51 protein-coding genes and 1 pseudogene (1 of these 52 running past the window's edge) are annotated in these 57671 nt (G+C 41.9%); 19 read left to right on the forward strand and 33 right to left on the reverse strand.

The genetic code is table 11. From position 1 onward, the window contains the following. Positions 1–39: 39 nt before the first annotated feature. The 3 genes and pseudogenes from HWQ44_RS25820 to mnmA form a co-directional block, all read right to left on the reverse strand. Positions 40–444, reverse strand: coding sequence for a hypothetical protein (locus HWQ44_RS25820; RefSeq protein ID WP_292724629.1), 405 nt, complete (start codon positions 442–444; stop codon positions 40–42). A 75-nt stretch (positions 445–519) separates the two neighbouring features. Then, positions 520–1413 (reverse strand): annotated as a pseudogene (locus tag HWQ44_RS25825) (DUF262 domain-containing protein); the annotation flags it as partial. A 383-nt stretch (positions 1414–1796) separates the two neighbouring features. Continuing rightward, positions 1797–2852, reverse strand: coding sequence for a tRNA 2-thiouridine(34) synthase MnmA (gene mnmA / locus HWQ44_RS25830; protein WP_292724721.1), 1056 nt, complete (start codon positions 2850–2852; stop codon positions 1797–1799). Between the two features lie 279 nt (positions 2853–3131). Between mnmA and HWQ44_RS25835 the strand changes: the two genes are divergently transcribed. The 4 genes from HWQ44_RS25835 (at position 3132) to HWQ44_RS25850 (ending at position 12831) form a co-directional block, all read left to right on the forward strand. Beyond that, positions 3132–4067 carry a hypothetical protein gene (locus HWQ44_RS25835; protein WP_292724631.1) on the forward strand — a complete coding sequence of 312 codons (936 nt, stop codon included), beginning with the start codon at positions 3132–3134 and terminating at the stop codon, positions 4065–4067. A 74-nt stretch (positions 4068–4141) separates the two neighbouring features. Next, on the forward strand, positions 4142–5731 hold the full coding sequence (locus HWQ44_RS25840; RefSeq protein ID WP_292724724.1) for an NAD(P)H-hydrate dehydratase: 1590 nt from the start codon (positions 4142–4144) through the stop codon (positions 5729–5731). 609 nt (positions 5732–6340) lie between these two features. Further along, the gene (locus HWQ44_RS25845; RefSeq protein WP_292724632.1) at positions 6341–7672 is read left to right on the forward strand and encodes a P-loop NTPase fold protein; all 1332 of its coding nucleotides are present in this window, start codon (positions 6341–6343) and stop codon (positions 7670–7672) included. Beyond that, the gene (locus tag HWQ44_RS25850; protein WP_292724633.1) at positions 7648–12831 is read left to right on the forward strand and encodes a hypothetical protein; all 5184 of its coding nucleotides are present in this window, start codon (positions 7648–7650) and stop codon (positions 12829–12831) included. The genes HWQ44_RS25845 and HWQ44_RS25850 overlap by 25 nt, the downstream gene beginning before the upstream one ends. Before the next feature lie 32 nt (positions 12832–12863). On the opposite strand, the gene HWQ44_RS25855 is transcribed toward HWQ44_RS25850, so the two are convergent. Both HWQ44_RS25855 and HWQ44_RS25860 read right to left on the reverse strand, forming a co-directional pair. After that, on the reverse strand, positions 12864–13268 hold the full coding sequence (locus HWQ44_RS25855) for a type II toxin-antitoxin system VapC family toxin (RefSeq protein WP_292724635.1): 405 nt from the start codon (positions 13266–13268) through the stop codon (positions 12864–12866). Further along, positions 13265–13498, reverse strand: a complete 234-nt coding sequence (locus tag HWQ44_RS25860) for an AbrB/MazE/SpoVT family DNA-binding domain-containing protein (protein WP_292724637.1) — start codon at positions 13496–13498, stop codon at positions 13265–13267. The genes HWQ44_RS25855 and HWQ44_RS25860 overlap by 4 nt, the downstream gene beginning before the upstream one ends. Before the next feature lie 63 nt (positions 13499–13561). Here HWQ44_RS25860 and HWQ44_RS25865 point away from each other — a divergent pair, with 63 nt between their 5' ends. Then, positions 13562–13792 (forward strand): DUF433 domain-containing protein, encoded by a 231-nt coding sequence (locus tag HWQ44_RS25865; RefSeq protein ID WP_292724639.1) that lies wholly within the window; start codon positions 13562–13564, stop codon positions 13790–13792. Next, on the forward strand, positions 13789–13938 hold the full coding sequence (locus tag HWQ44_RS25870) for a DUF5615 family PIN-like protein (protein WP_292724641.1): 150 nt from the start codon (positions 13789–13791) through the stop codon (positions 13936–13938). The genes HWQ44_RS25865 and HWQ44_RS25870 overlap by 4 nt, the downstream gene beginning before the upstream one ends. A gap of 175 nt (positions 13939–14113) precedes the next feature. Here the strand turns inward: HWQ44_RS25870 and HWQ44_RS25875 are convergent, their stop codons facing one another. The 3 genes from HWQ44_RS25875 to HWQ44_RS25885 are packed head-to-tail and all read right to left on the reverse strand — an operon-like array spanning position 14114 to position 17952. Beyond that, the gene (locus HWQ44_RS25875; RefSeq protein WP_292724643.1) at positions 14114–15694 is read right to left on the reverse strand and encodes a DUF262 domain-containing protein; all 1581 of its coding nucleotides are present in this window, start codon (positions 15692–15694) and stop codon (positions 14114–14116) included. After that, a complete protein-coding gene (locus HWQ44_RS25880; RefSeq protein WP_292724645.1) occupies positions 15691–16737 on the reverse strand; it encodes a hypothetical protein in 1047 nt (348 codons plus the stop codon). Before HWQ44_RS25880 ends, HWQ44_RS25875 begins: the two co-directional genes overlap by 4 nt. Beyond that, positions 16738–17952: a DUF3696 domain-containing protein gene (locus HWQ44_RS25885; protein ID WP_292724647.1), complete on the reverse strand. Its 1215-nt coding sequence runs from the start codon at positions 17950–17952 to the stop codon at positions 16738–16740. A 113-nt stretch (positions 17953–18065) separates the two neighbouring features. Between HWQ44_RS25885 and HWQ44_RS25890 the strand changes: the two genes are divergently transcribed. From HWQ44_RS25890 to HWQ44_RS25905, 4 genes are all read left to right on the forward strand, one after another. Beyond that, positions 18066–18287 carry a hypothetical protein gene (locus HWQ44_RS25890; RefSeq protein ID WP_292724729.1) on the forward strand — a complete coding sequence of 74 codons (222 nt, stop codon included), beginning with the start codon at positions 18066–18068 and terminating at the stop codon, positions 18285–18287. After that, positions 18233–18355: a type I restriction enzyme endonuclease domain-containing protein gene (locus HWQ44_RS25895; RefSeq protein WP_292724649.1), complete on the forward strand. Its 123-nt coding sequence runs from the start codon at positions 18233–18235 to the stop codon at positions 18353–18355. The genes HWQ44_RS25890 and HWQ44_RS25895 overlap by 55 nt, the downstream gene beginning before the upstream one ends. A 680-nt stretch (positions 18356–19035) precedes the next feature. Then, a complete protein-coding gene (locus HWQ44_RS25900; RefSeq protein WP_292724651.1) occupies positions 19036–20196 on the forward strand; it encodes a KamA family radical SAM protein in 1161 nt (386 codons plus the stop codon). A 185-nt stretch (positions 20197–20381) separates the two neighbouring features. After that, complete coding sequence (locus HWQ44_RS25905) at positions 20382–21371, forward strand: D-alanine--D-alanine ligase (RefSeq protein WP_292724652.1); 990 nt, start codon at positions 20382–20384, stop codon at positions 21369–21371. Between the two features lie 15 nt (positions 21372–21386). Here HWQ44_RS25905 and HWQ44_RS25910 read toward each other — a convergent pair whose 3' ends face one another. From HWQ44_RS25910 to HWQ44_RS33660, 5 genes are all read right to left on the reverse strand, one after another. Beyond that, positions 21387–22763 carry an MATE family efflux transporter gene (locus tag HWQ44_RS25910; protein ID WP_292724654.1) on the reverse strand — a complete coding sequence of 459 codons (1377 nt, stop codon included), beginning with the start codon at positions 22761–22763 and terminating at the stop codon, positions 21387–21389. A 366-nt stretch (positions 22764–23129) separates the two neighbouring features. Next, the gene (locus HWQ44_RS25915; RefSeq protein ID WP_292724656.1) at positions 23130–25322 is read right to left on the reverse strand and encodes a transglycosylase SLT domain-containing protein; all 2193 of its coding nucleotides are present in this window, start codon (positions 25320–25322) and stop codon (positions 23130–23132) included. Between the two features lie 664 nt (positions 25323–25986). Beyond that, on the reverse strand, positions 25987–26295 hold the full coding sequence (locus tag HWQ44_RS25920; RefSeq protein WP_292724658.1) for a hypothetical protein: 309 nt from the start codon (positions 26293–26295) through the stop codon (positions 25987–25989). Positions 26296–26653: 358 nt separating this feature from the next. Further along, positions 26654–26962 (reverse strand): hypothetical protein, encoded by a 309-nt coding sequence (locus HWQ44_RS33655; protein WP_334859044.1) that lies wholly within the window; start codon positions 26960–26962, stop codon positions 26654–26656. Then, positions 26963–27346 carry an adenylate/guanylate cyclase domain-containing protein gene (locus HWQ44_RS33660; protein ID WP_366931402.1) on the reverse strand — a complete coding sequence of 128 codons (384 nt, stop codon included), beginning with the start codon at positions 27344–27346 and terminating at the stop codon, positions 26963–26965. It lies immediately after the preceding gene. Between the two features lie 116 nt (positions 27347–27462). Between HWQ44_RS33660 and HWQ44_RS25930 the strand changes: the two genes are divergently transcribed. The 4 genes from HWQ44_RS25930 to HWQ44_RS25945 all read left to right on the forward strand — a co-directional run bounded on the left by HWQ44_RS25930 (position 27463) and on the right by HWQ44_RS25945 (position 32367). Next, complete coding sequence (locus tag HWQ44_RS25930) at positions 27463–27969, forward strand: hypothetical protein (RefSeq protein ID WP_292724659.1); 507 nt, start codon at positions 27463–27465, stop codon at positions 27967–27969. A 754-nt stretch (positions 27970–28723) separates the two neighbouring features. Beyond that, positions 28724–29581, forward strand: coding sequence for a lysophospholipid acyltransferase family protein (locus HWQ44_RS25935; protein WP_292724661.1), 858 nt, complete (start codon positions 28724–28726; stop codon positions 29579–29581). 288 nt (positions 29582–29869) lie between these two features. After that, a complete protein-coding gene (locus HWQ44_RS25940) occupies positions 29870–30247 on the forward strand; it encodes a hypothetical protein (protein WP_292724663.1) in 378 nt (125 codons plus the stop codon). A 275-nt stretch (positions 30248–30522) separates the two neighbouring features. Continuing rightward, the gene (locus HWQ44_RS25945; RefSeq protein ID WP_292724665.1) at positions 30523–32367 is read left to right on the forward strand and encodes an iron uptake porin; all 1845 of its coding nucleotides are present in this window, start codon (positions 30523–30525) and stop codon (positions 32365–32367) included. A 158-nt stretch (positions 32368–32525) separates the two neighbouring features. Here HWQ44_RS25945 and HWQ44_RS25950 read toward each other — a convergent pair whose 3' ends face one another. Next, on the reverse strand, positions 32526–35810 hold the full coding sequence (locus tag HWQ44_RS25950) for an ATP-binding protein (RefSeq protein ID WP_292724668.1): 3285 nt from the start codon (positions 35808–35810) through the stop codon (positions 32526–32528). A 456-nt stretch (positions 35811–36266) separates the two neighbouring features. Here HWQ44_RS25950 and HWQ44_RS25955 point away from each other — a divergent pair, with 456 nt between their 5' ends. Both HWQ44_RS25955 and HWQ44_RS25960 read left to right on the forward strand, forming a co-directional pair. After that, positions 36267–37367 carry a response regulator gene (locus HWQ44_RS25955; protein WP_292724670.1) on the forward strand — a complete coding sequence of 367 codons (1101 nt, stop codon included), beginning with the start codon at positions 36267–36269 and terminating at the stop codon, positions 37365–37367. 125 nt (positions 37368–37492) lie between these two features. Then, entirely contained in the window at positions 37493–38185 is a 693-nt protein-coding gene (locus tag HWQ44_RS25960) for a response regulator transcription factor (protein ID WP_292724672.1), read from the forward strand. Between the two features lie 79 nt (positions 38186–38264). Here the strand turns inward: HWQ44_RS25960 and HWQ44_RS25965 are convergent, their stop codons facing one another. From HWQ44_RS25965 to HWQ44_RS26030, 14 genes are all read right to left on the reverse strand, one after another. After that, positions 38265–38771, reverse strand: a complete 507-nt coding sequence (locus HWQ44_RS25965) for a DUF3455 domain-containing protein (RefSeq protein ID WP_292724674.1) — start codon at positions 38769–38771, stop codon at positions 38265–38267. 134 nt (positions 38772–38905) lie between these two features. After that, positions 38906–41833 (reverse strand): NHLP bacteriocin export ABC transporter permease/ATPase subunit, encoded by a 2928-nt coding sequence (locus HWQ44_RS25970; RefSeq protein ID WP_292724676.1) that lies wholly within the window; start codon positions 41831–41833, stop codon positions 38906–38908. A 201-nt stretch (positions 41834–42034) separates the two neighbouring features. Then, the gene (locus HWQ44_RS25975) at positions 42035–44281 is read right to left on the reverse strand and encodes an NHLP family bacteriocin export ABC transporter peptidase/permease/ATPase subunit (RefSeq protein ID WP_292724677.1); all 2247 of its coding nucleotides are present in this window, start codon (positions 44279–44281) and stop codon (positions 42035–42037) included. 2 nt (positions 44282–44283) lie between these two features. Next, positions 44284–45726 carry an NHLP bacteriocin system secretion protein gene (locus HWQ44_RS25980; protein ID WP_292724678.1) on the reverse strand — a complete coding sequence of 481 codons (1443 nt, stop codon included), beginning with the start codon at positions 45724–45726 and terminating at the stop codon, positions 44284–44286. Between the two features lie 143 nt (positions 45727–45869). Next, on the reverse strand, positions 45870–46976 hold the full coding sequence (locus HWQ44_RS25985) for a cyclic nucleotide-binding domain-containing protein (protein ID WP_292724680.1): 1107 nt from the start codon (positions 46974–46976) through the stop codon (positions 45870–45872). 85 nt (positions 46977–47061) lie between these two features. Continuing rightward, positions 47062–47268, reverse strand: a complete 207-nt coding sequence (locus tag HWQ44_RS25990; protein WP_292724682.1) for a hypothetical protein — start codon at positions 47266–47268, stop codon at positions 47062–47064. Positions 47269–47413: 145 nt separating this feature from the next. After that, positions 47414–47713 (reverse strand): hypothetical protein, encoded by a 300-nt coding sequence (locus tag HWQ44_RS25995; RefSeq protein ID WP_292724684.1) that lies wholly within the window; start codon positions 47711–47713, stop codon positions 47414–47416. A 122-nt stretch (positions 47714–47835) separates the two neighbouring features. Next, complete coding sequence (locus tag HWQ44_RS26000; RefSeq protein ID WP_012408488.1) at positions 47836–48075, reverse strand: hypothetical protein; 240 nt, start codon at positions 48073–48075, stop codon at positions 47836–47838. Between the two features lie 29 nt (positions 48076–48104). Next, positions 48105–48362 (reverse strand): CTB family bacteriocin, encoded by a 258-nt coding sequence (locus HWQ44_RS26005; protein WP_292724687.1) that lies wholly within the window; start codon positions 48360–48362, stop codon positions 48105–48107. Between the two features lie 47 nt (positions 48363–48409). Next, complete coding sequence (locus HWQ44_RS26010) at positions 48410–48649, reverse strand: CTB family bacteriocin (RefSeq protein WP_292724688.1); 240 nt, start codon at positions 48647–48649, stop codon at positions 48410–48412. Positions 48650–48729: 80 nt separating this feature from the next. Further along, positions 48730–48969 (reverse strand): CTB family bacteriocin, encoded by a 240-nt coding sequence (locus tag HWQ44_RS26015; protein WP_292724690.1) that lies wholly within the window; start codon positions 48967–48969, stop codon positions 48730–48732. Positions 48970–49056: 87 nt separating this feature from the next. Then, a complete protein-coding gene (locus HWQ44_RS26020) occupies positions 49057–49296 on the reverse strand; it encodes a CTB family bacteriocin (protein ID WP_292724692.1) in 240 nt (79 codons plus the stop codon). Between the two features lie 87 nt (positions 49297–49383). Further along, on the reverse strand, positions 49384–49623 hold the full coding sequence (locus tag HWQ44_RS26025; protein WP_292724692.1) for a CTB family bacteriocin: 240 nt from the start codon (positions 49621–49623) through the stop codon (positions 49384–49386). Between the two features lie 87 nt (positions 49624–49710). Continuing rightward, on the reverse strand, positions 49711–49950 hold the full coding sequence (locus HWQ44_RS26030) for a CTB family bacteriocin (RefSeq protein WP_292724694.1): 240 nt from the start codon (positions 49948–49950) through the stop codon (positions 49711–49713). Positions 49951–50388: 438 nt separating this feature from the next. On the opposite strand from HWQ44_RS26030, the gene HWQ44_RS26035 reads away from it, so the two are divergent. Together HWQ44_RS26035 and HWQ44_RS26040 are read left to right on the forward strand one after the other, a co-directional pair. Continuing rightward, positions 50389–51450 carry a DUF3365 domain-containing protein gene (locus tag HWQ44_RS26035; RefSeq protein WP_292724695.1) on the forward strand — a complete coding sequence of 354 codons (1062 nt, stop codon included), beginning with the start codon at positions 50389–50391 and terminating at the stop codon, positions 51448–51450. A gap of 53 nt (positions 51451–51503) precedes the next feature. Continuing rightward, positions 51504–52316 (forward strand): MinD/ParA family protein, encoded by an 813-nt coding sequence (locus HWQ44_RS26040; RefSeq protein ID WP_292724697.1) that lies wholly within the window; start codon positions 51504–51506, stop codon positions 52314–52316. Here the strand turns inward: HWQ44_RS26040 and HWQ44_RS26045 are convergent. The 4 genes from HWQ44_RS26045 to HWQ44_RS26060 all read right to left on the reverse strand — a co-directional run bounded on the left by HWQ44_RS26045 (position 52303) and on the right by HWQ44_RS26060 (position 56643). After that, on the reverse strand, positions 52303–53406 hold the full coding sequence (locus tag HWQ44_RS26045) for an ABC transporter ATP-binding protein (protein ID WP_292724699.1): 1104 nt from the start codon (positions 53404–53406) through the stop codon (positions 52303–52305). The two genes, HWQ44_RS26040 and HWQ44_RS26045, sit on opposite strands and share 14 nt — an antisense overlap. Positions 53407–53414: 8 nt before the next feature. Continuing rightward, positions 53415–54299, reverse strand: coding sequence for a carbohydrate ABC transporter permease (locus HWQ44_RS26050; protein ID WP_292724700.1), 885 nt, complete (start codon positions 54297–54299; stop codon positions 53415–53417). Between the two features lie 3 nt (positions 54300–54302). Further along, positions 54303–55214: a carbohydrate ABC transporter permease gene (locus tag HWQ44_RS26055; protein ID WP_292724702.1), complete on the reverse strand. Its 912-nt coding sequence runs from the start codon at positions 55212–55214 to the stop codon at positions 54303–54305. 64 nt (positions 55215–55278) lie between these two features. Beyond that, the gene (locus HWQ44_RS26060; RefSeq protein WP_292724704.1) at positions 55279–56643 is read right to left on the reverse strand and encodes an ABC transporter substrate-binding protein; all 1365 of its coding nucleotides are present in this window, start codon (positions 56641–56643) and stop codon (positions 55279–55281) included. 159 nt (positions 56644–56802) lie between these two features. Here HWQ44_RS26060 and HWQ44_RS33665 point away from each other — a divergent pair, with 159 nt between their 5' ends. Then, entirely contained in the window at positions 56803–56931 is a 129-nt protein-coding gene (locus HWQ44_RS33665) for a hypothetical protein (protein ID WP_334728274.1), read from the forward strand. A 149-nt stretch (positions 56932–57080) separates the two neighbouring features. Here HWQ44_RS33665 and HWQ44_RS26065 read toward each other — a convergent pair whose 3' ends face one another. After that, positions 57081–57671, reverse strand: the final stretch of a protein-coding gene (locus HWQ44_RS26065; RefSeq protein ID WP_292724705.1) for an NAD(P)H-quinone oxidoreductase subunit 4. Its footprint extends 1023 nt past the window's final position; the window shows 591 of its 1614 coding nt (coding positions 1024–1614); its start codon lies off the right edge, out of view — the gene reads right to left on this strand; the stop codon is at positions 57081–57083.

Below are 57671 nucleotides of genomic sequence, written 5' to 3' on the forward strand. Positions count from 1 at the left end.
CGGTTGATGGTTAAGAGGCTTGCTGCACCTTCTTAGATGTCAAATGGGTTCTATATTATTAAGATACACTTCTGGATCATTGTTGAATATTTCATGATTAGTATCTGAACTAGTGTCTGAGGTTGAAAAAGTAATATTAGCTAGTTCATTAACAATGCTTTTATCATAAGATGAACTAGAACTATAGAATTTGTATAATTTTCGCTTAGGAAAGATGTGGTATCTTTCTACTGAATAATTACGCACAGATCCCTTATTATACAAAGGTAGTGAAGTGTCTACCCAATCTGCGGCATCATTACTTTGAATAAGAATATATACAATTTGATAAAACCTACTTCTTACACCTTGTAATTCAAGATCATGCTCTGTAACTTCAAGATTTACTCCCCTGGATGCAGCTAAAGTTTTAATTAATTCATCAACAGAATTTGCTTCTTTCAAAATACGAATATCTTTGTCAAGTGTAGTGTCTGAGCTTCGACTATATCTGCCCCACATTAGAGCATTATAAAGCCACTATAATAATTTGTCTCTTGTTGTTGAATCAGGAAATTTAAAGTTATTCTTAGCGAGATAGTAGACTAAAGTATAGAAAACATAAGAAGTGCTGAGAAAAGAATTTTCATCAATATATCCATGTTTAGGCAATACTTTTAATAAATAGTTCAATGATTTTTCAATTTTGTTCCAAGCTTCAATCAATGCATCTTTATCTAAATTCTTTACGTCATCAAATACACCCTTGTCTGTACCTACAACAGCAATACATCGAGTAAAAAAATCCATATCAAATACAAAACCTGAACTACTAAACTTTTTAATAGCAGTTCGCATTTTATCTTTGCATTCTTCCCATCTTCCAGTTATCAGTGCCAAAATCAAATCTGATTGAATTAGAGGAGTTCCCGCACTATTAACTAGATTAAAAACTTCAACAACATTTAAGGAATTTTGCTCATCAATTTCTTGTATGTAATATTCATACTTAAGAATAGCTTGTAAACGAGATAGCTCTTTAAAATTAGACATTAAATATACACTATTATCACTATTCTGTACATAATCTCCTAGCTCTTTTCTGAAAAAATCACAAATATTAATCCATTCTTTTTTCCCTATCATTAGACTCTGAGTATAATACTGAAATTCATGAGTTTCAAGATTGAAATACAAATCTGTTCTAGGAGGTTTACCTTCAATCCAAGAAGGAGGTGTTCCCTTAATAAGGGTGTATAGTGTTGTCAGCCTCTGCTGACCGTCAAGAATTAATCTAGTAAAACTTTTGCTGTCTGTCGTTGTTACACTGCTTTTAATTTTGGGAGGATTGTCACATTTCCACACTAAGAAAGATCCAGTAGGATAGCCAAAATATAAGGAACGAAAATATTTTTTTACCTGTTCTGGTGTCCAGCGAAATCCTCTTTAAAATTCAGGAAGAAAATATTGATTTCTTTCTATATCATTGAGCAGAAATTGAATACTTTGAGTTGTTCCCATACAGCCAACTTAAACCTTCTACTAACGTAAATGCACCAGCCTTGGCTATCTATCTACATTGATAAAATATGTAATTGACAACCATGCTATGTTTAAATTGACATTATACTTAGATAAAATAGTATATGTCTAGAATTTGCGTTATTAACATTTACTATATATACATAAAGATTTACTAAAATAAATAAAATTATCAGTATGTACTGTAACGTTAACACTATATAAAAATGCATAAACCTAGTTTCTCTATGAAACTAGGTTGGTTGAGAGTTTTTCAACTTTAACAGTGCAGTTCGTTAACTAAACTGTTCAATAATTCCGCCACCTAACACTTTCTCCACGTTGTACCACACAGCAGCTTGTCCAGGGGTGATGCTGAATTGGGGTTCATCAAACACCAAACGCACACGAGAGTTTTCCAACGGAATCACCGTCACTGGTGTAGGCGTTGAACGATAGCGAATTTGCACTTCGGCATGAATTGGGGTGGATGGTTCGGCAATAGAAACCCAATTTACCCGATTTACAGTGCATTCTGGCTGCGTTACCTTGGTGCGATCGCCTACTACTACTTTATTATTTTCCGCATCTAATTCAATCACATACAATGGTTCGGCAGCCGCAATCCCCAAGCCTTTGCGCTGGCCAATGGTGTAATGATGGACACCATCATGCTGTCCCAAAACTTTGCCTGTAACATCGACAATATCGCCTGTTTTGGGAGCTAAATATTTATCCAAAAATGCCCGCATGGAACCATTACTTTCCACTAAGCATAAGTCTTGACTTTCTGGCTTGTCAGCAGTTTTCAGTCCGTATTCAGTCGCAATGCGGCGCGTGTCAGTCTTTTCTAATTCGCCCAAAGGAAATATAGTTGCTGCAAGTAAATCTTGAGACAAATCATAGAGAAAGTATGACTGGTCTTTATTGCGGTCAATAGCCCTTAATAATTGGTAACGTCCAGTTGCTTCGTCATGGCTAATGCGGGCATAATGACCAGTGGCAATGCGATCGCATCCCAATTCTTCACGAGCATACTGCACCATTGGCCCAAACTTCACCGTTTTATTGCACTGGGAGCAAGGCAAAGGCGTAATCCCAGCACTGTAACCTGTCACCAGATAATCGACAATATGCGTCTGAAACAGATCCCGAATATCTACAATCTGATGGGGAACGCCCAATTGTTCACAGAGATCAGCCGCGTCGATCATACCTTCAGAGCAACATTGACCTTTGCCTTTCATTAGCCAAAGAGTCAAACCAATCACTTCATAGCCCTGATGGTGCAGGATAGCTGCGGCGGTGGAACTGTCAACGCCACCAGAAAGACCAACGACGACTTTTTTCATACAAAGCACGACATGATAGCTGCGTGGTTGTCCAATTGTAGCACACACTCTTTCAAAGCCTTGCTACTAAAGCACTTCAGTTTTAAAATCACTGAATTAGCGTCGGCGTAGACATCGCTGTTTACTCCGTCATCACCTTTATCTAAAATTAATTTACAGATGTATTTTTTGCCACGCAGATGAGCTAATTTTACGTTAACGCTATATAGTTGCTACAACGGTGAACTTTAGTTCCTGATGGAAATTACCTAAAAATACTTTGACTACTTTCTAACTATTATGTCGAGAGGAATACCCAATCAATTTATCCTATTTCAGATGCTACATCGAAGTTCTGAGGGTTGGAAACCCACTATCCGACTTCTCTCCTTGTTAGTGGGAGGATGCTTAGTGCTGATTCCCGACTCTACCCCAGCACAAGCACAAATCCACAACAGCAACCTGCCACTAGCTCAAGAAACCGGTGAAACTTTACCGCCACCGCCAATTCCTTTTGGTCAACAGCCATCACCGCAGTTACAACCAGTACAAAACAATCAATTTGAGCAGAACTTTCAGCCCTCCCAACCAGTACAAAACAATCAGTTTGAGCAGAACTTTCAGCCTTCTCAACCATTACAAAACAATCAGGTTGAGCAGAACTTTCAGCCTTCCCAACCTGCACAGTTTAGTCAATATAACCAGAACTTTGAGCGTTATTTAGTTTATGTAGATGGGAGTGATTTCCAGACACTACAAGCAATCCGTCAGATTGAACCCAGTGCTTACGTTCGCCAGTTTCAAGGCCGGAATGTAATTCAGTCAGGAGTTTTTAACAGAGTATCTAACGCCCAACAACGAGTGAATGAGCTACAGTCACGAGGCATATATAACGCCCGAATTCTCAGCTTTGCTAACGGACAGGAAATAAATGCAGGCAATAGAGAGATTGTAGGCGATCGCAATACCATAAGTGCTAATAGACCAGTCTCTAGATATTATGTCGCCATTCCCACCACTTCCGAACAGTTACCTACGATCGCAGCACAAATTAGGCAGAATCTAGGCCGATTTAGTCAAGATTTAGGACAATCTGGCGGAGTCCTTGAAAGAACGAAACCAAGAGGGCCGCATGTAGCAGTAGGGCCTTTCCCCGATCGATTCCAAGCTGAGGAATGGAATCGGTATCTGCGAAATATAGGATACGGTAATGCCAGGGTTTACTACGGAAAATGAACAAGTGAGGAGTGGAGAGTGGGAAGTGGGGAGTAAAATTAAACTCAGAACTCATGACTCAGCACTCAACACTGATGCAGAATAGGCAAGAACAAATTTCGCAAGTGGTAGTGACTGCTGGGCAGATGCGCGAGATTGAAAAGCGGATCTTTGCAGCGGGAATGCCTGTAGTTGCTTTGATGGAAAAGGTAGCGGGATTAATTGCCCGTCGCATTCCAGAGATCCCCCCAACTCCTCTTCAAAAGACTTATTATGTTCCTTCCAACACCCCCTTTTTAAGGGGATCTCGTGTGGGAATTCTGGTCGGCCCCGGTCATAATGGTGGCGATGCTTTAGTAGTAGCCCGAGAATTACACTTTCGGGGGTATGAAGTTGGGATTTATTCTCCTTTCTCTAAACTCAAAGAATTAACTTCGCAACACTTGCAATATGCCCAGAGTTTGGGCATTCCAATTTATCAAACAATTGAGCAACTGCCCAATTCTGATTTATTAATTGATGGATTGTTTGGGCTTGGTTTAGAAAGAAACCTGACTGATCCTATCGCCTCTGCAATTAATCAGCTAAATGAATTGTCTATACCGATTTATAGTATCGATTTACCTTCAGGTTTACACACCGACACTGGCGTTGTATTAGGAACTGCCATTCGCGCCACTCACACATTTTGCTTGGGTTTATGGAAACTAGCTTTCTTGCAAGATCAGGCGTTGGAATATCTCGGCGAAACTGAGTTAATCGATTTTGATATTCCTTTAGCTGATGTTGAAGCTGTTCTCAAAGATGTACCCAAGATTAAACGTATTACACCAGCAACAGCACTTGCTACTTTACCTCTACCCCGTCCAGCAGTTACTCACAAATATAAGGAAGGACATTTACTGTTGATTTGTGGTTCGCGGCGCTATGCAGGTGGTGCAATTTTAACTGGTTTGGGGGCGCGGGCTAGTGGTGTGGGGATGCTTTCCATTGCTGTACCCGAATCGTTGAAATCTCTTTTGGTGTCACACTTGCCAGAAGCGCTAATTGTCGGTTGTCCAGAGACGGAAACTGGAGCGATCGCTCAATTGCAATTGCCAGAAAAAACCGATCTGAGTTCCTTTAATGCGATCGCTTGTGGCCCCGGTTTAACACGAGATGCTACGCCCATTGTGCAAGAGGTAATTAAGAGCGATCGCCCTTTGCTTCTCGATGCCGATGGTTTAAATATCCTCGCACAAATGGGAACCATCCCCACGTTAAAAAAACGCCAAGCAGTAACTGTACTTACACCTCACACTGGCGAATTCCAGCGATTGTTTCCTGATGTCACCGATGCCAAACATGACAGGGTGAAAGCAGTACAGGAAGCAGCAGCGCAAAGTGGAGCTGTAGTATTGTTGAAAGGGGCAAGAACTGCGATCGCCAACCCTGAAGGTGTCGTTTGGATTGTTTCTGAAAGCACACCCGCCTTGGCGCGTGGTGGTAGTGGTGACGTGTTAACTGGGCTACTGGGTGGATTATTGGCGCAAGCCGCAACTAAACAGATTCCCGTAGAAGATATAGTGGCAACTGCCGCTTGGTGGCATTCGCAAGCGGGTATAATAGCCGCCCAAGAGCGGACTGAATTAGGTGTAGATGCGTTTACATTGACACAATTTTTGATGAAAGTTCTAAATATTTAAACTGCTTTTTAGTTAATTTCTTCGTTCCCAGTCTTTACCATTGGTGACAACTTAGTACAGCATTTGATAATTTGTAGCAAATTAAATTTGGCAATAGCCTGTAATGCCAATGCGTCAACCGCATTAAAAACGCTACGATTTTACGCAAAATCGTACTTAGAGCGCTTGTCAAAATGTCAAGTAGATTCAAGAACACTACAAAATTGTACCTAACAGTACCTTTTTTTGTGTTGGATATTTTTAATATTCATAAGAGTACCTTATTTAATATTAGAGGCTTTTGCTATTTGTACTTATAAGAATACAACTCATATTTGATTGTGTGAAAAAACTCAGTACAACTCAAAGAGTCTTCTTTCCGTTGCTTCTTGCCTCTTAAGCCAAGTAAGTTCTCCAATTCCTATAGGAGTATTTCTGCTTACTTAAAATCAAATATCAGCATTACTATGTGTTATATCCAACGTAAGATATGAACAATTATCCGGAATGCTGCTAGTTTAGTTAGTAGTTTGAGTGAAATGTACTTAAATCAAGGGATAAATTCCCTAAAATCAATATATTTATTCAGCAGATTTTGTCATCCCTATTCCTGAGTGAACTAGATGAGTTATGCTCCTAGATTTAGAAAGATTTTATCAGGCTTGCAATCCGAGCAGACCTCTAATTATAGGAAACGCTAGCGATCGCCGATACTATATCGATTTTGCTGCGGTGCGGGGTGGCAAAATCATCGAAGCTTTGCAGCGCACGATTGCTAGAATATCGCCGGATATCCCAACCTGTCAACTATTTACCGGACATCTCGGCTGTGGAAAATCAACGGAGTTATTGCGCCTCAAAGCTGAGTTAGAAGTGCAGCAATTTCATGTAGTTTACTTTGAGTCTACCCATGTCTTAGAAATGGCCGATGTGGATGTGACTGATATTTTGTTAGCGATCGCTGGACAGGTGAGTGAAAGTCTAGAAGCGATGAAAATTCGGCTCAAGCCTCGCTACTTTACCAAGTTGTTTGGTGAAGTTGTAGATTTCTTGCAGACGCCAATTGACGTTGGGGTAGAAGCAGAGTTGTCTGTAGGGATTGCCAAAATTACAGCTAAAACAAAAGAAAGTCCCCAATTGCGGCGGCGGTTAAGGGATTATCTAGAACCGCGAACCGCAAATATTTTACAGTCAATTAATCAAGAATTGCTAGAACCTGCCATCAAGGAACTGAAAACCAGGGGCAAAAAAGGACTGGTGGTAATTGTTGATAACTTGGATCGAGTCGCAATTCGACCTTTACCATCGGGGCGATCGCTGCCAGAATATTTATTTATTCAGCGCGGTGAACAGTTACGCAAACTGAATTGTCATGTCGTCTACACTATTCCTTTGGCTCTGACTTTCTCCAACGATAGCGCCGAACTTCAGCATCGTTTGGGGGGAGGAGTCGCACCAAAAGTGTTACCGATGATACCTGTGCGTCTGCGCTCTGGGGAGATTTTTCCGCAAGGGTTAACAATGTTGCGGCAAATGGTGCTAGCTAGAGCTTTTCCAGACATTTTGCCTAGCGATCGGTTAGGCTTAATTACAGAAGTGTTTGATAGTCTGGAAACCTTAGATCGGTTGTGCCTGATTAGTGGTGGTCATGTCCGCGACTTACTGGGGTTACTGTTTGACTGTCTGCGAGAACAAGATCCACCCTTTGAGCGGGAGTGTGTCGAACTGGTGATTCAAAGACAGCGGGATTACCGAGCTAACGCTATCGATCCCCATGAGTGGGAACTAATCTTTCAGGTGGTGCAACAGCAACGGGTTAGAGGTGATATAGAATACTACACGCTCTTGCGAAGTCTATTTGTATTTGAATACCGCGATCATCAAGGAGCTTGGTTTGCCGTCAACCCAGTTTTAGCAGAGACGGAAAAATTTAAATCATGGTTGAACGACACGCACAAGTAGATGTCAGAGTAGCTAACGAGCGGGCTTTGCGGAGTTTGGGGAGAGCAATTACCCTTTCTAGCGGTCAATTTTCCCTGGTTTTGGTGTGCTGCAATTATCGAGTTTTGCAAGAGCGAATGCTGCAACGACTCGAAGAACTCTCTTCAGGAGTACACCAAATTCAAAAGGTAGTTCTGCCTCACAATGCTCGAAGCCTTTACACAAGTATTCATTTACAGCTGGTAACCGAAGCTAATCCGCCATCGGCGCTGATGATTTTAGGTTTAGAGTTAGTAGATGGACTTGATGATCTACTGAGGTCTATCAATCATATTCGGGATGAATTTCGCAAACGCCACCCATTTCCGATGATTTTGTGGGTGAATGAGGAAATATTGCAAAAGGTAGTCCGTTTAGCACCAGATTTTGCTAGTTGGGCGGCGACACCGATTCGGTTTGAAATGACAACTCAATCACTGCTGCAATTTCTGCAACAGGAAACTGACTCTTTATTTGCCACGGTGTTACTCAACGATGCTGCACAACACCAACCTCCTCAAGTTGCAAAGCATTATTCCACTGTGGAGCAAGTCTGGGAACATAGTTATGAACTCCACTTTGCGATTAAAGAGTTACACAATCGTGGTATTACCTTAGAGCCAGAATTACACGCTAGTTTAGAGTTTGTTTTCGGTCTAGATAATTATATTAGCGATCGCATCAATACAGGTTTAAGCCATTTTCAGCAAAGCTTGCAAGTTTGGCAAAAGTTAGTGGAGATAGAAAAAGCAGGGGAGCAGAGGGGCAGAGGGGCAGAGGAGCAGGGGAGCAGGGGAGCAGGGGAAGCAGAGGGACATCAGGGGGATAAAGAAGTATTTTCTTCCTCATCTCCGCCATCTCGCCCATCTCCACTACTGCTGCGACAGGGAATTTTGCTGTTTTATATTGGGTTGTGTTATTGCCGTTTTGCAGAGCAAAATCAAATAGAAAACCGCCGCCATTGGTACACTGCTAAATCTTATTTTCAGCAATGCTTGCATATCTTGCAGGTGGCTGGGCGTTTGGATATAGTTGCTGGATTTATTAATCAACTTGCGGAGGTTTTGCAATATCTGCAAGAGTGGGAAGAATTGCAGACAGTTGCTCAAAAGTCTGTGGAGTTACATCAAACTTATGGTAGTCAAATCCAATTAGCTTGTGACTACGGTTTTCTGGCGCAAGTGGCTGTGCAGCAGTCGCGGTGGGTACAAGCGAGTATTTTAGCGCACGTATCACTGCTGAAATTAGGTGAGGCGCAAAAGCACAACGACCCTTATAACTGCTTATTTCCATTATTATTGGGGCAGATTTACTATTTAGTTTTAGCGAAAGCACAGCGAAATGTCGGTGAGCTAGAAGTCGCTCGTGAATACTTAGACAAGGCGACAAAAGAACTACCAGCAGCCTTAGAAAGCAGTGCCCATCAATACGATGCCCATCGTTATATTCGCTTATTGCGGCGACTGCGATCGCTGTATTTTGAAGAAGGGCGATATCTGGAAGCCTATTACATTCGACAGAAACGGCGTTCTGTTGAGCAGCAGTACGGTTTTCGGGCTTTTATTGGTGCAGGGCGCTTGCAACCCCAAAGACAGGCGACAAACCCAGCATTGATGTTACCTTCTGGGAGTAGCAGCCTTGCTTTAGAAATTGCAGCTTCTGGTCGGGAGCGTGATATTAATAACTTAATTGGCAGAATTAGCCGCGCCGATCAAAAACTGACGGTGATTCACGGTCAATCAGGCGTGGGTAAGAGTTCTACCGTCACGGCGGGTTTAGTTCCAGCACTGCAAAATCGAGCCATTGGCGATCAAATAGCTGTGCCTGTAGTATTGCAAGTTTATACCGATTGGGCCCGGGAATTAGGAAAATCTTTGAGTGAGGCGATGTCTAGTGATGCATCCCTTGCCGTCTATGCTGATATCATGCCAGAAGCAGCCATTGAAGCGGAAACCTTACCTTACTCTGCCACACCGATCACCATTGTCAGAATTTTACAACAACTCCAACAAAATGCTGATCACCATCTGATCACAGTTTTAATTTTTGACCAGTTTGAAGAATTTTTCTTTGGTTATAGCGATCGCCATCAAAAGCAAGAGTTTGATAAATTTATTAGCGATTGCCTCAATATACCCTTTGTCAAAGTCATCCTTTCGTTGCGAGAAGATTATTTACATCGGTTATTAGACTTTAAACATCTTTCGGCACTGGAAGCGATTAATAATAATATTCTCGACAAGCATATTCGCTACCAGTTAAATAATTTTTCGCCTGAATATGCCAAAGCAATTATCCAAAAATTGACAGAGCGATCGCAGTTTAATTTAGAACCTGCTTTAATTGATGCCTTAATCGAAGATTTATCCACAGAATTTGGAGAAGTCCGCCCGATTGAATTACAAGTTGTGGGCGCGCAAATTCAAGATGAACGCATTACTACACTAGAAGAATATCAGCCATATAGACCCAACAAACTTATCGAACGATATATTAAGGAACTGATTAAAGACTGCGGCCCAGAAAATGAACGAGCCGCTTTACTCGTCTTATACTTGTTAACAGATGAAAGCAATAACCGACCTTTTAAAACTCGTGCTGAGTTAGCAGCACAGTTAGCAGAGTTAGAAGATGCTGATAAATTAGAGTTAGTGTTAGAAATTTTAGTGCGCTCTGGTTTAGTGGTTCTCTTTCCTGATGTACCAGAACGCTATCAACTGATTCACGATTATTTAGTAGACTTGATTCGCTACCTGCAACAACAAGAATCAAGCTTACAGGTACAGCTAAATCAGTTGCGTTACAAAGTAGAACAAAGCAAAGCTGAGATTGAGCGACTTAAGAGCGAACTTAGTCAAAATAAGCAGCGTTTCAAATTGGTAGATCCTCATCCGCAACAGGGATTAGACTTATTAACAGAATTGCGAGAATTACACAAGCGAGAAGAATTAAGTCAGTTAGAAATTGAGCAATTACGAGCTGAACTTAAAGAAAAAGAGTTAACAGCTAAACTCGCAGAAAGTCAAAAGAAACAAAGGCTCAGTGAAGCTCAATTAAATCGTTCGCTGAAAATTGCCCTAACTGCTTCCGTTCTCGCGATATTAGGATTAAGTGTTTCTATAGTGACAGCGGTAGATAGCGAAATTAAAACCCTCAGTGCATCCAGTGAAGCTCTCTTTGCCTCCCAAAAAGGTATTGATGCTTTAAAAGAAGGTTTAAAGGCAGGGATAAAATTACAACAAACAGTCTGGGTAGATTCCTATACAAGAGAGCAAGTGCAGACGGCGCTCTATCAAGCAGTTTCGGGGGTAAGAGAGTATAACCGCTTAGAAGGGCATATATCTGGGGTAAATAGTGCTACATTCAGCCCCGACAGCTCTTTAATTGCCTCAGCTAGTGCGGATAATACAATCAAACTCTGGCTTCCCGATGGTAGCTTAGTTAAAACCTTGTCGGGACATGAGGATGTAGTTAATAGCGTCAGTTTCAGCCCAGATAGTCAAATCATTGCTTCCGCCAGTCAAGACAAGACGGTAAAACTTTGGAGTCGAGAAGGTCAACTGCTTGCTACCTTATTAGGGCATCAGGGTGTCGTGAATAGTGTGAGTTTCAGCCCAGATGGCCAGATTATTGCTTCCGCGAGTACAGATAAGACAGTGAAACTGTGGAGTCGAGATGGTAAGCTGCTCAAAACCTTGCAGGGACACGATGGTGCAGTCTTGAGTGTTGCTTGGTCAACCGATGGACAGACCATTGCTTCTGGGAGTGCTGACAAAACGGTGAAATTGTGGAGTCGGGATGGTAAGCTGCTCAAAAGCTTGCAAGGACATGAGGATGCAGTAAAAAGTGTGGCTTGGTCGCCTGATGGGAAAGCGATCGCTTCTGCCAGTTTAGACCAGACAATCAAGCTGTGGAATCTGGAGGGGAAGCTACTGCGAACCTTATCAGGGCATAGTGCTGGAGTTACCAGTGTCAGTTTTAGCCGTGATGGTAACACGATCGCTTCCGCAAGTACTGATGAGACAATCAAACTTTGGAGTTCTGAGGGTGTGTTGCTGGGAACCCTAAAGGGACATAATAACTGGGTTAACAGTGTCAGCTTCAGCCCAGATGGTCGCACCCTGGTTTCCGCCAGTCGGGACAAAACTATTAAACTTTGGCATTGGGACGATGTGTTACTGCGAAAGCCGAAAGCTGATAATGATGACTGGGTAACTAGCATCAGTTTTAGCCCAGGCGATCGCACCTTGGCAGCAGCAAGCCGAGACAAAACTGTAAAACTTTTCAGTCGTGATGGGAAATTACTCCGTATATTGACGGGGCATCAGGGTCAAGTTTGGGGTGTAGCTTGGTCGCCCGATGGTCAAGTGATTGCCTCGGCTAGTAAAGATAAAACAGTAAAACTTTGGAGTGGTGACGGTAAACTACTCAACACTTTACTGGGTCATAATAATACCGTATTGAGTGTAGCTTGGTCGCCTGATAGTAAAGTAATTGCCTCGGCTAGTAAAGATAAAACAGTAAAACTTTGGAGCCGTAATGGTAAATTACTTAACACCTTACACGGGCATCAAGATGCGGTAAACTGGGTAAGTTTTAGCCCAGATGGTAAGTTGCTAGCCTCAGCCAGTGATGACAAAACCGTGAAAATCTGGACTATAGAGGGTAAATTACTATACACATTAACTGGTCATAGCCGCCGGGTAAATGGGGTTGCTTGGTCGCCTGATGGTCAAAGTATTGCCTCAGTTAGTATTGATAGCACAGTGAAAATTTGGAATCGAGACGGTAATTTGCTAGATAATCTCACGGGAGATGGCGATAGTTTTATCAGTGTCAGTTTTAGTCCCGATGGCAAGACTCTGGCAGCTAGCAGTGATGACAAAGTAAGGATTTGGAACCGAGAAGGGACGTTGCTGATTGCTTTGAAAGGCGATAAAGATGAGTTAACCAGCGTCAGTTTCAGCCATGACGGCAAGACTCTGGCTGCGGGTAGTGGCAATGGCACAGTAATTTTCCGAGATTTAGCAGATATCCAACTGGATAAATTACTGGCGCGGGGTTGTAATTTGCTACATGATTATTTGCAGACTAATCAGAAGCTAATGAAAAGCGAACGCGCCTTGTGTTCTGGTAAGTGATAGCCTATTTGATTATCGAATTTACTTAATGGCTATTCAGGTGAAACGAGCCTAACGTTGGGAAAATAGGTGCGATAGCGATTGACATCACGGGTAATGAGAGGCAAATTAGCAGTGCTAGCATGGGCACCAATGTAGAAATCAGGCAATGGGGAGGTTCTGGCGCCACCACGACGACGGTAGTTAAGAAAACTTTGACCTGCTAGGAATGCCGCATCCCAAGGTAAAGGCAGACGTTGAAATATATCTTCCGGTAATGCAGTGATGAGTTCCTGTTCTCTGGGAAAGCCGATGGCAATCTCAGCGTAGATGATGGGATTGATGGCAAGTTGGTCTTGACGGGCATAGGTTGTCAGTTGAAAAGCTGACCAATCAAACCAGTTGGGATCGTTGGTAAGAATGTCGAGGATAACGTTGCTGTCTACCAAGACGGTCATGAATTATCGTCGCTACGGGTGAGGGTCATAATTTTGTCAGTGGTGAGGTTTCCAGCAGCGCAACCCTGCATGGTGTCAATCCAGGTTGAGATTTTATCGGTAGGTTGTATTTTCTTGAGGTAGAGGCGATCGCCTTCGATTTCAAATGCTAATTCTACGTCAGGAGAAATGTTTAGCACCTCTCGGATTTCAGGAGGGATGGTAATCTGACCGTCAGGTGTAATCCGCATAGTGTGTTTCTTGTTCAAGCGTTCTTATGTCCTCATATTAATCTATCCAAATAATTCTAATTCATGCAAAAAATCGTATCCGATCCAAAAATAATGATGGGCAAACCTGTCATTTCAGGAACTCGTATTACAGTTGAATTAATTCTCGAAAAATTTGCTGTGGGTGAAACTCCTCAGCAAATACTCGAAGCGCATCCACGACTTAGCGATGAAGGAATTAAAGCAGCTTTGGCATTTGCGGCTCAAGCTTTGCGGTATGATGTGGTTTATCCAACAATTGAGAAAGCTTATTGAAGTTTTTAGGGGACGAAAATTTAGATTGGCAAATCGTTGAACGTGTGCGGCTAGATGGTAACAAAGTTTTGTATGTTGTGGAAATGGAACCAGGAATTCCTGACAATGAAGTTTTGAACTTGGCTAATGATGAAGCTGCAATTTGATTAACATCAGATAAAGATTTTGGTGAGTTAGTTTTCCGTTTGCGTCGAATTGCAGCAGGTCTGGTGTTAATTCGGTTATTCGGTTTATCTTCAAATGATGTACTTAGTGGCTCGTGGTCAGAAAAAAACCGAACCCAGATACACAGATAACAACAATGAGGCAGAGGTGGGTAATTTAATCTGTATATATAATTCCAATGTTTTCTACAAACTCCTTTTCTTTTAATTTCAAATAACTCTCTCTTGTGGTAATAAAACGATCTACTATATCTTGTTTATATAAATAAACCATCTCTTGTGTAATGAAATGCTTATTTAAAAGTTTAATTGAAGAAGTTTCAATAAAATTATTAATTTGTTTTTTATCCTGCTTTTCCTCAAATTCAGAAGATAATCTCAGAATAATATTAGCTGGATTTCTATCTTTTTTTGAGGAAATAAAAATTTCTTTTATCCCTTCTCTATCTTGAATCTCCTTATCTTCAATTATTGAATTTAAATAAAATAATTGCAATGCCTTTGGTCTTACACCAGTAAAATTTAACTTATCTGGATACTTAGCTGTACTGAAAGACACTTCGCTATTCACTTTATAAATTCCATCAGGATGTTCTCCTATTGCAAAATCACAGAATACTTGATAAGCGCTTCTTTGCTGACTTATGGAATAAACTGTGAAGTAATTTGAATAGGTTGTTACCCAAAACCAATTTTCTAAGGCTTTACATTGTTCAAGTGTCGGTTCTGGATTTAATCTAAAATATTCAGATATAAAAATTAATTGAGTTGGATAAGGCAATAAACGAATATCTATTACAAATAATTTTTTATATAAAAAATGAACTGCTTTTTTGATATATGTATATGCATTGTTTGTTAACGATTCTAGATTTGGTTCTAAACCTCGATTCAATAAATCTTCTATCTTTACATCAAAATAAATTCTTCCCTTTGCATTAGAAATACAATTTACAACGGTATCTCTTTTCAAGTCTTCAAAATTGTAAGCATTTAAGCTATTAATGAATTCAGTAATCGAATCACTTAGTACGAATCCTGTTTCTACATTATAGCTAAGTGCTGAAAGCATATAGTCTTCAGAAATTTCTGTTCCTGTTGAGTTTATTCTTGAAAAAATTACAACAGCACTTCTTATATCCCCTCCTCTTATTTCTACATAAGGTAATTTGTATTTATGTAAAATATTATGTAAATTCCTTGCATTATCAATATATCTGCTTTTGTCAATTTCTGTAATATCTTCCTTGTCTAATTCACGAAGCAAATTAAATAATTCACGATTATCATAAATTTCATAAAGAGGAATCGAAAATATATTTTTATCTTTCTTATTTCTTATATAGCTAAAGCTATTTTCTTTGATATCAAAATAAATTAAAAAGTTTCTAAGCTCAGTATTATTTTTTTCTTTGTATTCTTTAGGATTAGTCAACACTCCAAACAACGTAGATATTCGTTGAAATCCATCCAAAACATACTTTGTATCATCACTATCTTCTTTTTTAATAATATAAGGGCCTATTTGGTCTTTAGTTTTATAGCCTTTTGTCTTCCAAAACAATAAACTTCCTATTGGATAACCCTTTAAAATGCTATCAAATAGTTCAAGCATTTGAGAAGATTTCCAAACAAAATCTCTTTGAAATATAGGTATTCTATACTCTCCATTAGCTATGTCATCTAATAGGTCTTCAAGATATATAGTATCGGGCTTTACACTTATTTTATCATTCATATTAATTTCGCCATTTTAAGTAAAATATGTTCGATTTCAGAAACTGATTCGTTTGCTTCTGTCAGAAAAACTTTGTGGTGTTCACATCTCTTTTCAAAGTCACGGTAAGAAAAAGAAGCAAGAAACATTTCAGGAAATTGAGCTTTGATTTTTGCCTCGCGTATTCCTATATTATTTTGATTGTATTCCATAAAATCCAAATCATTATTGGATTTACTCTCTAAATCACTTTTCTGAGTCTGAGTTATTGATGTAATATTTTCAAATAGTATATTTAAAGGTATATAATTTTCAATTTTTCTTTTGTATAAAATATGCCATATTAATAAATCAGTGGATTCATGTGTATAATCAATATCTTGAATAGTCTTAATTATTTTTGATTTAAAGTATTCAATTTTCTTTTTATAAAGGGTTACATCAACTTGAGATTTTTTATCACTATCAAAAATAGCCATTAACTTATATTGAAAAATATTTCTGTAACGGTCACTATCTATCCAGCGTTGTGTTATTTTTGTTATTTCCCCAACTCCACCACAATTATCAGATTCTATATTTTCATCTTGTATAGCCTGATTTAATATATTATAAATAGATCGTCTTTTTGTTTTACCACTGCTATATTTTTGGCAAATACCTTTAAGGAATTTCCAATCATTGATTCCATTTTCTACTATAACTTTTGAGCGTTCTGTAATAAGTCTGTAGGCATCAGCAGGATGAATTTCTTTATTATCTGCATCAATGCCAATAACAATATAGCTAAGATGCTGTTTCTGTAAGCTGGTGATGTTTTGTTGGCTTTTTTTATTTAAAAACTCTTTTAAAACTCTCCGATCATTAAGTGATAGATATGTTGTAGAAATTACATTTGAATCAAAAATATATTCGCGTTTTTCGTTATAAAAGATCGCATCGATGCTTTTAATATCTATAAAGTGAAGGTTAGCCTTCATCAAAGCTGCAAGTATGTCAGCTAAGGCTAATTGTATCTCAGTATCTTGACTTTGAAAAACATTAGGATTAAAAGAAATTATCATTTATTTTTCGTCTTTTTTATTAAGTGCCTTTTGCATTTCTAATACTTCTTTCAACCCTTCATCAAAAACCCCATCTCGCCAATCGCTCAAAACTCCATCTTCATCGATTGTAATTTCCATTAACTCTTTACCTTTGATTTCAGCATCTTCTAACCAGTAAATTATTACATCATCCTTTGTGAAACCAAAATCATTTTCAACTATTAGCTTACGAAGACGTAAGAGCATATTTTCAGAATGAGTCTCGATGATAAAAGTCTGATTATTTTCTTTTGCAGATTTAGCAAACAACTCTGCTAGATCGCCATGTGCAGCAGGATGCAAATGCAGTTCTGGCTGTTCTATAACAATCATAGAATCGGGTCTATCCGTAATATTGGCTCGAACTACTAAAGGTAAAACTTGGCTCATTCCTTGCCCAACATCTACAATATTTACATCAGTATCATTTTTAGAAAGTAAAATTTGAATAAGAGGTTTTTTACCCCTATCATCTACTTTTAATTCCCAACCGTCAAAATGTTCTTTATACCACCTCCCTACATTTTTGTATAACTCATCGTCTTTCTTTGATTTACTTATTCCAAGCATTGCATAAGCATTTTCACCTGTGATACCTGTGTATCGAAATTGTGTCTGCCCCGTCAAATAAAAATATCTTTTAGGCAAAATTCTAAACGGGCCAATATAATCAACAACAATTTGCTCAATTTCAAAGCTTTTAGATAAATTTTTAGTACTATTTTTTTTAAAAAACTTATTAGGAATAAATCCTTTGAATTCGCACTCGTATGTTTTTTTACTAATAGTGTCAAAGTATCCATCATCATTAAGCTCAAGCTCAAATTCATGTGTCTTATCTTTATATTTCCATTGAAAAATATCTAATCCATAGCCGTCTACTTTTTTCAGTAAGCCAATTTCTATTTGTACATCATTATCAAATACAATATTAAAAATTAAAGGAATTCCACCTGGGTTATTTTCAAAAAATAAATTGTCAAATTCTCCACCCAACTCTACCCCATTATTATTTAGTAATAACGGTATATCGATATTACCCATAAGTGAGTTTTCAAATAAGGTAAATAGTTTTGCAATAGAGCTTTTACCTGAACTATTTTTGCCAATTAAAACAGTAATTGGCTTTAATTGCATTGTCTGCTTTTCAGAAAATGCTTTATAATTTTCAAACGAAACGGATTTTAGTTTCATAATTTTTAATTATTTAATTTCTAAACCCAAGCATCAAGTATATTTTTTTTATTATCGAACCAGGCGGTTGAGTTATAGGCTATTTGGGCATTGCTGACCAACTCAGATCAGTTATGAGAGATTATACTGCTGACAGTCAAGGTCAAACAGGCATTCCTCAAGAACAAGCGATCGCTCTTATGCTAGCAAAGTACGAAAACGTCACAGCACTGTTAGACGGTTTCGACTATTCGCCGTTCTTTACAGGTACTCCAACTGTGTGTGTCTCCTCTCCGCCGCAATGGATCATATTCTGGGGCTGGAAAATGGACAACAGCAGTTTATCAAAGCTGTGAACGAATTAGCCAAAGCCTTTGCTTTGTGCAGTTCCAGTGATGATGCGATCGCAATCGTCCAACGGTAATCAAATGTGGCGTAGCTGGCTGAATTATTTACACAAGTTGTAGATTGAGCGATCGCAAGCCACAATTGAGCAGATGCAGCGTGCGATCGCACCACAAAAAATCCTTACATAATTAAATATGCGACATTAACCTATGTATTAATACGGGACAAGCAAACGAAAAGTCTGATCGTCTCAAGGTAACAAAGACACTGTAAGAGCGATCGCTACGATCGCAGCATAAGTATTTTCCTGTACAGAAAATACTTATCGTGAACCTTGAAGTAGATTTTTTTATTTTAACTAAAAATCTAAGTAAATATACTAATACACTGTGACAAAAATTTGCTTACCTTTAACAAGGGACTTGAGCAGGAGCAATTCATGAATTGCTCCTACTTGTCTGCTTGCTTAATTGAGATGTTAGCTCAGGGGAAACGCATCTAAATTACTCTTGATCACAACGAAGGTTAAGAAGCAACGAAAAAATCAGGATTTCGCGTTTGATTATTTTTTAAGCCCCAAAGCGATCGCCTAATTATTCGCAATAAGTAAAGGTTAATGACATTATTTTTTAGCTCTATTGAGAATAGACTTTGCTTATTGACATGATGCGGCCGCCCTAGATGTTAGCTGGATTTGCGCCGCACTCTATTAGGCTGTGATTTGTTTATTATTCTCAGCTTAATTTAGGTCTAATCATGATCAAAAACACTACTCTAGATCCTCTAGTAACTGATATTCGGTGTGAAGAAATTTGTCAGATTTTGGGAGAGACTTACAACCAAGAACACTGGAACGATTGGCGCTGGCAAATGCGGCATCGGTTGACTAAGCTGGAACACTTTCAGAAGTTATTAAGGCTCAGTGCTACCGAAGAACAAGGACTTTTAATTGCACCAGAAAAGTTTGCTGTAGCTGTAACCCCATATTTTGCATCGCTACTCGATCCAGAAGATCCGCTTTGCCCCCTACGGTTACAAGTGATACCACGGCAAGAAGAGCTAATAGTTAGTTCAGCAGACATGGTAGATCCATGCGGTGAGGATGGCGACACTCCAGTACCAGGACTCGTACACCGCTACCCCGATCGGGTGTTGCTACTTGCCCTAGACACTTGCGCTGCTTATTGTCGTTACTGCACCCGCTCCCGTTTGGTGAGCCAAGGTGAGATGTACCCAGTAACACGGCGGTTGGATGCGATCGCTGTTTACCTGGAGGAACACACCGAGATTCGTGACGTGCTAATTTCCGGTGGCGATCCTCTCTTGATGGCTGATGAACCTTTAGACAATTTACTTGGGCGGCTGCGTACCATTAAGCATATTGAATTTATCCGAATTGGTTCTCGTGTGCCAAGTTTCTTACCGCAGCGAATTACACCGGAACTGGTTACCTTGCTTCGTAAACATCGTGTGTGGCTATCTTTGCACTTTTGTCATGTGCGGGAACTTACCCCGGAAGTGGCACAAGCTTGCGATCGCCTCGCTGATGGCGGCATTCCTCTAGGCAGCCAAACCGTGCTGTTAAAAGGTGTGAATGATTCTGAAAAAGCCTTGAAGAATCTGTTTCACAGTCTTCTCAGGCTGCGCGTGCGACCTTATTATCTTTATCAATGCGATCTAGTTGTTGGCACTGCACATCTGCGAACGAGTGTGCAAACTGGGCTTGATTTAATTTCTAAATTACGTGGTCATACTACTGGCTACGCTGTACCAACCTATGTAATTGATGCCCCTGGTGGTGATGGCAAAGTCCCAATTCAAGCCGAGACTCTGGTTGCTTATGAGAAGGGCACAGCTACAGTGCGAAATTGGGCAGGTCAGACGTATACATATACAGATCCAGTGGAGCAGGGCTAATATCGTGTCCGGCTAAAGACTTATCATTATAGACCGCTGATGATAAATCTCCTATATGGTTTGAGGTTGTTGATGAAATATTTTCACTTAATTAAGGATTTAGTAATCGAAATTTCTTAATTAACATATCTGATTTGTACATTAAAGCTAACAGAGAAAGCTTTCTCACTGGGAATTATCGGGCTATGGGGTTATTTATTGGTCTGTGTTATGACCTGAAGGCAGACTACCTTAAGGCTGGTTTCAGTGCCTCTGAGGTGATGGAGTTCGACGATGAAGAAACTATCATCGGGCTGGAAACTACACTATTTCAATTAGATCATCAGGTTGAACGTGTTGGCAATGGTAGAGAACTTGCTGGACGCTTGGCAAAAGGCGATCGCTGGGATTTGATTTTCAATATTGCTGAGGGTTTGCAGGGTCGCTCTCGTGAAGCTCAAGTTCCGGCAGTCTGTGAATTATTTGCTCAACCTTACACCTTTTCCGATCCGCTCACCTGCGCCTTAACGCTAGACAAGGCGCTTGCTAAGAGGGTAGTACGCGATCGCGGTTTGCCAACAGCCTCCTTTGAGGTGGTGAGTAATACCGCAGAAGCGGCATTTGTCTCTCTACCAATGCCACTTTTCCTCAAGCCTGTGGCGGAGGGTAGTTCTAAAGGGGTAACTGGGCGTTCTCTGGTCAAAGAACGCGAAGAGCTAGTAAATACTTATCAATTATTATACGAACTTTTTCAGCAACCAGTACTCGTGGAAACCTTTCTTCCTGGTAGAGAAGTAACAGTAGGCATTGTTGGCAATGGTAGCAACTCACGGGTAGTAGGTGTGATGGAAGTAATTTTTACAGGACTTGCGGAAGCTTTTGCCTATACCACCCTTAACAAAGATGAGTATCTGGAACGGGTATCTTATCGTTTGCTCATAGATCCCGAACCACTGGCAGCACAGGCAAGGCAACTGGCGCTGGATGCGTACCATACTCTTGGTTGCCGAGACGCTGCCCGTGTGGATCTACGCTGCGATGCTACCGGAATGTTGCAGTTTATGGAGCTTAACCCATTGCCAGGGCTACATCATATCCGCTCAGACTTGCCAATTATGGGACGTTTGGGTGGTGTAACATACACAGAAATCATTGCTGAAATAGTCGAGTCTGCATGGCAAAGGTACAAAAGTTGAAGTTTTTAGGGCTATTCAAGCAGACTCAATCTCAGAAGTCAAAAGATAAAAACGCCAAGTTAAAAGCACTGCACCTATGAGTAGTCCTAGTACTAAACCCAACCATAAGCCTATAGCACCCCAGCCAAAAGTGAATGTCATCAGATAGCCACCACCTAGACCTACTCCCCAGTAAGCGAACATAGTAATTAACACTGGCACTTTAGTATCTTTCAACCCAATTAAAGCACCAGCAGCAATAGTCTGAATAGAATAAAATATCTGGACTATTGCCCCCGCAGCGAGGAAAGAAGTTGCCGTTTTAACTATCTCGATATTATCTAGATTACTGGTGTCTAAATATATTGCCACAATATAGTTAGGAAACAGCCAAAAAATTAGTGCCACAATGGTTATAAAGGGAGTAACAAGCGCAATGCAAACTAATCCGGCTCTGCTTGCACCCTTGAGATCGTTTTGTCCCCTCAACTGTCCTACTCTCATCGTGACGGCGTAAGAAATACCTATAGACACTGTTTCGACAAAACTTTCTGTCTCGACGGTAATTTCATGTGCTGCTAACGTCTCTGTTCCAAACCATCCCATCAATAAAGCAGTGACAGTGAATACTCCAATTTCTGCTCCATACTGCAACCCCAAAAACCACCCAGTTTGGAAGATATCTACAAACATCTCCCGATCAAATTTATGTAAAGCACTATTAAGTTGGTATTCTTTAAAGTAGTCATCGAAGCAAATCCAACTGGCGGCGGCGATAAAATTCAGCCAAAAAATGAGTGTACTTGCCCAACCGATACCGGCTAAACCAAGGGCTGGTAAACCAAATTTACCGAACATTAACACGTAATTAGCAGCCGCATTCAATAATAGTCCAGCTACCGTAATTACTGTTAAAAATTGGGGTCGATTGAGGGCAGAGCTAACTTCTTTTAAGATACAAAAACCGAGTGCAGCTGGAAAACCCCAAACAATAGACCGCAAATATGTTTGAGCTAATAACACATTGCTTTCTTCTTGACCAGTCAGCAGCAGAATATAGTCAAAGTGCCAAATGATAAACATCACAGGTAAGCACATTGTCACAGCTAACCAAATCCCTTGACTGGTAGCATGGCTAATTTGGTCTATTTTTCCTGCACCAAAAGCATTGGCAATAGTCACACCCGCAGCTGAAAGAATAGAACGACAAACGGAAGCTAGAGTAGAAAAGGTAACAGCACCTAAAGCACCCGCAGCTAAAGCTTGGCTGTTAAGTAAGCCCATCATTACCCCATCCAATAAAGGAATGCCCGCTTCTAATATTTGAGTAATTACCAAAGGAACTGCCAATTGCAGACAGGCTTGGACTTCTAATATCAGTTCTGACTTAAATTCTTTTGAAGTTAACTCCATTGGGGCACATAAATTAAGGAGGGGGCTAAAAAGGCAACATTTAATACATTAAGATATATTAACGCTTACAGTGCAATCAACTTAAGTTAAAAGCCAATACAGTTCAGTTAAGGTTTTTTGATGAAAATTTTAGATCACAAAGACGCGATAAATCGCCGTCTCTACAATAATCGTCTTTCGTCTTGACGGCGATTCATTGCGTCTCTTGTTTTAACCGAACAGTATTGCGATCGCTCCCCACTAAATATGTGTAAAATATTACCCTTTAGCCATAACCGAGGATAATTCAGGAGTGCTGGTAGGGAATTAATAATCTTCCCTCCCCTGCCCCCTGCCTCCTGCCTCCTGCCTCCTCAAACAGCAAAATCACTGACTCGGTAGTTTTGGGTGTGTTGTCGAGTACTTTGCTACGATGCCAGAAATCTCAGGGTTATAAAGCCTGAGATAATTCCAGTAATTGCCAAATACTTGCCGCACATAATTTTTGGTTTCATCAAAGGGAATTTCTTCAACAAACTCATCTGGATCTTTTGTAGTTAGAGTTTGCAACCATTTAGAGACATTGCCAGGGCCAGCATTGTAACTAGCGATCGCCAGCAAAGAGTTATTGTTATATTGATCGTGGGTATGACCCAAATACCATGTACCCAGCATGATATTATCGTTGGGATTTTCTAAGTTTATTGTTTTGAAATCTACCTTGATTTGTGGGGCAATCCATTTAGCTGTACTCGGCAACAGCTGCATTAAGCCAGTAGCATCAGCAACGGATTTGATTTTTGGCTCAAACCGTGACTCTTGACGCATCAGAGCAGTTACTAGCAGAGGATTGAGTTGACGCTCAGTAGACCACTTTTCAATCTCTCGCAGATAGGGAAATGGATAACGGGCTTGCCAGTAGGTGATTTGTTTACTCAGAGTCTGATATTGGGCAAGTTCCGCTGGTATTTCTCGGTCTTCCAATTTAGAAATTTTGTCAATTCCGATGAGATTTTCTCCCTTAGCCTGTCGGATCAACCCTTCAGTAAATTGCTCTGTTACCGTTGGCTGAATTTTGTTCTGAAATTCTGTTTGCCATTGTAACCAGGCATCACGGTCTTGACCCAGCAGATACAATTCTTTGAAAGTTTCAGAACCAGCAGGCGGGACTGGGCGCTGGGGTGTGATTACTTCTGGGTTCATGACGCGCACGTTGTCAAAATTGCCGACATTTAGCCCTAACATCGTCGCAGCTCGCCATGCATAGTAAGAGTAAGGAAACTGGCTAATCACATACTCATAAGCAGTTTTAGACTCCTGCTGTTTCCCTAGTAAAGCTGCCCATTTCCCTACCCAAAAGCCTGCTCTTGGAGCCAAAATACTATTGGGGTTATTAGTGACAATTGGTTCTGCCCATTGCCAAGCACCGACGTAATCTTTGGCATTAGCTTTATCTTGGGCGATTTTCCAGCGGTATTCTGCGGCTTCGTCAGAACTACCGTATTTGGCTATGAGTAATTGCCACGACGCGCTAGCTGACTTTTGATCGTTGAGAGTTTGGATTTTGGCTTTTTGTACCAGTGCAGTACCAGCTTGCTTCGGAAATTTACTAATTACCTGCTCAAGATAGGGTAAGCCGTCTTTAGCTGTTTTTGCGGTTTCTGCTAACCGCAGTAGTGCTGTCCCAGTTTCCTCGGTATTTGGAAATTGCTGCACCACTTGTTTATAGGTGGCGATCGCTTTTTCTTTATCTTTACCTCCTACCTGTAAGCCCCGAGCGGTACGGTAGAGGTTGCGCGATGTTTTGGGTGCTTTGGCATAAGCATCCGCCGCTTTCAGAAATTGATTATTTTCCCAATAGCTGGTACCAATGAGTTCCCAGTCTTCGGGTTTCAGGGTAGGCTGTTTTACTAGCTGATCCAAAACACCCACTATACCTGGTTGATCGTAGGCATATTTAGCCAAAATCAATTGTAATTGTGGCTGATTGGGATTTTCTTGCAAGCGTTTGCGGATAATTTCCCAAGTTAGAGGATTGGAAGGAAATTGAGCGATCGCTGTTTCTTGTTGCTTCGGTTGAGCAATTAGATATAGCGCTTTCACGCTGGCCGCTTCTTTGGGATACTGTTTCAGCACCCTTTGCCTGAGATCGGAGGCTTTGCCATCCTCGCCCAGCATATCCTCTGCTTGGGCCTGTTTCAGCAAAATATAGGGCGCCAGGATAGGATAGTCTTTTTCTAGTCCTTGGAGTAAAACTAGAGCTTTTTGCCCTTGGGTTCTTTCAATATAATCACTCGCCAACAGATAACGAGCGCGATTCCGATCTGGCGATCGCGATTCTTGGGCGATCGCTGCTAGTTTTGCTGCCCGTTCTGGCAGCGATTGTGATATCAGTGGAAAGACGGCTGATTGAGCCTTGCTTGCCTCTGATGTTTGCTCTGCTTGATTCTGACTCAGTTTGAGCCACTTCCCCAGAGACTTGCCAATCTCAGGTGCTGATACCATTGCCCCAGCTAAAAAGGCAAACAGTGCTGCACCCGCAATTATCGAAATTTGCTTTTTCTGTAGTTTCTTCAGCATGAATACCCGCTGAAAAGTTCCGGTGAATTTCTTGAAACTCTAACACTCCTAACCATCAGTGTGTCCAATTTTTTAATTTTAGATTTTTAATTTTATGTAGAAAAATACTAATTTTCAATCCTACGGTTGGCAGTATTGAGTTATTAGCACATATTAAATACTATTACATCTATCTTGGGTATATCATAAATGCACTTTCCCACTACCACTTGTGCAGTGAAAACACAATCCTCAGTCTCTTTTACATCAATGCGGTTCGGATAAGCACTCTTCACTTTTCTTATGGTCTGGGAATTGGTCTTGGGGAAAGGGGTAAAGGATGTATTAAAACCTTTCCCCTTTAACCGAACCGTATTGCCTTTTAAGGGACTTCCAAGTAATAAATTACTCAAAAAAATAGAACTTACCCCGCACGCTGGCCTTCACCATTGACTGATTTAATTTGCAGACTGGCGGAGTGCATTCAGAAATGTGTAGACGCCTAGCGGCTTGTTGTCTTGTCAGATATCAATTTTGAAATAAAAATCCCCGCCACCGTTGACAGAGATATTAGTTATTAAGCGTTGCAGGAAAAGCAGGATGATTTTATAGGTTTTGTAAGATGGGATGAAAAGCCCGTCCCTTGTATTTCCAGGAACTTCGGGTACAAGAATCATCTCTTGATTCAGCAACGCCAAAAATCTTTGTGGGCAGTGACAAGCATCTGAGCCTGCCTTAAAACATTTCCGAATAAATAAATAGGAATCTGCCAAGCAGCAACGGTAACTTCTTTGACTATATCCTGTACACTAATGGCAATTAATTCATGCTCTGGCGGCTCTCCATCAACTGTACCAGACCAAGTAAAAGCTAATAAGAAATCATCGTCTCCAGGCAAGGATGCAATCAAACATTCTTCTGGTGTTGGTTCGCAAATAATTCCATAATCATTTGCAAGTTCTACTAATCTTTGAAAGTTGTTTTCGTTTGTCATTTGTCCTTGGGATGTAATTGAATCTCAGTTTTAGAAGAAATCATATTTTGAACTCCAGAACTCAAATGAGTTGCTCCATAGCAAAAATGACGAATTATTAATTATTCGTTGAGAGTTATGAGTTATTGGGGTTATTGGAGTTAAATCAGGCTTAAGTCCAAAATCTTACCGCGATCGCTTGGTTCTATCAGCAACAATTGTTACTGTTTTAAAAAAAGCGAGACTACCTACTTTTTCGGTTTACCCTATTTACATACACCTCCCTTTGTTATCATTTCAATATTGATGCCTTAACCTCACCCAAGCTGACGCAGTGCATTGAGAATTGCGTAGACGCCTAGCGGCTTGTCGTCGGACATCATTTTTGGGGAACAGCTGTAAACCGAAGCAGAAAAAGATGCTTATCAACATGAGATTGTTGGATCACCTTGGCATAGATATGTTCTTTTTCTGTAGCCATTTCTGCTTCAATCAATAACTTGAGTTTGAGATTACTCAATAGTTCTAAAAAATGTGGCGATGTCAGCTGACAAGACGCTGGGTATCTTGTCATCTGCACTCCTTTTTCGGAGAAGCTAATCAAGTTCCCCATAAATACTGTTACCACTGCATATTTTCCCTGCAAAATGGAGTATTCTACAGGTACTTTTTGAGTGAGAACTATCATTTATTGATCATATTTAGGCAAGAATAAATTATATTTACCGCCAATGCCACGAATTTCACAAATTGTCACAGGGTGTTTCATACCCTTGGGTTCTATTTGTAATTGTCCAGCAATTTGGAGGTCAATATTGGCATCTTTCCAGGTATTTTCGGAAATTAAAATTTGCCCTCCCACGATATAAGACTCAATTCGAGCAGCCAAATTAACATGACTGCCAATAACTGTATATTGAGCGCGTTTTTGAGAAGCAACATTTCCCGCCACAGCCTCGCCTGTATTAATCCCAATTCCCATTTCCACGATTGGGAAATTCATTTGCTGCATTGCCAATTGCATGGCAATAGCACAGGCGATCGCTCGTTGAGAATTATCCTTGCGACTAATTGGCGCACCAAAATCACAAAAATGCCATCATCCCCAATTCACTCTCATCTTTGATAATTGCTAAGTGTAAAAACGTAGTATCCTACATATTGGTATATAAAAATAAGTCCAAAATCATGAGGAGAAACCCCATAGGATTACTACTTAGCGGAGTGATTGTCAGCTTCGGACTGTCATCATTGTTAGCTCAAGCACAAGAACAGGTTTCTGATGCCCAAGTTACGGCGATGGTAGAAGCGCTGCGACTAGCTGCACCGCAGACTGGCATCGCAAATGATGGACTTTACAGTGAATGGCAAGTTAAACCAGAAACCCTAAAAGGCTGGTCGAAACATTGTCTCAAACAAGAACTAACACCAACGCAGTTTGAAAACAGCCCCGCGACAGCACGCCAAGTTGTCTCTTGTATCACCCGCCGTGAGTTAAACAAGCAGTTTATCGCCAATAGTAATAATGAAACCGCCGCTGTGCGTGGTGTCGGTTGTTGGTGGATGACTGGCAGCTATACAGGCTGTAACAGCGGATTTACTGCTGCCTATGTTCAAAAAGTTGTGGGTTTTTACCAGCAGCAGCGTTCAAAACCAGCAACCACTCCATCCCGATCGCCAAAGAAATCACCGTGATGTGGCAATGATTACGCGATCGCAATTAAGCAGAAATCAACCCTTACAGTATTGCTTCGTTCAATCTAATACGACGCATTTAACACCAACAGTTTCATATCTCACGATCAAGCGAACTTCAAACCGAGTTAAATACGCCTGTAATCAGCTTTTTAGTATTAAGTAGGTAGGCACGAAAAAATATGTAAAAATAAATAGGGAGAATGCATCTACCAAGGTAACTTAAATATGGACTCTCCTTTAAGAATATTCTTGACTGGTGAGCAACACCGAACTTTGTATTTTACCTTAGAAAAACACACACACCGCAGAAAGTCAAAGACTGAGCAGAAGTAATTATGTTGGAATTAGCTGCTGCTAGAGGGAAAATCAACTTCAAGTATTTAGACGAATCAGGTTTTTGTGCATAGAGCGAACCTGGTTATATCTAAGAAGTTATTTGAAAAGTGGTTGGCTGTAATTTAAGGCACTTGTTGATCCCTCCTAACCCAATACGGTTCAGTTAAGTCTTTTTTTTCTCCCCCTGCTTCCCCTACCTCCCCTGCTCCCTCTGCCTGCCTTAACAGATAAATTTCCTTAACTGAACTGTATTGCCCCCTAACCCCATTTTTGAGGGGAAAATCGGAATCAAAGTCTCCCAATTTCTCAGGGGATTTAGGAGGATCTAGAAAGTTTTGCTACCGATAAGAGGACTTTTCAAACATCCTCTAACAAAGGATTGTTTGACCCTTGCCAATCCTGTTAGAATGCATCGATGTCAAAAAAGCAACATCTCTTAAACAAAAAACCCGGTTGGTCTTTGGATGAGCGAGATCCAAAGTTCATAGAATCTCTGATGCCCCTGTTTGGCTTTTTGTATCACTACTATTTCCGAGTACAAACTAGTGGCTGGGATAATATTCCACCCCAAGAAAAAGTTCTGTTTGTCGGTTCGCACAATGGGGGACTCGCAGCACCCGACATGGCAATGATGATGTACGACTGGTTCCGACGATTTGGTGTCGAGCAACCCATTTATGGTTTGATGCATCCCAAGGCTTGGCAGGTTAGCACCCCATTAGCACAACTGGCCGCCAAAGCTGGAGCAATTATCGCCCATCCGAAGATGGCTTACACTGCCTTGCGCTCTGGAGCTAGTGTGCTAGTTTATCCAGGTGGAGCCGAAGATGTCTTTCGACCGTGTTATTTACGTAACAAAATTTATTTTGCGGGGCGGCAAGGATTTATCAAGTTAGCATTACGGGAAAATGTGCCGATTGTGCCTGTGATTTCCTGGGGTGCTCACGATACGCTGATTGTGATCGCTGACATTTACAAAGTTATGCATCAACTCCATGAGTGGGGGATGCCTTGGCTGTTGGGGATTGATCCGGAAGTTTTTCCGATCTATCTGGGACTACCTTGGGGATTAGCAATTGGCCCATTACCCAACATTCCATTACCTGTGCCCATGTACACACAGGTTTGTCCGCCAATTGTATTTGAACGCTACGGCGCTGAAGCAGCCAGCGATCGCCACTATGTCAATGAATGTTATGAATTAGTTGTTAGTCAGATGCAGCAAGAGTTAGATCGCTTAGTGAAGCTAACTGCTAATGCTAATTCTCTATGAGCATCCATATAATTTAGTCTGCGGACTGCAAAGCAAAAGCTCTTCACGGGCTATTTTCAGCACTAAATCAAGTGTATTCTGGTTCGCTAGAGGAATCAATACAAAAGTTTCTGAACTGGAACAAAAAATCGCATACAGTAAGTCCATTAGTCAAATCAGACGGGAAAACCCCTTGAATTGGACTAGCAATATTGTGGCAAACAGTCCTTAACTTGCTAGGTTGCTTTGAAAATCCGAGCCGTTCGCAGTACTGGCAGATGTTACCAAAAAATTAATTTAACAACACTCATGAAAACACTACTGAAAAGATCCGCGTTACTCCTTGCTCTACCAATCAGTATCTTAGCTAATTTTTCCTTATCTGCTTCTGCTGATTCTACTGCTGGCATCATCCTGAGTACGAAATGCCAAGGTGGCTACAACATCAATATTTGGCAGAATTATACTTCTGGTGAACTGCTCTATCGCGCGACCAATCCCAATGGTAATTTAAGTTTGGGCAAAGGAACTAAGCAAGCGACAGAAGGTGTTCGAGTCTATAAGTTTCGGAATATAAATTATGAATATTGGGTTTGGGATGGCACGCTGGATAACCCGCAGTCTGGAACTTTAGAGGTGTATAAAAACAATCGGCTCTTGATGCGGCAAACTTGTACGAAAAGTTAAATCTTCTAGCGGGTGTTATGCATTTTTTCTTAATCAATTCATAATTTACCAATCTAGCAACCTTATAACCAAAAAAACTGGTAAAAAATCTCAGATTACTACTCCAGACTGACTGTTGCTAATAGCTGTGCCGATACTGACTAAATTTTTTCAGATTTTTACCAACTTTTATGGTAAAAATCTGAAAATCTGGTAATAATAATGCATCGGGTGTTTTTTAGTACCAACGATTTCAGGAATCAAGTTGGTCTAATAGTATTTGAGGTGTGAGGTTGATGTCTGGTTTTTTACATAATTCATTGTTGATTGCTCCAATATTATTAACAGTTAGTCTGATCAATGCTCAAGGTGCATCAGCTATTCCAACAGATACACAGACTACTCAGTTTCAGGCAAAAGAAGGTGTGGTTGCTCAAACAGATAATCAAGCTGTTTTAACTGCACCTATCGGCGTTAGTTCATCTGACCAGATCCAGCAGTTCAATGATGACAGCAATAAAAATCCGAACTCAGTCATGAGTCAGGTTACTTCAGTCTCTCAACTATCTGATGTGCAACCTACAGATTGGGCATTCCAGGCTTTACAATCTTTAGTTGAGCGCTACGGTTGTATAGCTGGATATCCTAATGGCAGCTTCCAAGGAAATCGGGCAATGACTCGTTATGAGTTTGCCGCAGGTCTTAATGCTTGTCTGAATCGGGTTAATGAATTGATTGCTACTAGCACAGCAGATTTAGTCACAAAAGAAGACTTAGAAACCTTGCGAAAATTGCAAGAAGAATTCGCTGATGGACTAGTTGAAATACGGGGACGGATAGATGGGTTGGAAGCTCGTAATGCAAACCTGGAAAATCAACAATTTTCAACTACTACCAAGTTAAATGCAGAAATAATTTTCTCTGTTGGGAGTGTGTTTGGTGGGGATAGAGCGCTAGACTCCGATCGCTGGAGAAGAATTGAAGCAGCTCCTGTGGGTGCAGCTAGAGAGGCTGCAAGAGCTAACGAGTATACAGCATCGGGTGGACGAAGGCTTCAGGACAACGCAATTTTCAGCGATCGCATCCGCTTGAATCTAATTAGTAGTTTCACTGGCAAAGACCAGTTGTTTACCCGTTTAGAAGCGAACAACACCACAGCCTTTAGTGGGGCAGTCACAGGTACAAACATGACCCGTGTATCGTGGGACGGGAACAACGACAACAACATTGTACTGGGCAAATTATATTATCGCTTCCCGGTAGGTGACAAAATCAATGTGATTGTTGATGCTATTGGTGGGGAGTTCTACGACAACTTCAACACTATTAACCCTTTATTGTCCTCAACCCCGATTGGATCTCTTTCGCGGTTTGGTCGATTCTCTCCTATTTACCGCGCCAGTAATACGGGTTCTGCTAGTAATACAGGTTCAGGAGTCAGCGCCATATTTAAATTGAGCGACGCGATTACTTTATCTGGGGGTTATCTTGCTAGGAGAGCTAATGATCCTAGTGCTGGTGCAGGGCTATTTGATGGTAGTTATGGTGCTTTAGCTCAATTAGCATTCCAGCCCAACCAAAACTTAACTCTTGCTTTGAGCTATGCACACTCTTACTTTACTGGTAGTAATAATGATGTTTCCGTTTCAGGGGCTTACGGTAGTGTTTTCGCTAATACCCCATTTGGTGCTGGTGTTGCCACTTCAGCTAATCATTATGGGATAGAAACCAGTTATCGTTTCAATCCCCAATTGGTACTTTCTGGTTGGGTAGGGTATAGTCAAGCGATCGCAGAGGTTACTTCTGGTGCAAATGTTAATAGAGGTGATAAGGCAGACATCTGGAACTGGGCGATCACTTTAGCTTTCCCTGATTTAGGCAAAAAGGGTAACTTGGGAGGTTTAATCTTTGGTCAACCACCCAAGGTGACGAGTAATGACTTTGGCCCTGCTGTTCTTACTGCTACTAGTAATCTTCGTGAAGATAGCGATACATCTTTCCATTTAGAAGGATTATATCGCTACCAAGTGAATAACAATATCTCAATTACACCAGGCTTGATTGTGATATTGAACCCAGAACAGAACAGCAATAATGACACTATCTATACAGGAGTTGTTCGTACTACATTCCGATTCTAGATAATTTTGCATTAATTAAAAGGACGGCAGTCGTTACAACAGGGAGACAGTCTGCTAGGTGGCTTTGCCGACTTGGTTTCCCGAATTATGGAGACTGCCGTTGCAGAAGGAAATATGAATTTTTCCCCAAATATTGTTCTGAAATGTGGCTTGTTTACTTATTTTCTGGAAGTCCCTAATCTGATAATTTCTTCAAAATTAAATAAGTTTACGAGATTGGTCAGCGCCTTGATCAGGTGATCGTGCTGCTCAGGAATTTGTTTAATCAGTATTAGAACTTCTTTGGCATTTATTCGGAGCGCCGCTTGACGCAGTTGCTCAATCCAGTCGCTGGGCATTACGCTTAAATCTGCGATCGTTAATAAATCAGGTGTGCAGGATGAAGCATCAGCAGGCCAAGATGCTTTTTCCTGGTTTTCCAGTTCATCAGCATAAACATAGCGAACACCCAAATGTTCAGCCATCTTTTCAAAAATTACGGTCGTCCGAAATGGCTTACGCACAAAGTCATCAAAGCCCACAGATAGCGCAGTCAAGCGGTCTTCCTCAAATGCACTGCCGGTTAAGGCGATAATCACCGGGGCTTGAGCATCTGACGCTTTAATATGTTTGGTTGCCTCAAATCCGTTCATGATTGGCATCCGCAGATCCATCCAGATGATGTTAGGCGACCAGCTTTGCCAAAGGTCGATCGCAGCTTGACCATTTACTGCCTCCCGCACCTCAAAGCCAATGGGAGTTAATAACTCAACCAGAAGCTGCCGATTTTCCAGTTTGTCCTCGACAATCAGAATCCGATAGCTGGGTTGTCCCTTTTCTAAACCAATAACTTGCCGACTCGGTACAGGTGTTGGCAAGGTATCCAGAATTACTGCACGAGTTCGGATATCAAAGCTAAAAATTGAGCCTTTTCCTACCGTGCTATTCACCGTTATATCTCCGCCCATCAGCCGCACAAATCGCTGGCTGATGGGTAATCCAAGTCCAGTACCTTCCTGAGCTTTTTGTCCCGCCTCTGTTTGGACAAATGCCTCAAATAGGCGATTAAAGTCAGAGTTCGCAATGCCGCAACCCGTATCTTCAACGCTGAAGTTCAGGGTGATGGGTGCATCCGGTATGATGTTTGGGTTAAGAGTTTCTACCCGCAAACTTACTTGACCGATTTGGGTAAACTTAATTGCGTTTCCTAATAGATTAACCAGAACTTGACGCAATTTACTTTCATCGGCACAGATGTATTGGGGAATTGTAGGCGATCGCTCCAAAATGAGTTTTAACCCTCTTGAGCGGGCTTTCAAAGCAAACATCTGCTGAAGTCGATCCAAAAGCCCGTAGAGATCAAAATTTGTTTCGTTGAGAGTGACTCGACCTGCTTCAATTTTGGACATTTCCAAGACATCATTGATTAAGGTCAGTAAGTCTTCGCCACTACGGTTGATCGTATCAAGATACTCCTGCTGCTGTGAGTTGAGCGATTGATTCCGCAGTAGCAGTTGCGTAAAGCCAAGGATGATGTTGAGAGGAGTCCGCAGTTCATGGCTCATGTTGGAGAGAAATTGGCTTTTGGCAAGGTTGGCAGCATCTGCGGTTTCTTTAGCTTGCTTGAGCGCGGCTTCGGTTTTTTTCAGCTTGGTGATATCACGAGCAACCCAAAGGACTGCGTTGTCAGATAATGGCGAAACACTAGCTAAATACCAAGTTTCTCGATTTTTGATTGACAAGTGGTATTCAACAAAAACATTCTTGCGACTTCCATCAGGGTTTCTGGGTTCTTCTCTCAGATGCAACGCTTGCTGAATGGCATCGACTATTAAATTGGCGATTTCTTGAGGTAAAACTTCATGAACTTTTTTGCCAACACGATCTATATCAGGTTTGTAAGCGAAGGATTGGGTTAGCACATACTTCGTTTGCACATATTTTAGATAACGACCTTCGGCATCAAAAACCACTACCATATCGGTCATAGCAGCGAACATTAACCGCAGTTCTGCCTCGGATGTTTTTAGTGCCGCCTCTACTTGTTGGCGACCCCTTTGGGCAGCTTCGCTAACACGAATTTCCCGCTGAAGTTGGGTATTTTTCTCACCGAGTTCTCTGGTGCGTTGCGTGACTCGGCTTTCTAATTCCTCGTTGGTTCGTGCTAGGGCTAAAAAAGATTCACGCAACTGATGTGCCATTTGGTTAAAAGACTGCGCCAAAGAGTTTAGCTCGGTTGTACTGTTTACAGAAACCTTTTGGTCTAAGTTTCCTGCTGCGATCGCTCTTGCTGTACTTCCCAGTTGGAGAATCGGTTGTGTGATCCAGCGAGCTGTAAAAATGCCCAATCCGGTTGCGAGTGCAAACGCACCTAGACAAAGCACAATTGTGGTGTCAGTATTCGCATTGATTTGATCCATGAAATCTGCTTCTGGAACAACCACAACGATCAGCCAGTCCAACCCCTGCTCATTCTTCATTGGTACAATCTGTAAAAATTGCCGTTTACCCCCAATGTCAAAATCTAGTTGTTGTTTTTCGATAATTTGGGTTAAGTTTCCAAAGCGTTGCTGCAAATATTCAGCAGTGTGTCGTGTCAAAATATCACTGCTGGCGATCGCCTGAACTCGAATCGGATTCTGCGCTGTGATTGGATCTGTGGGATTTTCAATTATGTAGGGTTGTTGAGTGGCGGAACTGCCAACCAGCAATCCTGTTTGGCGTTCCAAAATGAAGGTTTCGCCGGTTCGCCCGATTTTTAGACTCCGCAGATATTGACTAATTCCCGTGAGTGAAAAATCGACAGCAGCAACACCTAGCAGATTGCCGCGATTATCATAAATGGGTAAGCTGGCATTCAGCACATATTTAGGTGTGGCAAACAGTTTATAAATTCCACCCCAGTTGGCTGTCTTAGACTTAACTGCCGATTCATACCAAGGACGAGTCCGCGGATCGTAATTAGGCTTGGATCTTAAAAGTTTAGTGTAATGTCCCGGTTGGTCTGCGGCATAAATCCGAATTTCATGCCCTGTGGACTCCCCTGAAAGTTTCACCTGAAAGCGGCCATCATCTGCTCTTTCAACTGCAACGTGTTCTCCATATTGCGACCCTACATAAACTGCTGTCACCGTGTCAAACGTCTTTAGTTGATACCAAAGGTGCTGTTCTAATGTTGATAATTTTTGGATATTAACTTCACCCAATTGAATAGCATTAGCATTTAGTTGATTTATTTGATGAGGCGTTTCAACATATATTTGCAGGTATTGCTGGATTCGAGCCGTGATCTCATTGCGGAGTTGGATTGCAACTTCGTTAACTGCCCGTTGTCCATTGTGTATTGATAGCCACCCAGTTAGCCCCACGGCTAGAGAAATTTGCAGTATAAACGGCACTACAAGAATGTGGCGTAACTGCACATTTTTAGTCAGCTTTGAAGCTTGAAGGGTGAGAAAATGCATATCCGAACTCCTGAAATTAAACAGCAATGTTGGGGTACGAATACTGACCCAGAAGCTTCTTAATTTTGATAAATTTTATGGAGTAATTATAGAATATGAACTATCTAAAATGATATTACCCTCTTGGGTAATATTGAAACTTTTTATAATCAAGCTAAAAAGCAGATAACAAGAGGATTATAACTAGATTTTAAAATTGTAAAGCAACTAAAAGCAAATTTGATTCCGTACTCAATTTATTTTTAATTACTTCCAATAAAAACAATTTAAGTAGATAGACTGGTATCAAAATAACAATATAAATAAATGTAAATTAATCAGCACCTTTGCAATCACAAATATGATCAATAGATTTGTTACGCAGATGGAATTTTGTATTACTTATAATCGACAATTTCTGTAGAATGCGTTATCAGTAGCTTGATAATTGACAATTCTCTTAGCCCTTTGAGAAGTATGGAATTAAGCCAATCAGCCAAGGGAGATATTCTTATTGTTGATGACACCCTGGATAATCTTCGCTTGCTATCAGCAATGCTTACCGAGCAAGGATACGAAGTTAGGAGTGTCACCAATGGTTCTATGGCGTTGATCGGCATACAAGCTCAACCTCCAGACTTGATTTTGCTTGATATTAATATGCCCGGAATGAACGGCTATGAGGTATGTCAGCGCCTCAAGTCTAATCCCCAAACACAAGAGATTCCCGTCATTTTTATTAGTGCTTTGAATGAGGTATTTGATAAAGTGAAAGCCTTTTCGGTTGGAGGCGTTGATTTTATTAACAAACCTTTTCAGATTGAGGAGGTGGTTGCTAGGATGGAGCATCAACTCAAACTTTGCCGCTTACAACTGCAACTCCAGGAGCAAAATCGTCGTTTGCAGCAGACAGAAGCAGAACTGAGGCGATCGCTCGATTATCAGAAGGCGCTGAATCTACGCATTGAGGAAATGGTGGCGCTAGAAGAACGCAATCGGATTGCCCGTGACATTCATGACTCTCTGGGACATTCTCTGGTAGCGCTGAATGTGCAAATGGAAACAGTGCTAACACTTTGGGAAGTTGATCCCAATCGAGCGCGATCGTTTTTATTAGAAGCGAAAAAATTGGGTTCCGCAGCTCTGCAAGATGTGCGGGAATCAGTTTCGGCAATTCGCTCAGATCCACTCCACGGACAATTGCTCGAAGGTGCGATCGCTAACCTTGCTGAGGAATTCTATCACCTCACCGATGTCTTACCATACTGCAAGATTGATTTATCACAACCGCTTTCCGATTCAGTAAATCATGTTGTGTATCGCATTATCCAGGAAGGGCTAACCAATATTTATAAACATGCCAATGCCACAGCTGTTCAAATTAAAATTCAAACAACGGCGGCGGGGCTATCGTTGATACTCCAAGATAACGGCAAAGGTTTTCAATCCGATCAAGCCGTAGTAGGTTACGGACTCCAAGGAATGCGAGAACGAATGGCTACAGTAAATGCCCAGCTAGAAATTGTCAGTAAACCGGGCGCTGGTTGTCGGATTGTTGCTAACTTTCCCAGAGATTAAGCAGTGCAGAAGGAATGTCAAGACGTTACATTTTGTAACGTTTCTACAAGGGTTTCAGGTAATGCTTGATTAATTTTTGAAGACATCTATTGATCGTTCATCAAAACCAGAAAGAGATAGTTACCATGAAAAATGATAAATCCTCTCCTATTCGCCTGTTAATCGTTGACGATCAGAGCCTCATTCGTCAGGGACTGAAAGCAATGCTAGAACAGGAACCTGATTTGCAAGTGGTTGGTGATGCTGAGAATGGTAAAGTTGCTCTAGAGCTTGTTGCAGAACTTCAGCCTGATGTGGTGCTAATGGATATTCGGATGCCCGAAATGGATGGACGAACTGCAACAAAACTGATTATGCAAAACTTTCCTAATATTAAAGTTCTCGTCTTGAGTACATTTGATGATGATTCTTATCTAACAGGGGCGATGCGTGCAGGTGCAAAAGGATATTTGCTTAAAGATATGCCTTCAAGTGAGCTAGCAGATGCAATTCGCTTTGGGCATTCTGGCTATACTCAATTTGGGCCGGGGTTATTTGATAAACTATTAGTTACAGAAGCAGCTTCAGCTTTAACTGGCCAAAACTCCACCTCATCAAAGCCATCGGAAATTACCCCACGAGAACAAGAAGTTTTATGTTTGATCGCTGTTGGCTCAACTAACCGCGAAATTGCCCAACAACTTTTCATTACAGAAGGAACGGTAAAAACTCATGTGACAAGTCTTTTAAACCGCCTCAATCTCAAAAATCGATCGCAACTTGCAATCTATGCAAATTCTGTTCTTAATCAAGAAAATAAACCATCTGAAAAACTGTGAGAACAATAGAATAATTTTTATGCAAAACATATTAAAAAGGGGCTTTAGCCCTTTTTGTGTAAATATTTATCACTTAATATTATCGAAGTGTAGTAGCTGCGGTTTTATTTTTGTAAAAAAGGTAATCGGCCGTATATTTAACACGAATCTCTTGGTTTTTAGATGATTTGTCACACCCTTGAGCAGGAGCTTTCCCACCAACAGTATTAATTCTTTGAATCCAATTGACTTGGCGGAAAATACCATTCCCTTCATGAGATTGTGCCTGCAATAATAGCCAGGGAATTGCATCAGCTTGTGGTGCATTTACTTGAGATTTTAACTTCCCCACAACTTTGCTACCATCTTTAGCTTCCCAGGTTGGGCCTGCATAATGCTTGCCCAAATCTTGCCCTTGCTCATTCAGCAACACGGCATCGGGAGCCTTAAGCCTCCACTCGTACTGGGCAGGGGATGCAGATTTTTCTTGGCAGACATAGATTTGTGAACCTTTGGCAGATGCTTTCAAAAGAAGTTGCTGACCATTTGGAACTTTTATCCTATCAGGTATAACAGTCGCATTCGCTATGTATTGGGCAGGCTGCATAGTTGTTGCGCTCGCAGTTTTTGTAGGAACACTACACCCATTCAACACCAACAAGGAAAAAACGAGGCCGCAATTTATTTGAAGAATTTTCCAAAGAGTAAGTGAGATAATAGACATCTTCTTCATTTATGATTTTAAAGCTTCTGTCGCGCCATCAGTTGGGCAAACAGTCCTACTTGATTGGCGAGTTGATTAAAACTGCCTTCCTGGACTACACGACCATTCTCGAATACATAGATGCGATTGGCGTTGCGAATGGTACTCAGACGGTGAGCGATCGCAATCCGTGTCACCTTCAAACGCTCTAAACTTTGACTGACGATCGCTTGGGTACGGTTATCTAAGGCACTGGTAGCTTCATCAAATAACAAGATTTTAGGTTTTAATACTAGCGATCGCGCAATCAATAATCGCTGCCTTTGTCCTCCAGAAATATTAGTTCCGCCTTCACTAATTACCGTGTGCATTCCCATCGGCATCGATTCCACATCCTCAGCAAAACCAGCCATTCGCGCGGCTTCCCAGGCTTCATCCATCGTAATCATCGCTCCACTGGCGATATTCTCAAAGATCGATGCAGATGTCAATCGGCTATTTTGCATCACAACTCCTAATTGCCGACGCACAGCATGAATATCTAACCCCGCTAAATCTTGTCCATCGTAGTAAATCGTCCCAGATTCCGGGACATCAAACCCCAGCAATAACCGGAACAACGTTGATTTTCCACTCCCCGAAGCGCCCACAAAAGCGATAAACTCGCCAGGTTCAGCATGGATACTAACATCATCCAATGTCAATGGCCCGTCATCGCGATACCGGAAAATCACATGATCAACCACCACTCGACCAGAAAGCCTCCCTGGATCAGCTTTTTCAGAGTCTACTTCCGGTTTCGATTCCAGAATCGGCTGCGCTCGTTCCCACAAAGGCACTACTTGCAAGACATCTATAATCGTGCTGCTGAGACTAGTGGCTCCACCGATAAATGTACCAAATGCCGCATTAAATGCTAAAAATACACCTGTGGATAAACCACCTTCTGGGGAATTGGCTTGCTGAAGTAAACTTGTGGCAAACCAGAAAAGTATTGCTGTAGTTAATACAGGCAAGATTTTATTAATCACAGCCAGAGCATCTTCAATGCCTTGGGTACTCAGCATCCATTTGATTTGCTGACTATACTGTTTTCCCCAAAAAGCAAAGGCGCGAGCTTCGGCTCCAGCAACTCGCAGTTTGCTAACGCCATTAATTAACTGCACCATCACCCCTGAGAGTTGTCCTTGTAACTCTAATAAAGGACGAACCTTACGCAGAGTATAAATTCCCGAAACAAGGGTAATCGTAATGTTGATGAAGGCAACAACAGTGGCAATTAATGCCAGTGAACCGTTGTAGTAAAAAAGCAGCCCTAAATTGAGAAACGCGAACAAGCTAGTGAAAATACTTCTTAGAACCGTGCTACTGAGCTTTTGGCGGATTTGACTAATCGCGCTGACGCGTGAATTCAAGTCCCCAGTTGAGTACTGACGGAAGAATGATGCTTTCAGATTTAATAGTCGATCCCAGACTGCTGCTTGAGTGGAAGCATCAGCAAAGGTTTCCACGCGCATGATTGCAAAGCCTTGAGCAAGTTGAAACAAGGTGCTACCAAAGGCAGTTGCTAGCAGCGCTAGGGCAATTTGCATTAATAAACCGCGATTGGCATCAGGAATTGCACTGTCAATTAAGATGGCGGTAGCTTGCGGGACAATCATTCCTAATAAAGTTGTCGCTATCCCCGCAGTCAAGACAACCAACAATTCCTTGTAGTGCCCTTGCATGGCAAATTTCAGCAAGTCAATCGTGGTAAGGACTTTATCTGGTAATGGGCGATAGAAAGTATATCCAGTTAGCGCCAGTTTAATCGCACTTTTGGCATTAACCACAGTGCGCGATCGCTTAATTGGATCAAAAATCTCATAGCGCGTATCAGATACAGGTAACAGCGCCACGGGATGGTTATCTTCTAGCGTGTAAGCTAGCATCGCACCGCAATCTTTTTTCCACCATTGACCTTGTAAAGCGATCGTTCGGGTTCGTAAACGAGAAGCACGAGCGATCGCTTGTAAGGGATCTTGAACTCGTTTGAGGTCTTCAGACTTTGCTGGCGGTCGAATCGTCACACCCAAAGTCCGCCCGACTGCACCCGCCGCAATTAGCAAAGATTGGTCAAAGTCATTGGCTCCAATTTGAGCAGAAGCGGCATGTTGCGGAGATTGCAGCAACGAAGCTAACTCGCCCAGCGTCTCCTCCATCACCTGATTATTCAGGTTTTGGCGTTCTTGAAATCGGTTTAATTCTACCTCTTGTTCCTGGTGTTCTACAAGAAAAAGGGTTTGAAGAAAGTATACTTGCAGTTGGAAAATCCCTTGGAACAGAATAGTAGCATCCTCAATCTCAGACGTAGTTAGGATTTCCAGTTCGGTTGTATCTTCAGCTTGAAACCACATATCTGCACTCAACGGCAACAATCCTGATTGAGGCATGACTAACAGTTGCTCAAACCCCATCCAAACCGCGTAACCACGCTGAATTTGCACCCAGGATACCAGCTCTCGCTGTGGTTGGAAAATCTGACCATCACTGAGTGAGAAGTAGCGAACCCCTTCTTCTTGAAACGGCAGTACAGGTGGAGTAATTGAAGACAGCGCCAATCCTAGTTGCTCAATCCATCCCTCCATTAAAGTTAGGGCTTCGCCATTGCCATTAGCAATAAATTCTCGAAAATCTTTCCTGGAAACTTTCAGAAGTTCCGTTTCTTCAATGGACACCGCCAGAAGTTGATACGGCAGCGACTGAGAATCACTGACAACACCAAACATTGCCTGTCTCGTTCGGGTAGTAAATAAATAGCGGCGGCTTCCCTCAGCAATTCCCTCTTTCACCGGAATCGCAAACACCGCCAATGAACCTGATTTTACGATCCAAATGGTCTTCGGGTCATTGAGAATAATTGGCTCATTGCCTTTGAACTGATAGTACTCTCCCCGCACAGTGGCGCTCCGAATTTGATCTAACATATATATTCCTGCTTCCTAAAATTAATATAAAATCGAATAAGTTTTGACATTTAACGTGTATGCATACTTCTTGCTTCATCCGAGATCAGATAAAAATTTCAGACAAACATTAATCGACACCAACTCCCTAAAATAAAACAACAGATTGAACTCTGACCTTTCCGCAATTTTTAATTTTTAATTTTTAATTTTTAATTGTAATCACTCCTCTTGAAGTGCTTCCCCTTCACTGCGAATCAATTGCAAATACTTGCCTTCAACCCGTTGTAATTCTTCATGGCTACCGCGTTGCACTACCTTGCCGCGATCGAAGACAATAATTTCGTCACAATCGCGAATTGTGCTTAATCGATGCGCCACAATTACACAAGTGCAACCGCGCTCCCGGAGTTTCTGATCGATCATCTTTTCTGCCTCGGTATCAAGCGCACTAGTCGCTTCATCCATCACTAAAATCGCTGGATTATTAACTAGAGTGCGGGCAATTTCTAATCGTTGTCGCTGCCCACCGCTCAAATTAGATGCCCCTTCTGCAAGGTCAGCATTGTAGCCTCCAGGCATGGAAAGCACTACATCTTGAATGGCAGCATCTTTACAAGCACGAACCAGGTTACTAAAAGGCACAGTCGAATCCCAAAGCGTGAGATTGTCGCGCACACTGCCTGCAAATAGCGAAATATCTTGCTCAACTAGGGCAATTGAATTAGTGAGAATCGATCGCGGAATATGTTTTCTAGGTTTACCATCAAATAGAATCTCTCCCGCCCACGGTTCATATAACCCACACACCAGTTTGGCAACGGTTGACTTACCCGAACCACTGCCACCCACCAGAGCAACTCGTTGACCGGGTTTAAGTGAAAGACTAAGATTTTCAATCAAGGGAGGCGCGGAGCGGCTATAGCCAAAGCTGATGTTATGGAGTTCAACATAGCCCTGAAGCCGAACATTGGCGGCGGGAAGGTTAGAGGTTTGTGATACACTGATTTCTTGCTCCACAGCCGGATCGATCGCATTGCGTAACACATCATCCAATCGACCCAAATTGCCTTCCATTTCCTGGAGTTCACCCGCTAGACTCACTAGATTATTTACAGGTTCTAGAAATCTTTGCATCAAGCCTTGAAAGGCAATCAGCATCCCAATACTGAGTACGCCATCCATTACCCGTAACCCTCCCACCGCCAGCAAAAGCATGGATGTAATTGAGGTGAGAAATGACGGCAACACACCCAGGTTTTGATTAGTTGTATCCATTTCCTGGCGGGCATTAATTGCTTTCGCGTAATAACCTGCCCATCGGGAAAAGAATTCTGACTCTAGCCCAGATGCTTTGAGGGTTTCCATACTTTGCAATCCAGAAATTGCTACCCCACTGACTTTGCCTTGTTCTTGCATTAATCGCAGATTGGCATCAACGCGCTGCCGGGAAACCCATCGCCACACGCTGACATTCACGACGACAAAGGCAATACCGATCGCAGTCAGAACGACATCATATTGCAGCATGACTGCGGCATAAAAGACAACGGTGAAGGCTGAAATCACTGTAGTCGCTAATCTTCCTGAAAGCAGATTTGCCAAACTATCGTTGAGGCGGACACGGCTGCTAATTTCTCCGGCAAATCGCTGATCGTAAAAACTAACTGGTAGCCGTAAAATATGCCACAAGAAACGGCTAGACATGCCTACAGCCAGCTTAATTTTCATGCGTCGCAGAAATTGCAGCTGAAGCAATGTCAGAAAACCATTCAATATGGCCGTGAAGATCATCCCTAAAATTAATGGACGCAACCAATCATTTCTGCCTTCAATCAAGACATTATCCACAAAGGCTTGCGAGAATGCGGGGATGGCTAATCCCGGAATCACTAACAGCAATCCGGCGATTACACAATAAACAAGCGCTCCGATAGAACTCTGCAATCGATCCCATAACGATAATGTTAGGCTCGGTTTCCGTCCTCCTGGCTGGAATTCTGCACCTGGTTCACCAACTAGCACTACCCCAGTAAAAGACTGATCGAATTCTGTGAGCGAAACTGTGCGCGGCCCGGTGGCAGGATCGTTAAGATAAACCTTGTCTTTGCTAAATCCTTCGACTACTAGGAAATGATTGAAATTCCAAAAGACAATATAAGGACATTGAAGTTTGCGTAACCCTTCTAATTCGACCTTAAAGCCTTTTACCTGTAATCCGTAGCTCCGAGCCGCATTGAGAATATTAGATGCTTTACTGCCATCCCGTGAAACACCGCAAGCTTGACGGAGTTCTGCCAGGGGTACAATGCGATCGTAGTAGCCTAAAAGAATACCCAGTGCGGCTGCACCGCATTCCACAGCCTCCATTTGTAAAAGAGTGGGAGTCCGACGGCGGCGATCGGGACGGCTAACAAGCCGTTGAATTTTTTGGAATCGACGCCCAATTTGTGATTGAATTTGCCGCATAATCAATACATTCCACTCCACGATCGCAGAATCGGAAATACAAAGGAAATCGGGGATTGTTCATCCACTTTCACGCGCACTGAGGTGGTGGTTCCAGATGTAATTTGACCGTCTGGCCCTTTAGACGACGACCAGCGAAAACGGCTCTTAGTCGAAGTATCTGGCTGAAGTTCAGCGAAAACTTGAATTTGTGGCCCTTCTGTGGTTAACCCTTGCAAAACTTCCAGACCGCCGACAACGCTTGATGCACCTTCTTTTGTCACCGGAAACGCAGAAATACTCGTGACTTTTGCCACAATACCACCAAAGCGTTCTCGTTTCACAGTCGAAGGAGTGACTTGCAACTCCATACCCTTTTGAATCTTTTTGCCTTCGCTTACCGGGAAGAATGCCACCCCGACTAACTTACTCCCAGAGTCTCGAGCTTCAATTGTGCCAATCCGAGCGCCCTTTTCCAGAGTTTGTCCCGGAACAGTAGCCAGTTCTAAAACCCGTCCGTTGAAAGGGCTAATAATTTGGCTATTTCCTTTGATTTCTAATTTTAATTGAGCGATCGCTCGCTCTGTGTCTTGAATTTCTTTTTTCCGATTGCTAGAAATAGCTAAATCTTGTTCTGCTTGACCTGCAAATTTACTGTCTAGTGTTGCTAACTGAGCTTGCAGTTCCTTAGTTGAATTGATATTTGCTAAAAATTCTCGTTCTGCATCAGCTTCTTTGACATTAAGTTGTTTGAGTTGCGATTCGATTTCGTTGATTCTAGTTTTACTATTGAGAAATTCCTGTTGAGCCTGAAGCACAGTATCACTAGAAACGGCTCCTTCTCGGCGTAACTGCTGTCGAATTTCAAACCGCTCTTTGAACGTGGGTATCAAATCTCGCGTCGTTTGCAACTGTTCCTGTAAACTCTGACGCTCTTGGCGAATCGACTCCAAACCCTTATCCCTGAGAATTGGGGTTAGCGATTGGGTTGTTTTGAGAGTTTGCAAGAGCGCCTGACGTTGTTGCCCAATTGCACCCTTATCTAAAACCGTTCGCTGAAGTTGCAGAGAATTGGCATTTTGATCTTGTTCCTGAAGTTGAGCAAGCTTGACTCGTGCAAGTTTCAACTTGTCTTGAAGTTCAGTTTGGTCAATTGTCCCTAGCACCTGTCCTTTCTTCACCTCATCGCCTGTACGAATATAGAGGTTGAGAATCTGCCCAGAACTAGGAGACTGGAATCCTGCGACTTTGCTAGGAAAAACCACTACACCTTGTCCAGCGATGGTAATCGGAATGCGACCAAAAACACTCCAAACAAGTCCAACGGCAATTAGAGATCCCATCGCAGCTAAGGGAATCCACTTATTTGGTTGAACCACCTGCATGAGTTGATCGAGCCGCTCCGGCGAGGATAAACGATCAAGCGCTTCTTTGCGGAATAGTTTACTTTTGTGGGTCGTAACCATACTGGCTCCATTTAAGTTGTAGAAGTTTGCATACTAGTGAAAATAAGGAGTGGGAGCAGGGAGCAAGGGAGCAAGGGAGGAGAGTTTTCCCCTCTGCCCCCCGCACCCTGCCCCTCTGCCTCTTTCCCATGCCCTAACATCATTCAATCGCCACGAATCTGCTTCAGCATCCAGTCAAATCGGGTTCCTGCCAGTGTCACTTGAGCCAAAAAGCCAGAACTCAGTTCATCTTCATAAGTCAAGCGTTCATCTAAAGATTGACCTGAGCTATAGGTGATTCTGCCGTAACCCAGACTATTGATAATTCCTTGCTGTTTATCTGCTAACAAAATCGCTAAGACTCGATAAAATCGGGCAGCAAAGGCAACATCGTGTAGCAATTTGGCAGAAAGTCGCCATTTGGGAATCGATAACACCATTGCATCCTCAACCGCTCGAATCGTCATCGCTGGTGGACTGGCTTCGACAAAGGGCGTTTCGCCAACTATGTCACCCCGCGATAATTTAGCAAACTCTCGTTCTATATGATCTTTATGATCTGTCTGTTCCAAAGTTGAAAAGGCACGTGTGAGAGGATTGCTGGTATCTTCAGCGATGGAAGCTACCATCTTCCCATCCAATAGAATATAGAGAGCGTCAACGGGTCTTCCGGCCTGAAATAACACCGAACCCGCAGGAATTCTTATAGCATTGCCGGCAACAATCATCCAACCAATATCGCTATCATTTAATTCGGCAAATGTAAATAAAATTTCTCGAATTTGTGGTTGAAAAAGAACGACTGTGCTTTGTCCAATTTGGGTGATCATCTGCTCTAATCGGTGAGCAAGCAGAACTGCGATCGCCCGATAAAAATGGGCAGCAAAGGTGACATCTTCCTGCAATTTTTGAATCAATTGCTGCTGAGGAATCATCAATACAAGCGACTTTCTAGCGGCTTTCACTGTAGTGGAAGATTGGTAAGAGGCTAAAAAGGGCATTTCTCCTACAACTTCTCCATTTGCAAGCCTTGCGATCTCTCGTCCTGACAGTTCGCCACCTTCAAGAGCGGCAAACGCCCGACCAATGGGATTATCGTCAGCCTGAGCCACAGAAACGCTTAATGCGCCATCTAACAGAATGTAGAGTGCATCAACAGGTGTTCCTTGGCGGATAAGGATCGTGCCAGCAGTAATTTCTTCTCTTTGACCCGTTGCCAAGATCCAGTCAATATCGCTATTTGTCAGTTCCCTAAGTAGAACTTCTGTCATAATTTAACTTCCTTGTGTTTTGCTAACGGGAGAGAAATGGGGAGCGAGAAATAACTACTGAGCAATACTCCCCATCGCGTATTCACTAGCTGGACGAATTGCCGTACTTGTTCTTCCAATCAGGAAACTTTGTATTTTCAAGATGTTTTGCGATCGCTTCAGACAGATTGTTATATTTCTCATCTATAGAATGCTCATCTGGATAATACTCACCTACGGCAATACCCCCTGAAACATTTGTGAGTTCTTGAACCGATAGCTCTTGTGATTCATTTTGCTTTTCGTTTTCCATTGCAATTATTTTTCCTTTTGATTTCATTTATCACTAAATTCGCCTAATTTTATGAACGTGAAATTATTAATCACACAAGAATAATTTCAGAAAGTAGTTGAGCAAAACTTGTCCAACTGCAATTGATTGATTTGAGAAACTCCGTTTATGTAGAACCTTCGATCGCAGATATATCTCCAAACAACTCACCAAGAACCTTTAGATCCTCTGTTGTCGCGTCGGTGATGGAGAGGTGGAACACAGAAGAGTCTGCTGTCTCTGCATGAAAAGCCGACCGTGTTGAGTGAAACCCTCGTCCTCGTGATGTTTGTTGGGTAAATCCCCTTATCGATCTGTGAGATCGTATAGATGTAAACTGCAAATTGAAACCACCAGCTACATCGTCTAACTCTTCATTTGATAGTTCGATCGCTTCATCATTCGGAGTAATTTCGTCATCTGACATAGAAGCTCCTTGACCCCACGTGTTAAAGTTAAATAAGGCGGAGGGAGTTAACCGAGTGGCTGCTAGGCTTATGGTTAATAACCCCTCCTGCTCCTGAAATTCGTCAAACTGAGAAATCCAGCTCAAGCTTCAGGGCTAGAAATACCAGCTTCCTTAAACTCTCTAAGGTCTTGCTCAGAGAAAACGCTTACTTGAAAGGTAACGCTCTTAATACCACCTTCTTTAGGAATTTCCACAAAACCAAACTGAAAATCTTCGGCATTTGCGTTTGTTCCCAAGACATCGCTAGTTGCGCCACCGGCAATATAATCAAGTTCTTGATTGGATAGTTCCAGCATTTCATTAGGCTGCACATTTTCCATGATCGTTGTCGTTCTCCTTGTGGTGTTGATTATGAGCCTAGAAAATTAGTAGGAATTCCGCTAGGAAATTCTTCTCCAGTGAATTTGATTTCGTGTAAATCTTGTTGAGATATAGTAGTTTCCTGACTGTTGAAGGATGCAATACCGCCATCAGCACCGATAATCACTGCACTAGTTTGCTTATCCGAAAAGTTGAAGTTGTGAGCATCAACAAAGCTAAAAGCACCACCAGCAACGTTGTCTAATTCTTCAGCAGATAGTTCTACGGGCTTAATGTTGTCAGACATGATGTTTTCTTCTCAATTTGTGATGTGTGTTAATTGAGTTCTAGTTACTAACTTTCAAGACTGGTAGGAAAGAAGCCAGTTGCTTTGACTTCGTACAAACTTTGATGAGATATAGTAGTTTGTTGAGCGGTGGAAGAGCCAATTCCGCCATGAGGACCAAGAACGGTTTCACTAATTTGTTGATCTGATCTGTTGTCGTTGTCAGCATCGACAAAGCTAAAAGCACCACCAGCAACGTTGTCCAATTCTTCAGCAGATAATTCTACGGGCTTGATGTTGTCAGACATGATGTTTTCTCCTTAATGTGTATAATGTGTGTTGTATCAAGCAGAACTCAATAAAGCGTTCTGCCCTGTGTAATTAGTTACTACTTTTCAAGAGTGGTAGGAAAGAAGCCAGTTGCTTTGACTTCGTGCAAACTTTGATGAGATATAGTAGTTTGTTGAGCGGTGGAAGAGCCAATCCCGCCATGAGCACCAAGAGCGGTTTCACCAATTTGTTGATCTAATTTGTTGTCGTTGTCAGCATCGACAAAGCTAAAAGCACCACCAGCAACGTTGTCCAATTCTTCAGCAGATAATTCTACGGGCTTAATGTTGTCAGACATGATGTTTTCTCCTTAATGTGTAATGTGTATGATGTGTGTTGTATCAAGCAGAACGCTTTATTGAGTTCTGCCCTGTGTAATTAGTTACTAACTTTCAAGAGTGGTAGGAAAGAAGCCAGTTGCTTTGACTTCGTGCAAACTTTGATGAGATATAGTAGTTTGTTGAGCGGTGGAAGAGCCAATCCCGCCATGAGCACCAAGAGCGGTTTCACCAATTTGTTGATCTAATTTGTTGTCGTTGTCAGCATCGACAAAGCTAAAAGCACCACCAGCAACGTTGTCCAATTCTTCAGCAGATAATTCTACGGGCTTAATGTTGTCAGACATGATGTTTTCTCCTTAATGTGTAATGTGTATGATGTGTGTTGTATCAAGCAGAACGCTTTATTGAGTTCTGCCCTGTGTAATTAGTTACTAACTTTCAAGAGTGGTAGGAAAGAAGCCAGTTGCTTTGACTTCGTGCAAACTTTGATGAGATATAGTAGTTTGTTGAGCGGTGGAAGAGCCAATCCCGCCATGAGCACCAAGAGCGGTTTCACCAATTTGTTGATCTAATTTGTTGTCGTTGTCAGCATCGACAAAGCTAAAAGCACCACCAGCAACGTTGTCCAATTCTTCAGCAGATAATTCTACGGGCTTAATGTTGTCAGACATGATGTTTTCTCCTTAATGTGTAATGTGTATGATGTGTGTTGTATCAAGCAGAACGCTTTATTGAATTCTGCCCTGTGTAATTAGTTACTACTTTTCAAGACTGGTAGGAAAGAAGCCAGTTGCTTTGACTTCGTACAAACTTTGATGAGATATAGTAGTTTGTTGAGCGGTGGAAGAGCCAATTCCGCCATGAGGACCAAGAACGGTTTCACTAATTTGTTGATCTGATCTGTTGTCGTTGTCAGCATCGACAAAGCTAAAAGCACCACCAGCAACGTTGTCCAATTCTTCAGCAGATAATTCTACGGGCTTGATGTTGTCAGACATGATGTTTTCTCCTTAATTTGTAATGTGTGTTGTATGTATCAAGCAAAGAGATTGATTTGCTAGTTAGTTGCTCACCGCTCTCCTCGCTTCATGTCTTTAGAATACGAATTCAACTCAGTTATCCGCATCTGAAAAACGTCTAATATTTTGCCTAAGCGAAGTAAGTATATGCGGTCTAACTTTCGCTATACCGTGTTTAGTCATGCCTAAGACTTTCGTTATAGGTTGAGGTGGTTGGTTCCAACCAAAGTCATGAATTTGCCTTGAAATCTGGAATTTGATTACATGCCGTTGTATGACTAGATTTATAAGCATGAATGCAGATTAGATTTATTCCTCAGAAAGAACCACATTCTACCCTCATCATTCAAAAAAATAAATCTTATGAATTATTACCTATAAATCTCTAGCAATGTTGTATAGAAAGGGGAAACAGTAATGTTTAATAGATTCAAATTAGCAACAAAATTTACTTTACTTCTATTGCTGGTATTTATCGGTGCGATCGCAGTCAGTGGTTTTGCTTTATCTCATGCGCTTGAGCAAAAAGCAGAAGCCGAAATCGGTTATCGCAGCCAAATTATTGCAGAAACGATGAACTCAGTGAGAAACTACAATAATACGCGTATTAACCCTCTTTTGACCCCGATGATGGACACTCAAGCGGCGTTTATCCCTGAAAGTGTTCCCAGCTTTGCGGTCAGAGAAGTGTTTGAAAATCTTCGCCAAAACGAAGATTTTAAAGACTTTTTATATAAAGATGCCAACCTAAATCCGACTAACTTACGAGATAAAGCAGATGTATTTGAAACGCAACTTATCGAACGGTTTCGTAAAGAACCAGAATTGAAAAACATATCCGGTTTTCGTGACTCTTATAACGAGAAATTGTTTTATAACGCTCGTCCATTTTCCATTAAAAATCCAACGTGTCTACGCTGTCATAGCACTCCTGAAGTTGCTCCCAAAAGTCAGATTGTCAGTTATGGTTCAGAAAATGGCTTTGGGTGGCAACTCAATGAAATTTTAGGCACACAAATTATTTATCTTCCTGCCAAGCAAGTCTTTGATGATGCTCATCGGGCATTTGTTTTATTCATTAGCTTATTTATTATTATCTTCGCCCTAGTAATTTTACTAATTAATTATTTGTTGAAGCGAAACGTATTGCAACCGCTGAAACCAATGGTGCAACTTGCTCAGAAACTTAGTATGAATGAAATTAGTGTGGAAGAAGCAAAAGAGTTTGATCGTGAAAAGCTCACATCAATTGTCCAGCGCCATGATGAATTAGGACAATTAGGACGAGTTTTTCAACGGATGGTGCATGAAATTTCTGCCCGTGAACAACAATTCAGACAACAGTTGCATACACTGCGGATTGAAGTTGACGAAGCCAAACGGGCGCGGGAAGTTGCAGAAATTGCTGAATCAAAAACGTTCCAAAAATTGCAGCAGGAGGCAAAAGCAATCAGAAACAAACGGCATACTCCAAATTAATAATTACGTTAGATTCATTGAGCTTCATTACAAATTACTATTGAGGATTTATTATGTCTGAAATTATTTCAATTCACTCATTTCGTGGCGGAACTGGTAAGTCAAACGTCACGAGTAATCTTGCGGCCTTAATCGCTCGCTCTGGAAAGCGAGTTGGGATAGTTGATACAGATATCCAATCTCCAGGAATCCACGTTTTGTTTGGTCTTGAAGAAGATCGAATCCGCTACACCTTAAATGATTATTTATGGGGTCGTTGTCAGATTGAAGAAGCAGTTTATGACGTTAGCGCCGTTCTCAAACAAAAACAAACATTTTTTGGTCGGCAGGGGAGTGTTTATCTGATTCCTTCCAGCATGAAGATGAGTGACATTTCTCGAATCTTGCGCGAGGGCTATGACGCACGCTTGCTTAATGATGGTTTACATAATCTAGTTCGTCGTTTAAAACTGGACTATCTGTTGATCGATACTCATCCTGGTATTAACGAAGAAACGTTGCTATCGATTATTCTTTGTGATGTTCTTGTGGTGATTCTCCGTCCAGACAAACAGGATTATCAAGGTACAGCAGTAGCGATAGATGTTGCCCGTAAATTAGAAGTACCTAAAATGCTACTAGTGATTAACAAAGCGCTGCCTTCTTTGGATTTCAAAGAGTTACAGCAACGAGTACAGAATACCTACAAAACCCCTGTAGCTGGAATACTGCCTGTTTGTGAAGAAATGTTTGATTTAGGGAGTAGTGGAATCTTCTGTTTGCGGTATCCAGATCATTCATGGACTCAAAAAATTAATGCGATCGCCAAACAAATAGTTAGTGTTCAGGGGGTGCAAACAGGGTTAGGGCGTCTCAAACTCCATTGATACCTAATATTTGTCTCCTAACAAGAGTATGGCCAGATTGCACATCAAACCAGTGAATATCCTCAGGAGGCAATGCTAATGTAATATCATCGCCACTCCAATTTTGGTCTGTTGGCAACAAAGCACGTACCGTAATCGCTCCAGTTTGTGAACCCTCCACCCTGAGACTGACCAAATAGTGCATACCCAAATTTTCCACTAAAAACACTCGCCCTTGGATAGTTTGGGTATCACCTGGTTGAGCAATGCGGACATTTTCTGGGCGGATTCCCAGAACAATCTGCGGTGGTACAGTTGGTATATCTGGGAGAAGTATTTGGAAATTACCTAGCAGCGCGTATTGTCCCTTACAAGGTAAAGTTAGCAAATTCATTTGCGGACTACCAACAAATCCAGCCACAAATAGATTAGCTGGATGGTTATAGATGCGGTCAGGCGGGTCAAGTTGCTGGACATAGCCATCGTTGAGCAAGGCAACTTTTGTGGAGAGCGTCATTGCTTCGGTTTGGTCGTGGGTGACGTAGACAACTGGCACTTTTTGGGCGGCAAAAATTTGTTTGATATCGGCTCGGACTCTTTCTCGCAATAGTGCATCCAGGTTACTTAAAGGTTCATCCAGCAGATAGACATTGGCATTACGCACCAAAGCACGACCGACAGCAACCCGTTGCCGTTGACCTCCAGACATTTGACCAGGCTTGCGGTTCATTAACTCTGCTAATCCTAAAACTTCTGCCACTTCTGCCACTCGCTGTTTAATTTCTATAGGTGGTACTTTTTTCAGCTTGAGTCCAGAAGCCAGGTTTTCGTACACTGTCATGTGGGGATAGAGTGCATAACTTTGGAACACCATTGCGATATTGCGATCGCTTGCTCGCTTATAGGTGACATCCACCTCCCCAATCTTGATCTGACCGCGAGTAGGTTCTTCAAGACCCGCAATCATGCGTAGGACGGTGGATTTGCCACAGCCAGAAGGGCCAAGTAAAGTCAGAAACTCATGGTTATCTACAGTTAAGCTAACGTCTTTGACAGGGATGACTTTAGGATTGTAGGTTTTATTCAAGTTTTTGAGTTCGAGTTTAGCCATTTTGATTTTTATCCTTTGACAGCACCAGCGGTAAGACCTTGGACAATCCGACGCTGGAAAAACAAAACTAGTAAAATTAGGGGTAATGTTCCCACGACAGTAGCAGCAGCGATCGCACCATAGGGAATTTCAAATACTGTTGCACCACCCAATTGAGCCGCAGCAACGGGAATTGTCTTCAACTCTTCACGGGTCATAAACGTGAGAGCGAAAATAAACTCGTTCCAAGCAAAAATAAAGGTGAGGATTCCAGTAGTTACTAAGGCGGGAAGGGTCATGGGTAACACGATTTGCCACAATAATTGAAAGGTGTTGTAGCCATCGACCCTAGCAGAATCTTCCAAGTCTTTTGGTAATTGTTGAAAAAAGCTTTTAAGTACTAAAATTGTCAGCGGCAAATTGATCGCAGTATAGGGTATAATCAGCGCCAGATAATTGTTACCCAATTTAAGCGCCTGGATAATTTCTAATAGTCCTAAGAACAAGAGAATTCCAGGAAATAAGGTAACAATTAAAATGCTGGCGAGGATAACTTTTTCACCCCAAGGGCGTAACCGTGCGAGAGCATAAGCGGCAGGTGCGCCGATCGCTAAAGCTACAGCTGTAGAAGTAATCGACACGAAGGCGCTGTTGAAGATGTAGCGCCAAAATGGACGACGGGTGAATAACTCAATGTAGTGATTGAAAGTGAATCGTGTGGGGAAATAGACAGTAGGAACGGCGGCAATATCCTCATTCACTTTAAAGGAGGTCAGTAATTGCCATAAGGCTGGCGCTAGGCTGAATAGCACTATTAATACAATTATGATGAACAGCAAGATTTTTTTCAGAGAAAACTTGGTTCCCGCTGTTCGTTTTGGAGTCGTTGGAACTGGTTGGGGAGTTACACTCATGGGTCAAATAGCTCCTGATGTTTTGGCACGGTATTTGTTAAGCAAGAAACTAGCGATCGCCACCGCCACAATCAATATTAAGAATGTCACTACTACCAGGGCTGCTCCATAACCAAAATCTAAGTAGCGCATCACCGTGGAGTAAATATACAGTGAAACCACTTCCGTAGCGCCACCAGGGCCACCCCCAGTCATCACAGCAATCAAGTCGAAAATCCCAAAAGCTTGAGCAAACCGAAATAGCACTGCAATTAATATCTGCGGCAGCAGCAGTGGCAGGGTAATATTGCGGAAGCTTTGCCAAGCATTTGCCCCATCGACCGAGTAAGCTTCATAGAGGTCTTGTGATATCGACTGCAACCCAGCTAGCAACAGGATACTGATAAACGGCGTAGTTTTCCAAACATCAGCAAAAACCACTGCGATCGTCGCCAGCGTTGGATCTCCTAACCAGTTAATCCCAGTCTCAATCAGCCCCAACCGCCGCAGAATATCGTTCACAACCCCAAACTGGTCATTAAAAATCCAAGACCACGCTAGACCAATCAAAGCGGTAGGCAAAGCCCAAGGGATAATGGCGGTTGTACGCACTATGCCCCGCCCAAAAAACGCCTGATTGAGAACTAAGGCAATCCCCAGTCCTAGCAGTAGTTCTGAGATTACTGATGCTGTTGTGAACACGGTTGTCGCCCACAAACTTTGCCAGAAACGCCCATCCCCCGCCATTCGCACATAATTGTCTAAACCAGAGAATACAGGTTGTAGCTCTGTTCCCAGATTTTTAGTAAATACGCTTAACCAAAATGCTCGTAAAATCGGGTACGCAAATACAAACAACAACAGCAGCAATGCTGGTGTTAGTAAGATCCACGCTGTCTGTTGTTCTCGATTTCTTAGTGTATGTAAATTTGTCATTTGTCATTTGTCATTTGTCATTTGTCATTTGTCATTGGGGATGGGGATGGGGATGGGGAACTGGCTATGTAATTCTTCTCCCCCTGCCCCCCTGCCCCTCTGCCCCTCTGCTCCCTTTGCCCCCTGCCCCCAACAGTCGCCGCGTTTCAGCAGCAGCAGCTTGCATTGCTTGTTCAGAATTCATCCGACCGGATAATGCGGCGCTGAGATAACGCTGCAAAATATCTGATGTCTGAGCATATTGCGCGATCGGCGGACGTAAAACTGCATTGTCCACAACCTTCAATAACTGCGGATAGTGGGGGTATTTAGCAACAATCTCTGGATCTGTAAACAAATCCCGGCGACTTGGCACATAGCCTGCACTGAAAATGAATCGGCGCTGTGCTTCCCGACTGGTAAAATACTGAATTGCTTTCCAAGCTTCTTCAGGATGTTGAGAAGATTTAGCAATTCCTAAACCCCAGCCTCCTAAACAAGCTGCTCCCGTCTTCCCAGGAGCATGAACCATCGGTTTAATCGCAATTTTGCCCCGGATTGGCGAATTTTCTGCCTGGGCTAGAGGCCACGCGTATGGCCAACTACGTAAAAATGCTACTTGACCACTTTGAAACAAGCGTCGAGTGTCTTCTTCTTGATAGGTCGTAACTCCAGGAGGAGAAACGCCTTCCCTGATAGTACTACGCAGAAACTCAATGGCTTGTAATGTTTCTGGTCGATCTAGTCCAACTTCCAGGGTGTCAGGTTTAACCCAGAAGCCACCAAAGCCACCAAGGATTTCTGCAAACATCGCCACAAGTCCTTCATATTGGCGACCCTGCCAAACATAGCCCCACTTCACCTGGTTTTTCTTCTGCAAGACTTGGGAAATTCGGATCAAATCATCAAAGGTTTCTGGTGGTTGCAATCCTGCTTGTTTGATTAAATCTTCCCGGTAGTAGAGCATTCCCACGTCGGAACGCACTGGAATGCGATACAGCTGGTTTTGGTAACGTCCCCCTTCTACATCCTGGGATGAAAATGCTGCCAACTGCTCTTTAGAAATGCGATCGCCTAAAGGTAGCAACCATCCAGCAGCAGCAAACTTGGATGTCCAGATGACATCCATATTGATCAGGTCATACGGGGATTCCCCCAAGATAAAAGATGAGGTGTACAGGTCTTCGAGCAAATTTGTGGCATTCGGCCCTTCAACTAGGTTAATGCGAATACCAGGGTTTTCGGCCTCGAAGTCTCTAATTAAACCCTGCCTCCAAGGTTCGGCATCAGGGGCAGTCATTAACAGATTGAGGGTAACTGGTTGCTGCGAGAGCGCTACCCAACTGAACAATATAATGCTCAAGAGAGTTGCCAGAAAAACCCCTATATGCAGATAACTTTGTTTTTGAATGAATTTTTGCAAATTATTTATTGGCTTTCGGTACAACATTATCAATGTAGCGATCGCTAGTGGTAATTCTTGGGAAAGAAAAACATAGAATATCTGAAAAAAGATTATTTTGTATTATTTTTTATCAGAATACTTGAGTAATGAACAAGCAAGTCAATAAACTTAACAATAAAGCTGGATTAAAAATAATGCGACAATATTGGTTTAGCTGGTGCCAACAGACTCCTTGCTGAATGCGAGAAAGCTGACAGACAGTCATCTCTTGGAACATACATCGATCTTAATGAGCATATTACCAATATTGACGGAAATCTCAAATTTGAATAATTTTTAGGTAGGGTCAATTTATGAACTGCCCCTACCTAAAAATCTACTTCAATTAAGTAATGCCAAAATTTTAGGGGTGATTACGAAACCACCCCTTTATTCCCCTGAATATTTAGAATTTACTTGCAGCCCCTTAATGGGAAGTTAATTTACTCAGAAATATTAATTGAACTTTCAACTTGAGAATTAGCCAATGTTGGTGCAGAGAAAATACGCGAGTACAGACTTGATGGTTGTTGATGAGCAACAACTGGTAGAACTTGACGAGCATGAGCAGCTAATTCCACTGCTTTCACATCATAAGTCTGCGTTGCTAATTTGGGATAAAACCCGATACCGATGATTGGCAGTAGCAAACAAGCGGTAATAAAGATTTCGCGGGGTTTGACATCAGATATTACAGCATCCAAGTGCAACTCTTGATTTTGCTCACCATAGAACACTTGACGCAGCATCGACAGTAAATAAATCGGTGTCAAAATCACGCCAACCGCTGACAGCAGCACGACTACAACTTTGAAGCTGGAACTGTAAACATCACTGGTGGCGATACCCAGAAATACCATCAACTCACCCACAAAGCCACTCATTCCTGGTAGGGCGAGAGAAGCCATTGAACCAATGGTAAATAGAGCAAAGGTTTTGGGCATTACCTTGGCCATACCGCCCATTTTATCCATCATCAAAGTGTGGGTGCGATCGTAAGTCACGCCAGACAGGAAGAATAAGCTAGCAGCAAT

This window comes from Nostoc sp. JL34, assembly GCF_017114945.1.
Classification (GTDB): domain Bacteria; phylum Cyanobacteriota; class Cyanobacteriia; order Cyanobacteriales; family Nostocaceae; genus Nostoc.

Bases quoted from the DNA above. Each gene is read 5' to 3' on its own strand.
- mnmA (WP_292724721.1), bottom strand. From the start codon at position 2,852: ATGAAAAAAGTCGTCGTTGGTCTTTCTGGTGGCGTTGACAGTTCCACC.
- HWQ44_RS25835 (WP_292724631.1), top strand. From the start codon at position 3,132: ATGTCGAGAGGAATACCCAATCAATTTATCCTATTTCAGATGCTACAT.
- HWQ44_RS25840 (WP_292724724.1), top strand. From the start codon at position 4,142: ATGCAGAATAGGCAAGAACAAATTTCGCAAGTGGTAGTGACTGCTGGG.
- HWQ44_RS25845 (WP_292724632.1), top strand. From the start codon at position 6,341: ATGCTCCTAGATTTAGAAAGATTTTATCAGGCTTGCAATCCGAGCAGA.
- HWQ44_RS25850 (WP_292724633.1), top strand. From the start codon at position 7,648: ATGGTTGAACGACACGCACAAGTAGATGTCAGAGTAGCTAACGAGCGG.
- HWQ44_RS25855 (WP_292724635.1), bottom strand. From the start codon at position 13,268: ATGACCGTCTTGGTAGACAGCAACGTTATCCTCGACATTCTTACCAAC.
- HWQ44_RS25860 (WP_292724637.1), bottom strand. From the start codon at position 13,498: ATGCGGATTACACCTGACGGTCAGATTACCATCCCTCCTGAAATCCGA.
- HWQ44_RS25865 (WP_292724639.1), top strand. From the start codon at position 13,562: ATGCAAAAAATCGTATCCGATCCAAAAATAATGATGGGCAAACCTGTC.
- HWQ44_RS25875 (WP_292724643.1), bottom strand. From the start codon at position 15,694: ATGAATGATAAAATAAGTGTAAAGCCCGATACTATATATCTTGAAGAC.
- HWQ44_RS25880 (WP_292724645.1), bottom strand. From the start codon at position 16,737: ATGATAATTTCTTTTAATCCTAATGTTTTTCAAAGTCAAGATACTGAG.
- HWQ44_RS25885 (WP_292724647.1), bottom strand. From the start codon at position 17,952: ATGAAACTAAAATCCGTTTCGTTTGAAAATTATAAAGCATTTTCTGAA.
- HWQ44_RS25890 (WP_292724729.1), top strand. From the start codon at position 18,066: ATGAGAGATTATACTGCTGACAGTCAAGGTCAAACAGGCATTCCTCAA.
- HWQ44_RS25895 (WP_292724649.1), top strand. From the start codon at position 18,233: ATGGATCATATTCTGGGGCTGGAAAATGGACAACAGCAGTTTATCAAA.
- HWQ44_RS25900 (WP_292724651.1), top strand. From the start codon at position 19,036: ATGATCAAAAACACTACTCTAGATCCTCTAGTAACTGATATTCGGTGT.
- HWQ44_RS25905 (WP_292724652.1), top strand. From the start codon at position 20,382: ATGGGGTTATTTATTGGTCTGTGTTATGACCTGAAGGCAGACTACCTT.
- HWQ44_RS25910 (WP_292724654.1), bottom strand. From the start codon at position 22,763: ATGGAGTTAACTTCAAAAGAATTTAAGTCAGAACTGATATTAGAAGTC.
- HWQ44_RS25915 (WP_292724656.1), bottom strand. From the start codon at position 25,322: ATGCTGAAGAAACTACAGAAAAAGCAAATTTCGATAATTGCGGGTGCA.
- HWQ44_RS25920 (WP_292724658.1), bottom strand. From the start codon at position 26,295: ATGACAAACGAAAACAACTTTCAAAGATTAGTAGAACTTGCAAATGAT.
- HWQ44_RS33655 (WP_334859044.1), bottom strand. From the start codon at position 26,962: ATGATAGTTCTCACTCAAAAAGTACCTGTAGAATACTCCATTTTGCAG.
- HWQ44_RS25930 (WP_292724659.1), top strand. From the start codon at position 27,463: ATGAGGAGAAACCCCATAGGATTACTACTTAGCGGAGTGATTGTCAGC.
- HWQ44_RS25935 (WP_292724661.1), top strand. From the start codon at position 28,724: ATGTCAAAAAAGCAACATCTCTTAAACAAAAAACCCGGTTGGTCTTTG.
- HWQ44_RS25940 (WP_292724663.1), top strand. From the start codon at position 29,870: ATGAAAACACTACTGAAAAGATCCGCGTTACTCCTTGCTCTACCAATC.
- HWQ44_RS25945 (WP_292724665.1), top strand. From the start codon at position 30,523: ATGTCTGGTTTTTTACATAATTCATTGTTGATTGCTCCAATATTATTA.
- HWQ44_RS25950 (WP_292724668.1), bottom strand. From the start codon at position 35,810: ATGCATTTTCTCACCCTTCAAGCTTCAAAGCTGACTAAAAATGTGCAG.
- HWQ44_RS25955 (WP_292724670.1), top strand. From the start codon at position 36,267: ATGGAATTAAGCCAATCAGCCAAGGGAGATATTCTTATTGTTGATGAC.
- HWQ44_RS25960 (WP_292724672.1), top strand. From the start codon at position 37,493: ATGAAAAATGATAAATCCTCTCCTATTCGCCTGTTAATCGTTGACGAT.
- HWQ44_RS25965 (WP_292724674.1), bottom strand. From the start codon at position 38,771: ATGCAGCCTGCCCAATACATAGCGAATGCGACTGTTATACCTGATAGG.
- HWQ44_RS25970 (WP_292724676.1), bottom strand. From the start codon at position 41,833: ATGTTAGATCAAATTCGGAGCGCCACTGTGCGGGGAGAGTACTATCAG.
- HWQ44_RS25975 (WP_292724677.1), bottom strand. From the start codon at position 44,281: ATGCGGCAAATTCAATCACAAATTGGGCGTCGATTCCAAAAAATTCAA.
- HWQ44_RS25980 (WP_292724678.1), bottom strand. From the start codon at position 45,726: ATGGTTACGACCCACAAAAGTAAACTATTCCGCAAAGAAGCGCTTGAT.
- HWQ44_RS25985 (WP_292724680.1), bottom strand. From the start codon at position 46,976: ATGACAGAAGTTCTACTTAGGGAACTGACAAATAGCGATATTGACTGG.
- HWQ44_RS25990 (WP_292724682.1), bottom strand. From the start codon at position 47,268: ATGGAAAACGAAAAGCAAAATGAATCACAAGAGCTATCGGTTCAAGAA.
- HWQ44_RS25995 (WP_292724684.1), bottom strand. From the start codon at position 47,713: ATGTCAGATGACGAAATTACTCCGAATGATGAAGCGATCGAACTATCA.
- HWQ44_RS26000 (WP_012408488.1), bottom strand. From the start codon at position 48,075: ATGGAAAATGTGCAGCCTAATGAAATGCTGGAACTATCCAATCAAGAA.
- HWQ44_RS26005 (WP_292724687.1), bottom strand. From the start codon at position 48,362: ATGTCTGACAACATTAAGCCCGTAGAACTATCTGCTGAAGAATTAGAC.
- HWQ44_RS26010 (WP_292724688.1), bottom strand. From the start codon at position 48,649: ATGTCTGACAACATCAAGCCCGTAGAATTATCTGCTGAAGAATTGGAC.
- HWQ44_RS26015 (WP_292724690.1), bottom strand. From the start codon at position 48,969: ATGTCTGACAACATTAAGCCCGTAGAATTATCTGCTGAAGAATTGGAC.
- HWQ44_RS26020 (WP_292724692.1), bottom strand. From the start codon at position 49,296: ATGTCTGACAACATTAAGCCCGTAGAATTATCTGCTGAAGAATTGGAC.
- HWQ44_RS26025 (WP_292724692.1), bottom strand. From the start codon at position 49,623: ATGTCTGACAACATTAAGCCCGTAGAATTATCTGCTGAAGAATTGGAC.
- HWQ44_RS26030 (WP_292724694.1), bottom strand. From the start codon at position 49,950: ATGTCTGACAACATCAAGCCCGTAGAATTATCTGCTGAAGAATTGGAC.
- HWQ44_RS26035 (WP_292724695.1), top strand. From the start codon at position 50,389: ATGTTTAATAGATTCAAATTAGCAACAAAATTTACTTTACTTCTATTG.
- HWQ44_RS26040 (WP_292724697.1), top strand. From the start codon at position 51,504: ATGTCTGAAATTATTTCAATTCACTCATTTCGTGGCGGAACTGGTAAG.
- HWQ44_RS26045 (WP_292724699.1), bottom strand. From the start codon at position 53,406: ATGGCTAAACTCGAACTCAAAAACTTGAATAAAACCTACAATCCTAAA.
- HWQ44_RS26050 (WP_292724700.1), bottom strand. From the start codon at position 54,299: ATGAGTGTAACTCCCCAACCAGTTCCAACGACTCCAAAACGAACAGCG.
- HWQ44_RS26055 (WP_292724702.1), bottom strand. From the start codon at position 55,214: ATGACAAATTTACATACACTAAGAAATCGAGAACAACAGACAGCGTGG.
- HWQ44_RS26060 (WP_292724704.1), bottom strand. From the start codon at position 56,643: ATGTTGTACCGAAAGCCAATAAATAATTTGCAAAAATTCATTCAAAAA.